Origin of the sequence: Lacimonas salitolerans (assembly GCF_042677865.1) — a bacterium.
In the GTDB taxonomy this organism is placed as follows: Bacteria; Pseudomonadota; Alphaproteobacteria; order Rhodobacterales; family Rhodobacteraceae; genus Lutimaribacter; species Lutimaribacter salitolerans.
Map to the genome: position 1 here is coordinate 108,825 of NZ_JBHUDD010000027.1, position 55,066 is coordinate 163,890.

59 protein-coding genes (2 of these 59 only partly in view) are annotated in these 55,066 nt (G+C 66.1%); 19 read left to right on the plus strand and 40 right to left on the minus strand.

Annotated elements, in window-relative coordinates; translation table 11 throughout:
- On the plus strand, positions 1–1,231 hold the 3' portion of the coding sequence (gene phaZ, locus ACFTOW_RS02940; RefSeq protein WP_379913254.1) for a polyhydroxyalkanoate depolymerase. It extends 62 nt beyond the left edge of the window; 1,231 of the gene's 1,293 nt are visible here — the last part of the coding sequence; its start codon lies beyond the left edge, outside the window; it ends in the stop codon at positions 1,229–1,231.
- Between the two features lie 94 nt (positions 1,232–1,325).
- Here the strand turns inward: phaZ and ACFTOW_RS02945 are convergent, their stop codons facing one another.
- The 6 genes from ACFTOW_RS02945 to ACFTOW_RS02970 form a co-directional block, all read right to left on the minus strand.
- Complete coding sequence (locus ACFTOW_RS02945; RefSeq protein ID WP_379912894.1) at positions 1,326–1,556, minus strand: hypothetical protein; 231 nt, start codon at positions 1,554–1,556, stop codon at positions 1,326–1,328.
- Positions 1,546–2,934 carry a citrate lyase subunit alpha gene (locus ACFTOW_RS02950; protein WP_379912896.1) on the minus strand — a complete coding sequence of 463 codons (1,389 nt, stop codon included), beginning with the start codon at positions 2,932–2,934 and terminating at the stop codon, positions 1,546–1,548. Before ACFTOW_RS02950 ends, ACFTOW_RS02945 begins: the two co-directional genes overlap by 11 nt.
- Positions 2,931–3,641 (minus strand): alpha/beta fold hydrolase, encoded by a 711-nt coding sequence (locus ACFTOW_RS02955; protein ID WP_379912898.1) that lies wholly within the window; start codon positions 3,639–3,641, stop codon positions 2,931–2,933. The genes ACFTOW_RS02950 and ACFTOW_RS02955 overlap by 4 nt, the downstream gene beginning before the upstream one ends.
- The gene (locus tag ACFTOW_RS02960) at positions 3,641–4,402 is read right to left on the minus strand and encodes an alpha/beta fold hydrolase (protein ID WP_379912900.1); all 762 of its coding nucleotides are present in this window, start codon (positions 4,400–4,402) and stop codon (positions 3,641–3,643) included. Before ACFTOW_RS02960 ends, ACFTOW_RS02955 begins: the two co-directional genes overlap by 1 nt.
- A gap of 3 nt (positions 4,403–4,405) precedes the next feature.
- The gene (locus tag ACFTOW_RS02965) at positions 4,406–5,221 is read right to left on the minus strand and encodes a creatininase family protein (RefSeq protein ID WP_379912902.1); all 816 of its coding nucleotides are present in this window, start codon (positions 5,219–5,221) and stop codon (positions 4,406–4,408) included.
- 78 nt (positions 5,222–5,299) lie between these two features.
- Entirely contained in the window at positions 5,300–6,553 is a 1,254-nt protein-coding gene (locus ACFTOW_RS02970) for an MFS transporter (protein ID WP_379912904.1), read from the minus strand.
- 129 nt (positions 6,554–6,682) lie between these two features.
- Here ACFTOW_RS02970 and thrS point away from each other — a divergent pair, with 129 nt between their 5' ends.
- The 5 genes from thrS (at position 6,683) to ACFTOW_RS02995 (ending at position 11,486) form a co-directional block, all read left to right on the plus strand.
- A complete protein-coding gene (gene thrS / locus ACFTOW_RS02975; RefSeq protein ID WP_379912906.1) occupies positions 6,683–8,629 on the plus strand; it encodes a threonine--tRNA ligase in 1,947 nt (648 codons plus the stop codon).
- 226 nt (positions 8,630–8,855) lie between these two features.
- Positions 8,856–9,146, plus strand: coding sequence for a BufA1 family periplasmic bufferin-type metallophore (locus ACFTOW_RS02980; RefSeq protein ID WP_379912908.1), 291 nt, complete (start codon positions 8,856–8,858; stop codon positions 9,144–9,146).
- A gap of 71 nt (positions 9,147–9,217) precedes the next feature.
- The gene (gene bufB, locus ACFTOW_RS02985; RefSeq protein WP_379912910.1) at positions 9,218–10,114 is read left to right on the plus strand and encodes an MNIO family bufferin maturase; all 897 of its coding nucleotides are present in this window, start codon (positions 9,218–9,220) and stop codon (positions 10,112–10,114) included.
- Entirely contained in the window at positions 10,111–10,866 is a 756-nt protein-coding gene (locus ACFTOW_RS02990) for an HvfC/BufC family peptide modification chaperone (protein WP_379912912.1), read from the plus strand. Before bufB ends, ACFTOW_RS02990 begins: the two co-directional genes overlap by 4 nt.
- Positions 10,863–11,486 (plus strand): DoxX family membrane protein, encoded by a 624-nt coding sequence (locus ACFTOW_RS02995; RefSeq protein ID WP_379912914.1) that lies wholly within the window; start codon positions 10,863–10,865, stop codon positions 11,484–11,486. Before ACFTOW_RS02990 ends, ACFTOW_RS02995 begins: the two co-directional genes overlap by 4 nt.
- Here ACFTOW_RS02995 and ACFTOW_RS03000 read toward each other — a convergent pair.
- Both ACFTOW_RS03000 and ACFTOW_RS03005 read right to left on the minus strand, forming a co-directional pair.
- Positions 11,398–11,766 carry a hypothetical protein gene (locus tag ACFTOW_RS03000; protein WP_379912916.1) on the minus strand — a complete coding sequence of 123 codons (369 nt, stop codon included), beginning with the start codon at positions 11,764–11,766 and terminating at the stop codon, positions 11,398–11,400. The genes ACFTOW_RS02995 and ACFTOW_RS03000 overlap by 89 nt on opposite strands.
- Positions 11,767–11,788: 22 nt before the next feature.
- Positions 11,789–12,103 (minus strand): arsenate reductase family protein, encoded by a 315-nt coding sequence (locus ACFTOW_RS03005; RefSeq protein ID WP_379912918.1) that lies wholly within the window; start codon positions 12,101–12,103, stop codon positions 11,789–11,791.
- 218 nt (positions 12,104–12,321) lie between these two features.
- On the opposite strand from ACFTOW_RS03005, the gene ACFTOW_RS03010 reads away from it, so the two are divergent.
- Positions 12,322–12,528 (plus strand): cold-shock protein, encoded by a 207-nt coding sequence (locus ACFTOW_RS03010; protein WP_379912920.1) that lies wholly within the window; start codon positions 12,322–12,324, stop codon positions 12,526–12,528.
- 43 nt (positions 12,529–12,571) lie between these two features.
- Here ACFTOW_RS03010 and ACFTOW_RS03015 read toward each other — a convergent pair whose 3' ends face one another.
- Together ACFTOW_RS03015 and ACFTOW_RS03020 are read right to left on the minus strand one after the other, a co-directional pair.
- Positions 12,572–12,862, minus strand: coding sequence for a hypothetical protein (locus ACFTOW_RS03015; RefSeq protein WP_379912922.1), 291 nt, complete (start codon positions 12,860–12,862; stop codon positions 12,572–12,574).
- A 103-nt stretch (positions 12,863–12,965) separates the two neighbouring features.
- A complete protein-coding gene (locus ACFTOW_RS03020) occupies positions 12,966–13,373 on the minus strand; it encodes a DUF2177 family protein (RefSeq protein ID WP_379912924.1) in 408 nt (135 codons plus the stop codon).
- A gap of 305 nt (positions 13,374–13,678) precedes the next feature.
- Between ACFTOW_RS03020 and ACFTOW_RS03025 the strand changes: the two genes are divergently transcribed.
- Entirely contained in the window at positions 13,679–14,299 is a 621-nt protein-coding gene (locus ACFTOW_RS03025; RefSeq protein ID WP_379912926.1) for a phage tail protein, read from the plus strand.
- A 44-nt stretch (positions 14,300–14,343) separates the two neighbouring features.
- On the opposite strand, the gene scpA is transcribed toward ACFTOW_RS03025, so the two are convergent.
- Both scpA and ACFTOW_RS03035 read right to left on the minus strand, forming a co-directional pair.
- Complete coding sequence (scpA, locus tag ACFTOW_RS03030) at positions 14,344–16,470, minus strand: methylmalonyl-CoA mutase (RefSeq protein ID WP_379912929.1); 2,127 nt, start codon at positions 16,468–16,470, stop codon at positions 14,344–14,346.
- A complete protein-coding gene (locus ACFTOW_RS03035; protein WP_379912931.1) occupies positions 16,436–17,380 on the minus strand; it encodes a hypothetical protein in 945 nt (314 codons plus the stop codon). The genes scpA and ACFTOW_RS03035 overlap by 35 nt, the downstream gene beginning before the upstream one ends.
- Positions 17,381–17,560: 180 nt before the next feature.
- Here ACFTOW_RS03035 and ACFTOW_RS03040 point away from each other — a divergent pair, with 180 nt between their 5' ends.
- Positions 17,561–18,013 (plus strand): DUF4174 domain-containing protein, encoded by a 453-nt coding sequence (locus tag ACFTOW_RS03040; protein WP_379912933.1) that lies wholly within the window; start codon positions 17,561–17,563, stop codon positions 18,011–18,013.
- Position 18,014: 1 nt separating this feature from the next.
- On the opposite strand, the gene ACFTOW_RS03045 is transcribed toward ACFTOW_RS03040, so the two are convergent.
- The 8 genes from ACFTOW_RS03045 to ACFTOW_RS03080 all read right to left on the minus strand — a co-directional run bounded on the left by ACFTOW_RS03045 (position 18,015) and on the right by ACFTOW_RS03080 (position 24,733).
- Positions 18,015–18,533 (minus strand): hypothetical protein, encoded by a 519-nt coding sequence (locus ACFTOW_RS03045; protein ID WP_379912935.1) that lies wholly within the window; start codon positions 18,531–18,533, stop codon positions 18,015–18,017.
- An 84-nt stretch (positions 18,534–18,617) separates the two neighbouring features.
- Positions 18,618–20,663 (minus strand): acetyl-CoA carboxylase biotin carboxylase subunit, encoded by a 2,046-nt coding sequence (locus ACFTOW_RS03050; RefSeq protein WP_379912937.1) that lies wholly within the window; start codon positions 20,661–20,663, stop codon positions 18,618–18,620.
- A gap of 351 nt (positions 20,664–21,014) precedes the next feature.
- A complete protein-coding gene (locus ACFTOW_RS03055) occupies positions 21,015–21,218 on the minus strand; it encodes a hypothetical protein (protein ID WP_379912939.1) in 204 nt (67 codons plus the stop codon).
- A gap of 352 nt (positions 21,219–21,570) precedes the next feature.
- Positions 21,571–21,918 (minus strand): hypothetical protein, encoded by a 348-nt coding sequence (locus ACFTOW_RS03060; RefSeq protein ID WP_379912941.1) that lies wholly within the window; start codon positions 21,916–21,918, stop codon positions 21,571–21,573.
- A 66-nt stretch (positions 21,919–21,984) separates the two neighbouring features.
- Entirely contained in the window at positions 21,985–22,128 is a 144-nt protein-coding gene (locus ACFTOW_RS03065; protein WP_379912943.1) for a hypothetical protein, read from the minus strand.
- A 214-nt stretch (positions 22,129–22,342) separates the two neighbouring features.
- Complete coding sequence (locus ACFTOW_RS03070) at positions 22,343–22,774, minus strand: DUF6497 family protein (RefSeq protein ID WP_379912945.1); 432 nt, start codon at positions 22,772–22,774, stop codon at positions 22,343–22,345.
- Entirely contained in the window at positions 22,749–23,111 is a 363-nt protein-coding gene (locus tag ACFTOW_RS03075; RefSeq protein WP_379912947.1) for a hypothetical protein, read from the minus strand. The genes ACFTOW_RS03070 and ACFTOW_RS03075 overlap by 26 nt, the downstream gene beginning before the upstream one ends.
- Before the next feature lie 89 nt (positions 23,112–23,200).
- On the minus strand, positions 23,201–24,733 hold the full coding sequence (locus tag ACFTOW_RS03080) for an acyl-CoA carboxylase subunit beta (RefSeq protein WP_379912949.1): 1,533 nt from the start codon (positions 24,731–24,733) through the stop codon (positions 23,201–23,203).
- Positions 24,734–24,902: 169 nt separating this feature from the next.
- Here ACFTOW_RS03080 and ACFTOW_RS03085 point away from each other — a divergent pair, with 169 nt between their 5' ends.
- Positions 24,903–26,117 carry a multidrug effflux MFS transporter gene (locus tag ACFTOW_RS03085; protein ID WP_379912951.1) on the plus strand — a complete coding sequence of 405 codons (1,215 nt, stop codon included), beginning with the start codon at positions 24,903–24,905 and terminating at the stop codon, positions 26,115–26,117.
- Here ACFTOW_RS03085 and ACFTOW_RS03090 read toward each other — a convergent pair.
- From ACFTOW_RS03090 to ACFTOW_RS03100, 3 genes are read right to left on the minus strand one after another with little or no spacing between them, the layout of a single operon-like run.
- Positions 26,114–27,109, minus strand: a complete 996-nt coding sequence (locus tag ACFTOW_RS03090; protein ID WP_379912953.1) for a YcjF family protein — start codon at positions 27,107–27,109, stop codon at positions 26,114–26,116. The two genes, ACFTOW_RS03085 and ACFTOW_RS03090, sit on opposite strands and share 4 nt — an antisense overlap.
- Positions 27,106–27,540, minus strand: a complete 435-nt coding sequence (locus ACFTOW_RS03095) for a GNAT family N-acetyltransferase (RefSeq protein WP_379912955.1) — start codon at positions 27,538–27,540, stop codon at positions 27,106–27,108. The genes ACFTOW_RS03090 and ACFTOW_RS03095 overlap by 4 nt, the downstream gene beginning before the upstream one ends.
- Positions 27,537–28,952 carry a YcjX family GTP-binding protein gene (locus ACFTOW_RS03100; protein ID WP_379912957.1) on the minus strand — a complete coding sequence of 472 codons (1,416 nt, stop codon included), beginning with the start codon at positions 28,950–28,952 and terminating at the stop codon, positions 27,537–27,539. The genes ACFTOW_RS03095 and ACFTOW_RS03100 overlap by 4 nt, the downstream gene beginning before the upstream one ends.
- Positions 28,953–29,105: 153 nt before the next feature.
- On the opposite strand from ACFTOW_RS03100, the gene ACFTOW_RS03105 reads away from it, so the two are divergent.
- The gene (locus ACFTOW_RS03105) at positions 29,106–30,137 is read left to right on the plus strand and encodes a hypothetical protein (protein ID WP_379912959.1); all 1,032 of its coding nucleotides are present in this window, start codon (positions 29,106–29,108) and stop codon (positions 30,135–30,137) included.
- Positions 30,138–30,249: 112 nt separating this feature from the next.
- On the opposite strand, the gene ACFTOW_RS03110 is transcribed toward ACFTOW_RS03105, so the two are convergent.
- Complete coding sequence (locus tag ACFTOW_RS03110) at positions 30,250–30,897, minus strand: SPOR domain-containing protein (protein ID WP_379912961.1); 648 nt, start codon at positions 30,895–30,897, stop codon at positions 30,250–30,252.
- Here ACFTOW_RS03110 and ACFTOW_RS03115 point away from each other — a divergent pair.
- Positions 30,884–31,552, plus strand: a complete 669-nt coding sequence (locus ACFTOW_RS03115) for a hypothetical protein (RefSeq protein ID WP_379912963.1) — start codon at positions 30,884–30,886, stop codon at positions 31,550–31,552. The two genes, ACFTOW_RS03110 and ACFTOW_RS03115, sit on opposite strands and share 14 nt — an antisense overlap.
- Before the next feature lie 205 nt (positions 31,553–31,757).
- On the opposite strand, the gene upp is transcribed toward ACFTOW_RS03115, so the two are convergent.
- Genes upp through ACFTOW_RS03140 form a run of 5 tightly spaced genes read right to left on the minus strand, consistent with a single transcriptional unit; the run spans position 31,758 to position 36,398 of the window.
- On the minus strand, positions 31,758–32,390 hold the full coding sequence (upp, locus tag ACFTOW_RS03120) for a uracil phosphoribosyltransferase (RefSeq protein WP_379912965.1): 633 nt from the start codon (positions 32,388–32,390) through the stop codon (positions 31,758–31,760).
- Between the two features lie 29 nt (positions 32,391–32,419).
- Positions 32,420–33,478 carry an adenosine deaminase gene (locus tag ACFTOW_RS03125; protein ID WP_379912967.1) on the minus strand — a complete coding sequence of 353 codons (1,059 nt, stop codon included), beginning with the start codon at positions 33,476–33,478 and terminating at the stop codon, positions 32,420–32,422.
- Positions 33,475–34,695: a phosphopentomutase gene (locus tag ACFTOW_RS03130; RefSeq protein ID WP_379912969.1), complete on the minus strand. Its 1,221-nt coding sequence runs from the start codon at positions 34,693–34,695 to the stop codon at positions 33,475–33,477. The genes ACFTOW_RS03125 and ACFTOW_RS03130 overlap by 4 nt, the downstream gene beginning before the upstream one ends.
- A complete protein-coding gene (locus ACFTOW_RS03135) occupies positions 34,692–35,999 on the minus strand; it encodes a thymidine phosphorylase (protein ID WP_379912971.1) in 1,308 nt (435 codons plus the stop codon). Before ACFTOW_RS03135 ends, ACFTOW_RS03130 begins: the two co-directional genes overlap by 4 nt.
- 6 nt (positions 36,000–36,005) lie before the next feature.
- Entirely contained in the window at positions 36,006–36,398 is a 393-nt protein-coding gene (locus ACFTOW_RS03140; RefSeq protein WP_379912973.1) for a cytidine deaminase, read from the minus strand.
- A 167-nt stretch (positions 36,399–36,565) separates the two neighbouring features.
- Here ACFTOW_RS03140 and ACFTOW_RS03145 point away from each other — a divergent pair, with 167 nt between their 5' ends.
- Positions 36,566–38,845: an NADP-dependent malic enzyme gene (locus ACFTOW_RS03145; protein ID WP_379912975.1), complete on the plus strand. Its 2,280-nt coding sequence runs from the start codon at positions 36,566–36,568 to the stop codon at positions 38,843–38,845.
- 504 nt (positions 38,846–39,349) lie between these two features.
- Positions 39,350–41,245 (plus strand): propionyl-CoA synthetase, encoded by a 1,896-nt coding sequence (locus ACFTOW_RS03150; RefSeq protein ID WP_379913256.1) that lies wholly within the window; start codon positions 39,350–39,352, stop codon positions 41,243–41,245.
- A 214-nt stretch (positions 41,246–41,459) separates the two neighbouring features.
- Here ACFTOW_RS03150 and ACFTOW_RS03155 read toward each other — a convergent pair whose 3' ends face one another.
- The 4 genes from ACFTOW_RS03155 to paaI are packed head-to-tail and all read right to left on the minus strand — an operon-like array spanning position 41,460 to position 44,966.
- Positions 41,460–42,032, minus strand: coding sequence for a TetR/AcrR family transcriptional regulator (locus ACFTOW_RS03155; protein ID WP_379912977.1), 573 nt, complete (start codon positions 42,030–42,032; stop codon positions 41,460–41,462).
- Positions 42,032–43,342: a phenylacetate--CoA ligase PaaK gene (gene paaK / locus ACFTOW_RS03160; RefSeq protein ID WP_379912979.1), complete on the minus strand. Its 1,311-nt coding sequence runs from the start codon at positions 43,340–43,342 to the stop codon at positions 42,032–42,034. The genes ACFTOW_RS03155 and paaK overlap by 1 nt, the downstream gene beginning before the upstream one ends.
- Complete coding sequence (gene pcaF, locus ACFTOW_RS03165; protein WP_379912981.1) at positions 43,342–44,535, minus strand: 3-oxoadipyl-CoA thiolase; 1,194 nt, start codon at positions 44,533–44,535, stop codon at positions 43,342–43,344. The genes paaK and pcaF overlap by 1 nt, the downstream gene beginning before the upstream one ends.
- Positions 44,532–44,966 carry a hydroxyphenylacetyl-CoA thioesterase PaaI gene (gene paaI, locus ACFTOW_RS03170; RefSeq protein ID WP_379912983.1) on the minus strand — a complete coding sequence of 145 codons (435 nt, stop codon included), beginning with the start codon at positions 44,964–44,966 and terminating at the stop codon, positions 44,532–44,534. Before paaI ends, pcaF begins: the two co-directional genes overlap by 4 nt.
- A gap of 118 nt (positions 44,967–45,084) precedes the next feature.
- Here paaI and paaZ point away from each other — a divergent pair, with 118 nt between their 5' ends.
- From paaZ to ACFTOW_RS03185, 3 genes are all read left to right on the plus strand, one after another.
- Complete coding sequence (paaZ, locus tag ACFTOW_RS03175; RefSeq protein ID WP_379912985.1) at positions 45,085–47,097, plus strand: phenylacetic acid degradation bifunctional protein PaaZ; 2,013 nt, start codon at positions 45,085–45,087, stop codon at positions 47,095–47,097.
- A 191-nt stretch (positions 47,098–47,288) separates the two neighbouring features.
- Positions 47,289–48,092, plus strand: coding sequence for a PaaX family transcriptional regulator C-terminal domain-containing protein (locus tag ACFTOW_RS03180; protein ID WP_379912987.1), 804 nt, complete (start codon positions 47,289–47,291; stop codon positions 48,090–48,092).
- 27 nt (positions 48,093–48,119) lie between these two features.
- Positions 48,120–48,464: a DUF2794 domain-containing protein gene (locus tag ACFTOW_RS03185; RefSeq protein WP_379912989.1), complete on the plus strand. Its 345-nt coding sequence runs from the start codon at positions 48,120–48,122 to the stop codon at positions 48,462–48,464.
- A gap of 18 nt (positions 48,465–48,482) precedes the next feature.
- Here ACFTOW_RS03185 and ACFTOW_RS03190 read toward each other — a convergent pair whose 3' ends face one another.
- From ACFTOW_RS03190 to ACFTOW_RS03220, 7 genes are all read right to left on the minus strand, one after another.
- Entirely contained in the window at positions 48,483–48,665 is a 183-nt protein-coding gene (locus ACFTOW_RS03190; RefSeq protein WP_379912991.1) for a DNA gyrase inhibitor YacG, read from the minus strand.
- Positions 48,662–49,684, minus strand: a complete 1,023-nt coding sequence (locus tag ACFTOW_RS03195; RefSeq protein WP_379912993.1) for a ribonuclease E/G — start codon at positions 49,682–49,684, stop codon at positions 48,662–48,664. The genes ACFTOW_RS03190 and ACFTOW_RS03195 overlap by 4 nt, the downstream gene beginning before the upstream one ends.
- Positions 49,681–50,256 (minus strand): Maf family protein, encoded by a 576-nt coding sequence (locus ACFTOW_RS03200; RefSeq protein WP_379912995.1) that lies wholly within the window; start codon positions 50,254–50,256, stop codon positions 49,681–49,683. The genes ACFTOW_RS03195 and ACFTOW_RS03200 overlap by 4 nt, the downstream gene beginning before the upstream one ends.
- Position 50,257: 1 nt before the next feature.
- Entirely contained in the window at positions 50,258–50,476 is a 219-nt protein-coding gene (gene infA, locus ACFTOW_RS03205; RefSeq protein ID WP_011455993.1) for a translation initiation factor IF-1, read from the minus strand.
- 87 nt (positions 50,477–50,563) lie between these two features.
- Positions 50,564–51,445 carry a carbon-nitrogen hydrolase family protein gene (locus ACFTOW_RS03210; RefSeq protein ID WP_379913258.1) on the minus strand — a complete coding sequence of 294 codons (882 nt, stop codon included), beginning with the start codon at positions 51,443–51,445 and terminating at the stop codon, positions 50,564–50,566.
- Positions 51,446–51,560: 115 nt separating this feature from the next.
- Positions 51,561–52,328, minus strand: a complete 768-nt coding sequence (locus ACFTOW_RS03215) for a LamB/YcsF family protein (RefSeq protein WP_379912998.1) — start codon at positions 52,326–52,328, stop codon at positions 51,561–51,563.
- Positions 52,325–53,239 carry a hypothetical protein gene (locus tag ACFTOW_RS03220; RefSeq protein ID WP_379913000.1) on the minus strand — a complete coding sequence of 305 codons (915 nt, stop codon included), beginning with the start codon at positions 53,237–53,239 and terminating at the stop codon, positions 52,325–52,327. Before ACFTOW_RS03220 ends, ACFTOW_RS03215 begins: the two co-directional genes overlap by 4 nt.
- Before the next feature lie 233 nt (positions 53,240–53,472).
- On the opposite strand from ACFTOW_RS03220, the gene ACFTOW_RS03225 reads away from it, so the two are divergent.
- Together ACFTOW_RS03225 and aroA are read left to right on the plus strand one after the other, a co-directional pair.
- Positions 53,473–54,162: a winged helix-turn-helix domain-containing protein gene (locus ACFTOW_RS03225; protein WP_379913002.1), complete on the plus strand. Its 690-nt coding sequence runs from the start codon at positions 53,473–53,475 to the stop codon at positions 54,160–54,162.
- A gap of 232 nt (positions 54,163–54,394) precedes the next feature.
- Positions 54,395–55,066, plus strand: partial view of a 3-phosphoshikimate 1-carboxyvinyltransferase gene (gene aroA, locus ACFTOW_RS03230; RefSeq protein WP_379913260.1) — the 5' portion only. The gene runs 669 nt beyond the window's last position; the window shows 672 of its 1,341 coding nt (coding positions 1–672); its start codon is at positions 54,395–54,397; its stop codon lies off the right edge, out of view.

Consider the following 55,066-nt stretch of genomic DNA (forward strand, 5'->3'; position numbering starts at 1 on the left):
TGCCTCCGCCCTGTCATTCGCATCCTACCCTATGTTCAGCATGGTGCCAAACCCCGCGCTGCAATGGATGGCCGCCTGGGGCGAAGTCACCGAACGCGCGTACAAGCGCATGGTGGTGAAACCCGACTGGGGCATCCGCACCTTCACCTGCGAGGATGGCAAGGATCATCTGGTCGATATCGAAACCGTGGTCGAAAAGCCCTTTGGCGACCTGCTGCACTTCAACATCGCAGGCCGCGCCGAACAGCCGCGCAAGATCCTTCTGGTGGCACCGATGTCGGGCCATTACGCCACGCTGTTGCGTGCAACGGTGAAATCCCTGATCGTCGACAACGAGGTGTATATCACCGACTGGCACAACGCCCGCGACATTCCGGTCAGCGCCGGAAAGTTCGATATCGAGGATTACACCCTCTATCTCGTCGATTTCATGAAGCATCTGGGCCCCGAGACCCATGTGGTCGCCGTGTGCCAGCCCGCGCCGCTGGCTTTGGCCGCCACCGCCTACCTGGCCGAGGAAGAGCCCGATGCCCAGCCCCGCACCCTGACCCTGATCGGCGGTCCGATCGACCCCGACGCCACCCCCACCGATGTCACCGATTTCGGCAACCGCGTCACCATGGGCCAGCTCGAGGAAACCATGATCCAGCGTGTCGGCTTTCGTCACAAGGGCGTCGGCCGCTCGGTCTATCCCGGCCTGCTGCAACTGACCTCGTTCATTTCCATGAACGCCGACCGCCACAGCCAGGCGTTCCAGGACCAGATCCACCGCGTCGCCCGGGGCGAGGCATCGGACAATGACGCGCACAACCGATTCTATGATGAATACCTTGCCGTGATGGACATGACGGCGGAATTCTACCTGACGACCGTGGACCGCATCTTCAAGAAGCGTGAAATCGCGCGCAACGTCTTTACCGTGGCGGGCAAGCAGGTCGATATCGGCAAGATCACCAAGGTGGCGGTGAAAACCGTGGAAGGGGCGAATGACGACATTTCCGCCCCCGGCCAATGCGTCGCCGCGCTGGACCTGTGCACCGGCCTGCCCGACAGCAAGAAGGCCAGCCACCTTGAACCCGGTGCCGGGCATTACGGCATATTCGCGGGCAAAAGCTGGCGCAACAACATCCGCCCGCTGGTGCTCGAGTTCATGAACGCCAACAGCGGCGCGCCAAAAGCGGACGCCAAACCCGCAAGCAAGCCCGCCAACAAGAACGCCGCCGCGAAGTAACCGCGGCGCGCCCGCCCCCTTCCTCTCTCTGAAAATATCCCGGGGGTGTGGGGGCTGGCCCCCACTCCTGCCCCTTCGGTGGGCAAACCCGCCGTTACTTTCTGCGCCCCCGCAGCCAGCGCCAGACCGGCACCACGTCCAGCGCGGCAACCGCCACGCCCAGCGGGAACATCCAGAATCCCAGCACCGGCAGAAACCCGAACACGCCGCCCAGCATCAGCAGCAGGCCCGCAACCAGCCTCAGCCCGGGCGGAATTTGGCGTCCTGCCCAAACCTGCGTGCGCCTCCGCATCCTGCGCAATCGCCCGCGCCAGTCATCCGCCATCCTGCGCCCTGACCTGATCGATCACCTGGCCATCGCGGTATTCGCAGACCGCCACCACCGGCCCGTCTTTGCGGCATCGGGGCGGCAGAGGCAGGCCCGCGCGCATCTCCTCCAGCGTGACCACCGGCAGGCCCGCCGCGCGGGCGCGGGCGGCCAGTTCGGGGCGCGCGGGGTTCACCGCCACGCCGGCTTCGGTCACCACCGCATCCACATCGCGGCCCGGCGTGGTCACGCAGGCCACGCGGTCGACGATCCGGCTGGCCCCGCGCGCCGCGCGGCGCGTGACGATCACGCACAGCCCCGCCCCCGCCGCGCAATCCGCATGTCCGCCCGATCCGCCCAAGATGCGCCCGTCGCTGCCCGTGGTCACGTTGACGTTGAACGCCAGATCGACCTCGGCCGCGCCCAGGATCACCGCATCCAGCGCGTTCACCACCGCATCCGCCCGGTCGGGATGGGCATAATCGCTGGCCGACATCGCCGTGTGGCCCGGATCGCGGCGCAGGCTCTCGACCGCCTCCAGATCGAAACACTGCACATCGCGCAGGCGCGCGAACAGCCTCGCCCGGTGCAGCGCCACCAGCGGCGCGGTGATCCCGCCGCTGGCAAAGCCGCCGGTGACGCCCGCCTGTGCCATCAGATCCCCCAACCGCGCCGCCACCGCCAGCGACACGCCCCCGGCTCCGGTCTGAAAGTTGAATCCGTCCCGCATCGCGCCCGAGCATGCCACCAGCTGCGCTGCCATGTCCGCGATGCGCATCCCGTCTGCATCTTCCGTGATGCGCGTGGTGCCGCTGGCAATGCCCGCCGCCGCGCCGATCCGGTCCAGCACGACCACCTGATCGACCTGAGCGCCGGGTATCGCGGGGGCCACCGGCAGCGTATCGACTAGACAATCGGTCACCGCGATCACATGGCGCGCATGGGCCGCGTCGGGCTGGGCATATCCCATCGGCCCAAAGGCCTGCGCGCCGCTCAACCCGGTCAGGTTGCCCGCCCGGTCTGCCATCGCCGCCGCGATCACCGCAATATCTGGCCGCGCGCGCCCGCTCTCGACGTCGCGCGCCCGCCCGCCGTGGGTTGTCAGCACCCCAGGCCGCGCCAACCCGCCCAGCGCGCCCGCCACCGGCCCCGCGATATAGGCCGTGCGCAGCCCCGCCACCACGCCGCGCGCAATCTGGCCTGCCAGCGGCGCATGAACCGGAAAGACCGAGCTTGGCATCACCTCCAGCGCGCCCACCCCCAGCGCCTCTGCCGCCGCCAAGGTGGCGTTCAGCACCCCGTCGCCATTGCGCAGATTATGGTGAAACGACAGCGCCTGCCCGTTGCACAGCCCCGCCGCCCGCAGGGCCCCGGCCAGATCGGGCGCAAGGATCACTGCAACACGAAGGGCTGGTTCAGCCAGCCGCGCAGCGCCTGCGTCACCGCCTCGGGCGCCTCGAGCGTGGGCAGATGACCCGCCTCTTCGATGATCTCGAGCCTGGCATAGGGGATCAGCTCGGCCATGAAACTGTGGCGCTTGGGCGGGGTCAGCCCGTCATGCGCGCCGCACAGCACCAGCACCGGCACCTTGCAGCGCCGCAGCGTGGGCTGCTGATCGCGGCGGCGTTGCAGCGCGCGCACCTGCCGGGCAAAGACATCCGGCCCCAGATCGGCGGCCATGGCCAGAAACGCGGTGGTCACCGCCAGCCGCCCCGGCCCGGGGGCCAGATACTCGGGGCGCATCATGTCGCGCAGCGCATCGTCCAGCCGACCGGCGCGGGCCTTGATCAGCAGCGGCTCGTAGGCGGCGGCGCTTTGCGGGGTCTCGGCCAGCGGGTTGGTGTCCATCAGCGCGATGCGCGTCACCCGGTCGGGCGCGCGGCGCAGGATCTCCATCGCGACGATGCCGCCCATGCTCAACCCCGCCAGCGCGAATTTCGCGGGCAGCGCATCTAGCAGGCTGCTGGCGATCTCCTCGACCCGCTCGCCTTGGGTGATCGGGGCCACGCTGACCACGCGCTCGCGCGACAGGTCGTTGATCTGCGCCGCGAACAGCCGCGCGTCACACATCATCCCGGGCAGCAGAACCAGCGGTTCGGGCATCAGCGCGCAGTCCCGGCGGCGATGACCTCGACCACCGAGCGCGTGATCAGGTCCAGACAGGCGGCATCGGAAAACCGGTGATCCGCGCCATCCACCAGCACCAGCCGCATGTCCGGCCCCTGCGCATGGTCCAGCAGGCGCAGCGCCACCGACATGTCCACATCGGCATCCGCCGTGCCTTGCAGGAATCGCACCGGAAACGGCAGCTCCAGCGGATCGCGCAACACCAGATGGTTGCGCCCGTCCTCGATCAGCCGCCGAGTAATCACATAGGGGCCATCGTCATACGCGCTGGGCAGTTCCACCCGGCCATCGCGTTCCAGGCTTTCCCGCTGCGCCGGATCGAACCCCGCCCACATGGAATCCTCGGTGAAATCCGGGGCCGCCGCGATGGTCACCAGCCCGGCCACCCGGTCGGGCATCGCCCGGCACACCAGCAGAGAGATCCACCCGCCCATGGATGACCCGACCAGAACCTGCGGCCCGTCGGTCAACGCGTTGACAACCGCGAGGGCATCAGCGGCCCAGTCGCCGATGCAGCCATCCTCGAACGCGCCGTCGCTGTCGCCGTGGCCGGAATAGTCGAACCGCAGAAACGCCCGGCCCTGCGCGCGCGCCCAGTCCTCAAGATGCACTGCCTTGGTGCCCTGCATGTCCGATTTGAACCCGCCCAGGAATACCACGCCGGGACCATCCCCGGCGGTCTGGTGACAGGCGATGCGCCGCCCCTGCGGCGTGGTCAGAAATGATGGCGCGCCCATGCCTTATCCTTTGCGAAAATCAACACCCTGCGTGCCGGCCCCGCGCAGGTCGCGCGGCGCGGCCCATGTCGCAGGGTCGGTGATCAGATCGGCCACCGCCCGCGCCCCTGCCTGCAACAGCCGCTCGCCCTTGTCCACACTGGACCGCGCGGGCGTGCCCGCCAACCCGTTGGCCGTCAAATGCGCGAAAGGCCGCCAGCGATAGCCGCTCTTGCCCGCTTTCAGAAACGCCGCCCCCTCGGCGGCCTGCGCGATCTGGCCCAGCTCGGACGTATCCACCAGATCGCCCTCGCAGGCCATCATCATGGATGTCTCGGCCTCGCCCGCGTGCATGACCCCGGCCTGATCCTCAAGGATGTCGGCATAGGCCCCGGCGGCCTCTTGCGGATAGGTCACGAAGACCAGCGTGGCCGGGCAGGTCGGGGCCAGTTCGTCGATGATCTGCTGGCAGGCGACGATGTTGCCGCCATGGCTGTTCGAGATCAGGATATCGCGAAACCCCGCCCGGGTGATCGCCGTGATCAGATCGGTCAGCAGCGCGCGAAAGGTGGCATGGCTGATGGTCAGCGTGCCGCCGAAGGGCATGTGATGCTCGCTCAGCCCCGACCAGACCACCGGGGCGACGACCACGGGCCGGGTGTCATAGGCCAGCCGCGCCGCACGATGTGCAATCTCGTGCCCCAGCCGCGTGTCGGTCATCGTCGGCAGATGCGGGCCGTGCTGCTCGATCGAGGCGACGGGCAGGATCACCACCGCATTCTGCTCGGCCAGCCTGCGCAGCTCATGCGCCTTCAGACGCGCCCAATCGGTTTCCGGCATGACCACCCCCTGTTGATTTGCGCCCATACTGCATGTGCGCGCGCGGGGTGCAATCCACCTATGAAGCCTGCGCTCGCGTCAGGGCTTTTCGACTTCGTGCAGGCCAAGCGCCCATAGCCCGCCCGCGACGGACAGTGCGGCAAATACCAGCAACACGACGGGTGCCCCGACAAAGGACAGCGCCCCGCCCAGCGCGCCGACCAGCAGCAACAGCACACCGATCACCGTGTTGGCCAGCGCGGCATAGGCGGCGCGCCCGTCCTCGGGGGCCATGTCGACCAGATAGGTGGATCGCCCCTGCCGCACCCCGTGATAGGCGATCATCTGCACGAACAGCACGCCCGGAATGGCCCAGCCCCCGGCCAGTCCGGCCCGGTCCAGCCCGACCGCGCCCAGCATGGCACCCGCCGCCACCAGCCCCGACAGGATCAGCACCAGCCGCGACGACCGGTCCGACAGCCGCCCCCAGACATAAGACGACAGGAACGCCGCCGCACTCGACGCCAGCACCAGCCCGCCCAACTGGTCCAAGCCTCCGGCCCCGGCCTGCCCCGCGATCACCACGAAATAGGGCGGGGCCAGTGCCGTCACCACAAGCAAGCCGCGCACCACGATGAAGCGGCGCAACTGCGCATCGCGGCGCAGGATCGACAGGTATTCGGGCCGCGCGCCGGGGGCCTGCACATCGCTGTCGGGTTCGGACAGGCGCGACAGCACCGCCGCCGCCGCCAGCCACAGCAGCCCTGCCAGCGCCACCGCCCAGATCACCGCGACCTGATCCTGCATCAGCCCCGACAGCAGCAGCAGCGCAAACACGAACACCCCCGCCGCCGACACCGACCCGGCAAAGCCCGTCACCGATCCGCGCCGGGTGTTGCCCACGGTCTTGCCCAGAATGTCCTTGTGGCTGACCGAACAGGCCGCCCGCGCCACCGCCAGCACCGCCAATGCGGCACACACCGCCAGCCCCGCCTGCCAGCCCTGCAGCATCGCCACCGCCAGCGCAATGACGATCGCCGCCAACCCCTGCACAGCCGAGCCTGCCACCCACATCCAGCGCCGTTGCGCCATCCGGCCCAGCACCGCCGCCAGCCCCAGTTGCGGCAGCAGCGCGCCCGCCTCGCGGATCGGCACCAGCGCACCGACAAAGACCGCAGGCGCGCCCAAGCCAGTCAGCAGCCAGCTCAACACCAGCTTGGGGTCGATCAGCCCGTCGCTCAGCTTGCTCAGGCTCAACGCCGCCATGTGGCGCAACCCGTTGCGCGCCTCTTGCGCATCCTCGGGCTCGCCCGCCAGCGCCTCGAAAGTCTTTTCGGTGCTATCTTCCGTCATGCGACCAATCTTAGCCCGCCGGACGCGGCTTGCCACGCTTGACTTTGCCGGCCCGCACGCGCACACACCGCGCGAACCAATACCCGCAACCGGGCGTTCCGTGGGCGCCAAACCGACGAGGAGGCCGATATGGCACAGATCACCCTCACCCTTCCCGATGGCAATGCGCGCAGCTATCCCGCCGGGATCACCCCCGCCGAGGTCGCCGCCGACATCTCGAAATCGCTGGGCAAGAAGGCGATCAGCGCCACGGTGGACAGCCGCCACTGGGATCTGCAATGGCCGATCGAGGCCGATGCACAGATCGCCATCCACACCATGCAGGACGCAGCACAGGCCAACGAGCTGATCCGTCACGATCTGGCCCATGTCATGGCCCGCGCGGTGCAGGAAATCTGGCCCGACGTACGCGTCACCATCGGCCCCGTCATCGACAACGGCTGGTACTACGATTTCGACCGGACCGAGCCCTTCACCCCCGAAGACCTGGGCGCCATCGAGAAAAAGATGCGCGAGATCATCGCCGCCCGCGACCCGGTGACCACCGAGGTGTGGGAGCGTGACCGCGCCATCGCGCATTACACCGCCAACAACGAACCCTACAAGGTCGAGCTGATCGAGGCCATTCCGGGCGACGAACCGCTGCGCATGTATTGGCACGGGCACTGGCAGGATCTGTGCCGCGGCCCGCATCTGCAACACACCGGGCAACTGCCCGCCGACGCGTTCAAGCTGATGTCGGTCGCCGGTGCCTACTGGCGCGGTGACAGCAGCCGCGCGATGCTGCAACGCATCTACGGTGTGGCGTTCCAGAACCGGGACGCGCTCAAGGCGCATCTGCACATGCTGGAAGAGGCGGCGAAACGCGACCACCGCAAGCTGGGCCGCGAAATGCACCTGTTCCACATGCAGGAGGAAGCCCCCGGTCAGATCTTCTGGCACCCCAACGGCTGGACCATCTACACCACGCTGCAGGATTACATGCGCCGCAAGCAGACCCGCGACGGCTATGTCGAGGTGAACACGCCCCAAGTGGTGAACCGCAAGCTGTGGGAGGAGTCGGGCCACTGGGAAAACTACCAGGAAAACATGTTCATCGTCGAGGTCGACGAGGATCACGCCCGCGAAAAGACCATCAACGCGCTGAAACCGATGAACTGCCCCTGCCATGTGCAGGTGTTCAACCATGGCCTGAAATCCTATCGTGACCTGCCGTTGCGCATGGCCGAATTCGGCTCTTGCAACCGATACGAGCCCTCGGGCGCGCTGCACGGGATCATGCGCGTGCGCGGCTTTACCCAGGATGACGCGCATATCTTCTGCACCGATGACCAGATCGAGGCCGAGACCAAGAAATTCATCGACTTTCTGGCCGGCATCTATGCCGATCTGGGCTTTCACAACTGGACCATCAAACTGTCCACGCGCCCCGAAAAGCGCGTCGGCAGCGACGAAAGCTGGGACCGGGTCGAGGCCGCGTTGGGCGATGCCTGCAAGGCCGCCGGATACGACTATGCGGTTCAGGAAGGCGAAGGCGCGTTCTATGGCCCCAAGCTGGAATTCGTGCTGACCGATGCCATCGGGCGCGACTGGCAATGCGGCACGCTGCAGGTCGATCCTAACCTGCCCGAGCGTCTGGATGCATCCTATATCGGGCAGGACGGTGCCAAGCACCGCCCCGTCATGCTGCACCGCGCGGTTCTGGGCAGTTTCGAGCGGTTCATCGGCATCCTGATCGAGGAACACGCAGGCAAGCTGCCGTTCTGGCTGGCCCCGCGTCAGGTGGTCGTCGCCTCGATCATATCGGATGCGGATGACTATTGCCGTCAGGTCGTGGACACCCTGCGAGCCGCAGGTATCCGGGCCGAGGCCGACCTGCGCAATGAAAAGATCAACTACAAGATCCGCGAGCATTCCGTGGGCAAGGTTCCGGTGATCCTGGCCTGCGGCATGAAGGAAATCGACGAAGGCACCGTATCCGTTCGCCGTCTGGGCGAGCAGAAGACGACTGTTACACCGTTGACGGATGTCGTGAACGCGCTGAAGGTCGAGGCTACCCCGCCCGATCTTCTGTAACAATCTGCGCCAATCTGTCGCGGCCCGCTGGTGATCCTCACGGCGGGCCGTAACATTTGGTGGCACAACCCCCTGATTTGCAAAGACTGCCGTGTCACGCCTGTTTCACGCCCTGGCACGCCCGCGTGATGCACGTCGCTGTGAATGGCTGGAATTCACCGTGCCTGTCAGCCTGCCGGTGTCACCAATCCGGTGGCCTCAGCTTACTCAGACACGGAGTTTACCAATGTCCAGACCCATCAAGACCGCCGCCCTGATCGGTGCCGTCGCCGCCGCACTGGCCGCGCAGGGCACCACCGCTCAGGCACAGGCCAAGGAAAAATGCTATGGCATCAGCCTGGCGGGCGAGAACGATTGCGCCGCCGGTCCCGGCACCACCTGCGCCGGCACCTCGACCGTGGATTATCAGGGCAACGCCTGGACGCTGGTCGATGCAGGCACCTGCACCGAAATCGACCTGCCCGGTGACCGCATGGGCAGCCTCGAAGAACTGGACCGCGACCTGCCGCAGGCTTGACCGTTCACCTGACGCCTCCGGGGATGGGCGGTGCGCCTGCCCATCCCTGACCCCACCGCAAGAGGTCTGCCATGTTCGACGCCCGCTTCAACGCCCTGCCCGACCGGCCCGGTGTCGGCTACAAGTCCCAGCATTTCAGTGCGATCATGGACGATCCCGGCGCGGTGGCATGGCTGGAAATCCACGCCGAGAATTACATGGGGGCGGGTGGCCGTCCGCTGGCACAACTGCGCGCCCTGTCCGACCGCTTTCCCATTTCCGTCCATGGCGTCGGCCTGTCAATCGGCGGCGAAGGCCCGCTTGACCCCGACCATCTGGCCCGGCTGCGCCACCTGTGCGAGTGGATATCTCCGGCCAGCTTTTCCGAGCATCTGGCATGGTCCACCCATGACAGCGCCTTTTTCAACGACCTGCTGCCGCTGCCCTATACCAATGCCACGCTGGCCCGGATCTGCGCTCATATCGAACAGGTGCAGGATGTGCTGGGCCGCCCGATGCTGCTGGAAAACCCGTCATCCTATCTGGCCTTCACCGCCAGCACCTGGGACGAGCCGGATTTCCTGCGCGAACTGGCCCGCCGCACCGGTTGTGGCCTGTTGCTGGATGTGAACAACGTGTTCGTGTCCGCCACCAACCTCGGATACGACCCGCGCGCCTATATCGACGCCTTTCCGCTGGATGCCGTGGCCGAGATTCACCTCGGCGGGCATGACCCCGACACCGACGATCACGGCGCACCCCTGCTGATCGACAGCCACGGCACCCCGGTGGCCGATCCGGTCTGGGCGCTGCTGTCGCATACGCTGGCCAGGTCCGGCCCGCGTCCGGTGCTGGTGGAATGGGACAATGACGTGCCCGACTGGCCCGTGCTGGAGGCCGAGGCCGCCCGCGCAGCGCAGGCGCTGGCCTCTGCATGCGCTGTGCATGATCCGTGCATGTCCCCTGCATCGCCGGAATCGGTGTCATGACCGGGCTGGTGGCCGACATCCTGCCCGCCTTGCGCAACCCGGCCTTGCCGGTGCCAAAGGGACTGACAGACGGCGCAGGCCACCCTGCAGGCCGACGGTTCAACGTCTATCGCAACAACATCACCATGTCGCTGATCGAGGCGCTGGCACAGGGATTCCCGGCCATCCACAGTCTGATCGGAGCGGATAATTTCCGAATGGTGGCAAGGGCTTATGTCGTAGACCATCCGCCCGAAACCCCGCTGATGATGCAGTACGGCGCGGGGGTCCCGGCGTTTCTGCAACGGTTGCCGGCGCTGTCGCACCTGCCCTATCTGCCCGATGTGGCCCGGCTGGAACTGGCCCTGCGCGTCAGCTATCACGCCGCGGATCACCAACCCTTCACCGCCGATGACCTCGCGCAGATTGAACCGGAAAACATTGAGAATACAATACTTTACCCCGCACCGTCCCTGCACCTTCTGCGCAGCAGATGGCCGATCATCCAGATCCACGCCTTTGCCCTGACGCCCGGCGCGCCAAAACCCACCGGGCTGGCACAGGATATCGCGGTTTTTCGCCCCGAGTACGACCCGGCACCCCAAGACCTGCCACCCGGCGGCCATACCTTCCTGGCCCGGTTGCAGGCACACCACCCCCTTGGCCCCGCGACCGAGGCCGCAACCGAAACAGCGCCGGAATTCGACCTTGGCGCAATGCTGGCGCTGCTGCTGTCACACAACGCGCTCGCCCAACCGGAGGTTCGAGAATGACAAGTATTCTGTCGATATATCATAATCTTACCACCCCGCTTTCCAAGCTGGACGCTCTGCTGCCACTGCTCGCGCGGTTCCTGTTCGCCGCGATCCTGCTGCCGTATTTCTGGACTTCGGGGCTGACCAAGCTGGGCGATGGTGCGCTGGGTTTCCTGCAGCCCTCCACCGGGGCCTATGCACAGATATTCCCCCGCGCGATGGAGGCGGTCACCTATGACATCAGCCAGTTGTCCATCCTGCATTATCTGGTCGTGGTGACAGGCACTTGGGCAGAATTCCTCCTACCCGCCCTGATCCTGCTGGGCCTGTTCACCCGCGCCGCAGCACTTGGCATGATCGGCTTTGTCGCGGTGCAAAGCCTGACCGATCTCTATGGCCACGGCGGGCTGGAACACGCCGCCACACTGGGCGCATGGTTCGACCGCCAGCCCGATGGCGTGATCCTGGATCAACGCGCGCTCTGGATGTTCCTGCTGCTGGTCCCCGTGATCAAGGGCGCGGGCATGGTATCACTGGACAAGCTGTTGTTCAGAAATGTGATTTCGGCTCGTCCGGCCGACCAGCCGCCAGCGCAAGCACACCGCCCAGCAGGCAAAACCCCAGCGGAAACATCGTGAACACGGTGAAGCCGAAAGCCGCATAGATGCCAGCCGAAGCCAGCAGCAACAGTGCCCCGCCCCACAGCGCCTGCACCTTGGCCATGGCCCCGCCCGCGATCGCCAGGATCGGCGCGGCAAAGCTGACCGCGCGGATCAGGTCGCGATTGGCAACGGGGCCAAAAATTTCTTCTACCTCGGCATGTCGCGCGGCCACCTCGGTGTATCCAAAGCTGAAGAACCCGACCAGCATGGCGAACAATCCACCGATGATGCCCAGAACAAGTGCCGCGTTGCGCATAAGACGCCCTTTCCGGCAGGGGTCACATCAGCGCCGCCTGCACCTCTTTGGTCCACCCCAGATAAAGCCTGCCATCTGCGGTTTCAACAAGCGGGCGTTTCATCACGCTGGGATGATCTGCCAACAGCTCTAGGTCGGGCCGGTCGCGCTGATCCTGCCCAAGATTTCGCCACGTGGTCGAGCGGCGATTCACAAGGTCGCATCCGAACCGTGCATGGGCCCGCGCCAGCAGATCAGACCCGATCGGCGTGTCGCGGATATCGACCAGAACTGCACCATCCAGTGATTTCAATGCCTTGCGACAGGTGTCGCAGTTTTTCAGCCCGTAGATTTTCATCTCTCATCCTCCTGTGTGGCTTTCAGCAGGTGCAGATCGGTCGCTGCACAGGCCCTATCTTTTGCTTGTATTTTACAAAACTGGTGCAATCCTGTTTTGTGCATTTCGGGTGTCAGGCCATGGCAATACGCTCAATTCCCGGCCTTGATAACCACCGGCATGCACCGCCGCCGATATTTCGGTGGCGGTAATGTGACGACAAAAGGAGACACGGAAAGATGCCCACCGGCACCGTGAAATGGTTCAATACCACCAAAGGCTATGGCTTTATCGCACCCGACGATGGCGGCAAGGATGTGTTCGTGCACATTTCTGCCGTGGAACGCTCGGGTCTGACCGGACTGGCCGACAACCAGAAGGTCGGGTTCGAGATGCGCGAAGGCCGCGATGGCCGTCAGATGGCCAGCGACCTGAAACTCATCTAGGCAGCCACTCGGGGGCGGATGATCCCGCCCCCCGCGCGGAAACCTACTGATAATAGCAGTTTTTCTCGCCGATCGGGCAGATCAGGCGGCCATGGCTGGCACGCTTGACCGTCCGGTGACGCGTCGTGACAGGGTGCTGCTTGGCCTGAAAATAGGTCATCTTCTGGTTCGGCTGACCGCACGAGATTTCGCCGCCGTAAACCACCGGCTGAAGCCCGCTGGGGCAGTAGTTTTCCTTGGAATGATAGGGAAACAGCTTTGCATCGCTGGCAGACGCAGGCATGGCTGCGGCCAGCGCAACGGCGGTGGCGGCAAGAAAGGTCTTGTAGGTCATCGCGGGAACCCCTGCACTTACGGTCGTGTGACCGGGTTAATGAATGTGATCAGGCTATTGCGCCTTTACGGTTTGGTCAATCCTTCGGGACAGGCGGTGCGGCTCAACCCGTCTGGGTCACTGCACGGGTGACCAGCACGCCGATATAGGCTGATCCCCCTGTCAGGAGCGTGCCCCATGTCGTGTCCAGCAGCACCATCTGCCAATGCCAGTTCTTCATCACCGCAAAGCTGGTGAATTCATAAGTACCATAGGCCACGGCCCCCAGGAGAGCGCCCATCAACAAGGCCTGCACCGGCGCATCCGCGCGCAACGCCGGCAGAGAGACAAATACCAGCAGCCCGACCACGTAGAACAGGTAGAACAGCGCCGCCGCCGCAAGGCGCGGGCTGTCGCGCAACTGATCGCCCAGATGGGTTTCAAAGACGGGGCGAATGACCTTGGTCAGCATCACCGCATCGACCACCAGAAAAACAACTGCGGTGACAACGTACAGGATCAAAATCTGCATTTCCGGCCTCTTTCCTTTTTGCGCACTCTATATGGAGATACGCGTGGAGACGACTGATAGATTTAAATGGCCTTGCCTGACATCAACGACGCCCTGCAAAGAAGGTGATCAACCATAGCTTGTTCTTGACTTACCTAAGGTAATCTTTCATCAATTTCAGAGGGTATGAAACATGGTAGCGAATGTCCGCGCGAAACCCATGCGCGTGGCCTGCTTGGTGGTTTCGGTGTTTTTTACCCGGTCTTGGTGCCGTTCTCGGGGTCCTTGGCACCGGGCGCGTCAATTTTCAGAAAAAGGACGATGACATGCGATTTTCTAAACCCGCCCGAACATTCATTGCCTGCAGCGTGCTGGGCCTTGGCGCGGCTTTGACCGTTCCGGATACGGCACGGGCACAAGATGCGATACTGGGACAGCTGACCGCCTTTGGTTTCAATTTCTGCCCAAGGGGATGGGCCCCGGCGAATGGTGCGCTGCTGCCCATTTCATCGAACACGGCGTTGTTTTCCTTGCTGGGAACCCAGTTTGGCGGCAATGGGACCACCACTTTTGCCCTGCCGGACCTGCGGGGGCGCAGCCCGATCAACCAAGGGACAGGACCTGGACTGACGAATTATCCGATGGGGGCGATAGGCGGATCGGAAACCGTGACCCTCACGGTAAACCAGATGCCCAGCCATTCGCATATCGTCAACGGGACAAATGAGGCGGCGGACAAACATGGGCCCGGCAACGATTTTCCCGCAGCCCCCTATTTGCCGGACGGGTCCGAGTTCAACATCTATCACGACGGCCCGCCCAATCGCACCATGGACCCCGGTGTGATCTCGCCCACCGGGGGCAGCCAGCCGCACGAGAACCGCATGCCCTTTGTTGCGGTGAACTGGTGCATTGCGACCCAAGGCATCTATCCCAGCCGAAGCTGATAGCCGCGACAGCCCGCCAGAGGGGCGGGCTGTCGCGACAAGTCTCAGGCCCGCGTGGCGCGGATCAAGCGCAGGATGTCCTGCGCGGCGGTCGGGATGTTGGTGCCGGGGCCAAAGATCGCCTTGACGCCCACCTTTTTCAGGAACTCGTAATCCTGCTGCGGGATCACCCCGCCACAGATCACCAGGATGTCGCCGGCTTCGCGCGCGCGCAGCGCCTCGATCAGTTGCGGGGCCAGTGTCTTGTGCCCTGCCGCCTGGCTTGAAATGCCCACCACATGCACATCGTTGTCGATCGCATCCTGCGCCGCCTCTTCGGGGGTCTGGAACAGCGGGCCCACATCGACGTCAAAACCGATGTCGGCAAAGGCCGTGGCGATCACCTTGGCGCCCCGGTCATGCCCGTCCTGCCCCATCTTGACCACCAGCATGCGCGGGCGGCGGCCTTCAGCCTCGGCGAATTCCTCGACCGATTTCTGGATCGCGGCAAAGCCCTCGTCGCCCTCATAGGCCGCGCCATAGACGCCGGCCAGCGTCTTGACCTCGGCGCGGTGGCGGCCGAATTCCTTTTCCATCGCCATGCTGATCTCTCCCACGGTTGCACGTGCGCGGGCTGCATCGACGGCAGCCTCTAGCAGGTTGCCGCCTTCGGTCGTGCGGCGGGTCAGTTCGTCCAGCGCAGCCTGACAGGCGGCCTCGTCGCGCGCGTCGCGGATGCGTTTCAGCGCGGCAACCTGCCCATCCAGCACCTTCTGATTGTCGATGTCGCGGATGTCGATCGGATCTTCGTTGTCCTTGCGATACTTGTTCACGCCCACGATCACTTCGGTCCCGCGGTCGATCATCGCCTGCCGTGTGGCGGCGGATTCCTCGATCCGCAGCTTGGGCATGCCGCTGGCGACGGCCTTGGTCATGCCGCCCATCTCCTCGACCTCCTGCATCAGCGCCCAGGCTTTTTCGATCAGGTCGTTGGTCAGGCTTTCGACATAGTAGGACCCGGCCAGCGGATCGACCACATTGGTCACGCCGGTTTCTTCCTGCAGGATCAACTGGGTGTTGCGCGCGATGCGAGAGCTGAAGTCGGTCGGCAGGGCAATCGCCTCGTCCAGCGCGTTGGTGTGCAGGCTTTGCGTGCCGCCCAGAACCGCCGACATCGCCTCGTAGGCGGTGCGCACCACGTTGTTGTAGGGGTCTTGTTCCTGCAAGCTGACGCCGCTGGTCTGACAATGGGTGCGCAGCATCTTCGAGCGGTCGTCCTGCGCGCCGAACTCGGTCATCACCCGGTGCCACAGCGTGCGCGCCGCGCGCAGCTTGGCGATCTCCATGAAGAAATTCATACCGATGGCAAAGAAGAACGACAGCCGCGGCGCAAAGGCATCCACATCCATCCCCGCCTGTATCGCCGCGCGCACATATTCGCGCCCGTCGGCCAGGGTATAGGCCAGCTCCTGCACCAGGTTCGCCCCGGCCTCCTGCATGTGATAGCCGGAAATCGAGATCGAATTGAACCGCGGCATCTCGTTGCTGGTGTATTCGATGATGTCCGAGATGATCCGCATCGACGGCTCGGGCGGGTAGATATAGGTGTTGCGGACCATGAATTCCTTCAGAATGTCGTTCTGAATGGTGCCCGACAGCTTTGCGCGGTCATGGCCCTGCTCCTCGCCGGTGACGATGAAACTGGCCAGGATCGGGATCACCGCGCCGTTCATCGTCATCGACACGCTGACCTGATCCAGCGGGATGCCGTCGAACAGGATCTTCATGTCCTCGACACTGTCGATGGCCACGCCGGCCTTGCCCACATCGCCCACCACGCGGGGGTGATCGCTGTCATAGCCGCGATGGGTGGCCAGATCGAAGGCCACGGAAACGCCTTGCTGCCCGGCGGCAAGCGCCTTGCGGTAGAACGCATTACTCTCTTCGGCGGTGGAGAACCCGGCATATTGCCGGATCGTCCAGGGGCGGCCCGCATACATCGTCGCCTTGACCCCGCGCGTGAAGGGGCCGAACCCCGGCATGCTGCCCATGTGGGGCAGGTCGGCGGTATCCTCGGCGGTATAGACCGGCTGCACCTCGATGCCTTCCAGCGTCTTCCATGTCAGGTCCTCCAGCGGGCGACCGCGAAGTTCCTTTTCAGCCAGCTTGCGCCACTCGTCCTTGTTGGCCATCGTCGTGTCCTCTTTCTGTTGGGTCAGGGGTGGGGGTTTTCCCCTCTGCCCCGGACGACTTTCCGGTGATCAATGTGGCCAGACCATCGGCCCCGGCATGCAGCCAGAACAGATCGTCGGCATAGCTTTCCTGCAACCTGGCGGTTTGGGCGCGCGTGAAGGGCATATAGGCCCCGTCGCCGGTCGGCAAATGGGTGGTGTCGCGCCCGGCCAGCGCCAGCGCCGCGCGCAATTGCGGCAGCTTGGGGGCCGCGTTCAGGCAGCGGCGCGCGTGCAGGCGGGGCGCGTCAACCGGCGTGGGCAGCATCGCGGCCAGCCGCCGCTCGGGCACTGCGCCAAACACCTCGTGCGGCATGACCAGCAGCGGCACATCGGGCAGCGCGCAGGCGATATCGGTGATCACGTCGCGCCACCGGCGCGGGCTGTGTGCCAGCCCCTGCAACCTGTGCGGCCCCGGCAAGGGCCGCCCGCGTGCCACTGTCATGGCAACCAGCGATGTCCAATAGGCATCGGGGCTGCGGATCGACAGCACCGCGCGGCATATCCGCCCTTCGAAAGCCGCTGCCAGGCGCGCGATCCGTTCGCCCGCCGCCGGATACAGCATGCAGGCGCGGATGCCGTCGCGCGGCGGGCCGATTACGTTTTCATCCGAGACGATCAGGCTGCGCCGCCCCTGTGCCACCTCGGCGTGCAGGGCCAGCGCGATCCGCCCGGCCGCCCGCGCGGGACCGTCGCGGCGCGGCAGCACCTCGGCCTCGGGCCAGATGCCGGCGAACAGGCCGCCGCGCGTGCGCCGCGGGCCCCAGGCTCCCACGCCCTGCCGGGTCAGGGCCGCGTCATTGTCGCGCAGATAGGCCTGAAACGAGGTCGAGGCCGTCCGATGCGCCCCGATATGCAAAATGACGTCCATGGCCCTGCGCACCTTGACAAAAACCGCCCCCAAAGAGGTGGGGCGTGATATGACACATGCCGTCATCATTGCCGCGCGACCGTGACCAAGGTCTTAAACTGGACATTTGCTGTGCATTTCACGAAAAACCTACTCGCATCCCCTGCCCGGGTGCCTATATCCTGCCTGACAGGAGAACCCATGAAACACGTCTTAGCCTTTGCAATCGCTTTGCTTTTCGCCATGCCTTCCATGGCGCAGGAAACCGATGATACGCCCCCGGAATTGCCTATCGTGGATGCCGAAGGGGTAGAGTTGAGCCAATTCCTATGGGTTTCGCGGCCCGTGATCGTCTTTGCCGACAGCCCGAACGACCCCCAGTTCGTCGAGCAGATGCGCCTGCTCGCGGATGATCCGGGCGCATTGCTGCGGCGCGATGTCGTGGTGCTGGTCGATACCAACCCGGCGGCACGGTCACCGCTGCGGCAAGAGTTGTTTCCGCGCGGGTTTTCTCTGGTGCTGATCAGCAAGGACGGCAGCGCACGCATTCGCAAGCCGCTGCCCTGGGACACCCGTGAAATCAGCCGCTGGATCGACAAGCTGCCGACGCGGCAGCAGGAAATTCGCCAGATGAACAGCGACGACCGGGGCTGATCTACACCTCGCCTCGCATCAGGACCGCGTGGCGCGTCGCGGCGTCCAGCAGGATCACGATGTTTTCGGCCGGGTCGTAGATGGTCATGACGCCGGGTGTCGCAAGCATGCGGCCAACGCCCTGCGCCACCTCGTCCGTCATGCAGGCGCGCGGCCCCGTCACGCTGGACAGCAGGCCCAGACCGACGGGCAGATCCGCCGACATGATCGCCCGCGACAGCCCGTCGGGCGTGCCGTTCGGATCGCCAAAGGCCACGGCCTGCCCCGTGCGCAATCGTCCTATGCCCTGCCGCAGAACGTAGACCCGCGTGCCCCCGGCCCGCACCGTGCCCGAGGACAGCCGGTAGACCGCCACCGTGCACCCGCGCTGCGAGGTGAAATAGGTCTGCACGTCCACATGCAGCCAGCGATCCGCAAATGCCCGCGCGCTGGCCGGCTCGTCCAGCGCACAGGCCGACAGACAGGCGGCAAGCCCGGCCACTGCCGCCCCCTGTATCAAGATGCGCACCAGATATGCCATGCGGCCTGCCCCCGGAGTTGATCCTTGGGGCAGCATGGGGCCAAAGCCCTTTCCGCTTGGTTACGGCGCGCGGGCACATGAAGGTTATTCGAACTCCATGATCACATCATCCACCGCCAGGCTGTCACCCGGCCCGGCGTTGATCTTGGCGACGATCCCCTTGCGCTCGGCGCGCAGGATGTTCTCCATCTTCATGGCCTCGACCGTGCACAGCGCCTGACCGTCCTGAACCTCCTGACCCTCCTCGACGTCGATCTTGACGATCAGACCCGGCATCGGGCACAGCAGCAGCTTTGATGTGTCGGGGGGCAGTTTCTCGGGCATCTTGCGCGCCAGTTCGGCCTGACGCGGCGTGCGCACATGCACCTTGATGTCCGCGCCCCGGCTGCGGATGCGGAACCCGCCCGAGATCTTGCCGACCTTCATCACCAGCGCCACATCGTCCACCTGCATATCGGCCAGTTGATCGCCCGGTGCCCAGGTGCCGGTGACGCGATGGGTGGTCCCGTCGTCGAACGTGATCGTGGCACCGTCACGATCGGCGGCAATGGTCAGGTCGTGCGACTGGTCCTGCAACGTCACGTTCCAGTCGCTGCCGACCTTGCGTTCATGGTTGTCCATCCGGCCCGACACGCGGGCGCGGCGTATTTCGGCCACGCGGTGCATCGCCGCGCAGCAGGCCGCGATCCTGCGCAACGCGTCGTCATCCAGCGCCACACCATCGAAACCGTCGGGGAACTCTTCGGCGATGAAGGCCGTGGTCATCTCGCCCGCCACGAACTTGGGGTGATCCATCACCGCCGACAGGAACGGCAAGTTGTGCCCGATGCCTTCAACCTCGAACCGGTCCAGCGCCACGCGCATCGCCTCGAGGGCGGTGGCGCGATCGGGGCCCCAGGTGCACAGCTTGGCGATCATCGGGTCGTAATACATGCTGATCTCGCCCCCCTCGAACACGCCGGTGTCATTGCGCACCGCCGTGTCGCCGGTGGGGGCATCGCCCTGCCACTTGCCCGCCACCTGCAATGGCCCCGCGGCCACCTCGATCGGAGGGCGATAGCGCGTCAGCCGCCCGATTGAAGGCAGAAAGTTGCGATAGGGGTCTTCGGCATACAGGCGGCTTTCCAGCGCCCAGCCGGTCAGTTTGACATCGTCCTGCGTGATCGACAGCGGCTCGCCTGCCGCCACGCGGATCATCTGCTCGACCAGATCGACGCCGGTGATCAACTCGGTAACCGGATGTTCGACCTGCAGACGCGTGTTCATCTCAAGGAAAAAGAAATCCTTGTTGCCATCGACGATGAACTCGACCGTGCCCGCGCTGGCATAGCCCACGGCCTTGGCCAGCGCCACGGCCTGCTCGCCCATCGCCCGGCGCGTCGCCTCGTCCAGAAAGGGGCTCGGCGCCTCTTCGATCACCTTCTGATTGCGGCGCTGGATACTGCATTCGCGCTCGCCCAGATAGATGCCGTTGCCATGGGTGTCGCACAGCACCTGAATCTCGATATGGCGCGGTTGTGTCACGAATTTCTCAATGAAGATGCGGTCATCGCCAAAGCTGCTGGCCGCCTCGTTCTTCGAGCTTTGAAAGCCCTCGCGCGCCTCGTCGTCATTCCAGGCGATGCGCATGCCCTTGCCGCCGCCACCGGCGCTGGCCTTGATCATCACCGGATAGCCGATTTCACCGCTTATCTTGACCGCCTCGTCGGCGTCGGCAATCAGCCCCATATACCCGGGCACCGTGCTGACCCCGGCCTCCTGGGCCAGCTTCTTGCTGGTGATCTTGTCGCCCATCGCCTCGATCGCGCCCTTGGGCGGGCCGACAAAGGCGACGCCTGCGGCCTCCAGCGCCTTGGCAAACTTGGGGTTTTCCGACAGGAAGCCATAGCCGGGATGCACCGCCTGCGCGCCGCTGGACTTGATCGCCGCCATGATCTTGTCGATCACGATATAGGACTGGTTGGCCTGCGGCGGGCCGATGTGCACCGCTTCGTCGGCCATCCGCACATGCAGCGCATGCTTGTCGGCATCCGAATAGACCGCAACCGTGGTCAGCCCCATCTTTTTGGCCGTCTTGATCACGCGGCAGGCGATCTCGCCCCGGTTGGCAATCAGGATCTTGTTGAACATGCGCTGTCCCTTTTTCATGGCTGGTCAGAATGCAAGACAGCGCCGACCACCCAAGGGTGTCCGGCGCTGCGATGCGTGTGTTTCGATGTGGTGATGCCCCCCCGGCAAGGAGTGGCAGGCGTCAGCCGAAGCCCGGCAAGGGCTCGTATGCCGGACTGAAATAGAAGCGGCTGGACGTCTCCGGAACGGATGCACAGCCTGCCAATGCCGCGATGAAACCCATCACGGCCAGTATTCTTGCGGTTCTCATGCTCGATGCCTCGATTTTTTTCTTCAGGCTTTGAGTATATGGATACCGCAAGACATTGTTTCAGACCAGCGTCTGGATTGTTTCCACTGGCCAGTGTTGCGTCAACAACGCGATGGGTATTGCTGGCAGTACGCCACATTGCCCACCGCGCCGACCAATGCCCCGCCGGCCACGTTGGTGTTGAGGACCGCCGCCCCGGCCGCACCCGCGCCCGCCCCCAGCAGGGACTGTTCGACCGCCGTGTCGCCGCAGGCGGCCAATGCACCGACCGCAAGGAATGTGAAAAGAACTGGTTTGATTTGCATGTTGTGTCCTGTCGTGTTGTTGCGATTGCGCATGACAGGGAATGTGGCACCCGAGGCCACAAAGAAAAGTCGCGGATGTCCCGCCCTGCCTTTCCGGCAAAGGTTCGCTGATAACCGCAACTATCTGACCTGAAAAGGAAAAAAATGGGCGACCGGCCTTGGGGGTGACCGGGCCGCCCATCAGGGGAAGGGTAACGGTATAGACGTTTCGTCCCGGCCCATTTTTGTCGGGCCGCCACTACGCGCTCAATCTGCACCTCTCCATCAAGGCTCGCAATGCCTGCAGTCAAGGGCATCCTGTTTTCGGCCATTTCCCGCCAAAGTTGCAGACCGTTGCGCAGAAAGATGCCGATCATGCCTCGAAAACCTCGGGAAAGGCCGCGCGGGCCGCGGCCTCGTCAACGACCAGCAGCGCCTCGTAGCTTTCCGGATCGAACGGATCTTGCGCAGGCAGCACCTCGCGCCCGAACAGCCAGGACAACCGCCCGGCATCCAGATTGCCGCGCTCGAACGGTTGATCGCCAAAATGATCCCACAATGCGCCCAGAAAGGCCGCATCCGCGCGCAGGTCACCTGGCCTGCGGTCGCGATACCGCTCGCGCCGGATCAGAGGGGTGGCCCCCTTGTCGTTGGCGCGACGGATGACGAATTGATGATCTGTGCCCGGCAATCGGCCCGGGAAGCCGCGATGCTTCAGCATGGCCCGCCCTCCGCATCCTGCAAGGCGGGGGTGGGAACGGGCCCAGGGGCCCGCCCCGATACCGGATTACTTGTACTTGCCGGTGTAGGTCGGCTCCATCGAGATGGGCGCGGGCTCGACCACGACGTATTCTTCCTGCGGCGGCTGTGCGCAGGCTGCCACGGTGACAACCAGGCCCAGGGCCAACATGCTCTTGATGCTCTTCGACATCTGTTTCTCCTGTATCTTGTTACAGACAAACCGGCGCATTTGCGCGCCACCTGCCCCTCAAACGAAGTAACGGTCACTTGGGTGCAACCGTTGGGCAGAATACTGCAATCAAGCCCGGATTGATATCCGCCGCGCCACGCAAACCCAGCCTGTGACGGGAAAGCTGCAGTTACACCCATGCCTGAACTTTGCCGCGCAAGATATTGTGGCATGGTCAGAATCCCTCCCAGATGCAGGTGCCATCCTCGACCCGAAACGCCTCGAAGAACTGCACGATATCGGGGTCATAAGCCCCGAACTCGACCGGCGCGGACGCATAGGAAATCACGATCCGTTCGGGGGAAACCGCCGCGTCACGCAGGGCGGGCACCGCGTAGTCCCGGCACAGGATCGGAAAGTCGCTCTCGACCTGACCAAAGCCCGCGCCTTGCGCGATCCCCGGCACGACGAAGCGAAACCGCGCAAACACGCCCAGACTGCCCAGATCATCCAGCAGATGATCCTGCAAGGTCACGTCCAGCCCCGAAGGAACAGAGGGCACGGGCCGGGCCTCCTCCTGCCCGGCAACCGTGGTCGCGCACGCGAACGCCCCTCCAAGCGCGACAAATCCGCCCACCCACCTAAACATGCGCCCGAACCTTTGCATAGCCCTGCCAGCGTGCCCGGTTGGCCGGGTTGTCCAGCACGGCCCGGATCGCCGCCTCGGCCTGCGCACGCGGCACCGGCCCCGCCACCGCGCCGCCGGCTGTCACGTGCAGCACATCACCCGACCGGGCCACCCGCACCGCCGGCGCAAAGCCGCGTAGATCGCGCAGCGCACGCCACATGTCCTGACGGATCTGGTGCGCCAGACGCAAAGGCTCCATCACCGGCAGAACGGCCTCGACAGCCAAGTCGAACCGCGCAGGGCGACAGCGCGACAGGGTCAGCACATCCTGCCCCCGCTCCACATGCCAGCGATGATGTCGCGCGCGTCCTGCCACAGCCCTTGTCTTCCTCTCTCTGAAAATATCCCGGGGGGAGTCGCGCATCGCGCGACGGGGGGCAGCGCCCCCCTGCCCCTCACCGCCCCTTACAGCGGGATGTTGTCGTGCTTCTTCCAGGGCATGTCCTGCTTTTTGTTGCGCAGCATGGCAAAGGCCCGCGCCACCCGCTTGCGGGTGCTGCGCGGCTGGATCACCTCGTCGATGAAACCGCGCTCGGCCGCCACGAAGGGGTTGGCAAAGGCATCCTCGTACTCCTTGGTGCGCTGCGCGATCTTGTCGGTATCACCCAATTCGCTGCGATACAGGATCTCGGTCGCGCCCTTGGCGCCCATCACCGCAATCTCCGAGGTCGGCCAGGCATAGTTCACATCGGCGCGCAGATGCTTGGACGCCATCACCACATAGGCCCCGCCATAGGCCTTGCGCGTGATCACCGTCACCTTGGGCACCGTCGCCTCGCCATAGGCGAACAGCAGCTTGGCCCCATGCTTGATCACGCCATCGTATTCCTGCTTGGTCCCGGGCAGGAACCCCGGCACATCCACCAGCGTCAGGATCGGAATCTCGAACGCGTCGCAGAACCGCACGAACCGGGCCGCCTTGCGCGCGCTGTCGATGTCCAGCACCCCGGCCAGCACCATCGGCTGGTTGGCCACGACGCCTACGGTCTGCCCCTCCATCCGGATGAAGCCGGTGATGATGTTCTTGGCGAACTCTTCCTGGATCTCGTAGAAATCGCCCTCGTCACCGATCTTCAGGATCAGCTCCTTCATGTCATAAGGCGAGTTGGGGTTTTCCGGCACCAGCGTATCAAGGCTTGTCTCGACCCGGTCGACATCGTCGAAGAACGGACGCACGGGCGGTTTTTCGCGGTTGTTGGCGGGCAGGAAATCGATCAGGCGGCGGACCTCGGCCAGGGCCTCGACATCGTTCTCGAACGCGCCGTCGGCCACGCTGCTTTTCCTGGTGTGGGTGCTGGCCCCGCCCAGCTCCTCGGCGGTTACGTGCTCGTTGGTCACGGTCTTGACCACGTCAGGCCCGGTCACGAACATATAGCTGCTGTCCTTGACCATGAAGATGAAGTCGGTCATCGCCGGAGAGTAGACCGCGCCACCCGCACAGGGCCCCATGATCAGGCTGATCTGCGGGACCACGCCGCTGGCCATGATGTTGCGCTGGAACACGTCGCCATAGCCTGCAAGGCTGTCCACGCCTTCCTGGATACGCGCGCCGCCGCTGTCATTGATCCCGATCACCGGCGCGCCGTTCTGCATCGCCATGTCCATGATCTTGCAGATCTTCTTGGCATGGGTGGCCGACACCGAGCCGCCCAGAACGGTAAAGTCCTGGCTGAACACATAGACCAGCCGCCCGTTGATCGTGCCCCAGCCGGTCACCACCCCGTCGCCATAGGGCCGGTTTTCCTCCATCCCGAAATCGATGCAGCGATGCGCGACAAACATGTCGTATTCTTCAAAGCTGCCCTCATCGACCAGCAGATCGATCCGTTCGCGCGCGGTCAGCTTGCCCTTGTCGTGCTGCGAGGCGATGCGGCTCTCGCCGCCCCCCAGACGCGCGGCATTGCGACGGTTTTCCAGTTCCAGCAGGATGTCTTTCATGGCGGTCCCCTTCCGTTTGAGCGGGTTATAATGTTGCGCGGGCATGGCGCAAAGGAAAATCGGGCAAATTTGCAAACCGTGTGAAACAAATTCATCGCAAAGTGCAAACCTGCAAATAACCCAGCGGCAAATATGGACACCCCGACGCCCCGGGCATACCCATACCTGCATGAGTGACGTTCAACCGGTGCGCTATCTCGACCGCAGCACGCCCCCGCATATCTCGACCCTGATCCTGCTGGCCGGTATTTCCGCGCTCAGCATGAACATATTCCTGCCCTCTCTACCCGGAATGACGGCCTATTTCGACACCGAATACCGGCTGATGCAGTTGTCGGTGGCGATTTACCTGGCGATGAACGCGCTGCTGCAGGTGGTGGTCGGCCCGATTTCCGACCGATTTGGCCGTCGCCCGATCATTCTGTGGGGCCTTGGCCTGTATCTGGTGGCGACGCTGGGCTGCATCCTTGCCCCCAATGTCACGGTTTTCCTGATATTCCGGATGGTGCAGGCGGTCGTGGCCGTGGCGATGGTGCTGTCGCGCGCCGTGGTGCGCGACATGTTCACCCAGGATCGCGCGGCCTCGATGATCGGCTACGTCACGATGGGCATGGCCGTGGTGCCGATGATCGGCCCAGCTCTCGGTGGCGTTCTGGAAGAGCTGTTCGACTGGCATGCGAATTTCTGGATGCTGTTCTTTGCCGGGCTTTTGGTGTTCTGGATCACCTGGCGCGATCTGGGCGAGACGGCAATCCCCTCGGGCAACACGCTGGGCCAGCAGTTCCGCGAATACCCCGAGTTGCTGACCAGCCCGCGCTTCTGGGGCTACTGCCTTGCGGCAGCCTTTGGATCGGGGGCGTTCTTTGCCTATCTGGGCGGCGCGCCTTTCGTGGCCTCGAACGTGTTCAACCTTGGGCCCGCGCAGATGGGCCTCTACTTCGCGGCCCCGTCCATCGGGTATTTCCTGGGCAACTGGTTCACCGGGGCCTATGCGGCGCGTGTTGGCGTCAACAACATGGTGCTCTGGGGCACGCTGATCGCGTCGGCGGGCATGGCGCTGTCGCTGGTGTCGTCCTATTCCGGGTTCTCCAGCCCGCTCAGCTTTTTCGGGTTCATGTCGGTGGTGGGCGTGGGCAATGGCATGGTGATTTCCAACGCCACCGCGGGCATGCTGTCGGTGCGCCCGCATCTGGCGGGCACGGCATCCGGCCTTGGTGGCGCGATCATGATCGGCGGTGGCGCGGGCCTGTCGGCCCTTGCCGGGGCGCTGCTCGTGCCCGGCGCCGGAGAGTTTCCGCTGATCTGGATCATGTTCATCACATCCGTTCTGGCCGTGGCCTCGATCATCGCGGTGATCCGGCGCGAGCGTCGGCTGGGCCTTTAGGACGTTCCGAACAGCCCCGTCAGCGCACGCTTGACCGTGCCCGAGACCGAGGGCCGCGATCCGCGTGAGAACGGCAGCGGGCGGCAGACCTCCATCGCGGCGATGCCCACCCGCGCGGTCAGCGCGCCGTTCACGATCCCCTCGCCGAACCGGCGCGACAGCTTGGCCAGCACGTTGCCCCCCGCGATCGAGCCGATCATGTCATCGCCCACCGCAACGGCCCCCGTGGCCACCAGATGCGTCATCACCGCCCGCGTCAGCCGCCAACTGCCCAGCACACCCGACCGACCACCATATATTTCGGCAATCCGACGGATCATCCGCAAATTCGATGTCAGCGCCGCCACCACATCCGCCAGCGCCAGCGGCACCAGCGCCGTGACCATCGCCACCTGCCGGGCTGCGGCCTCGACCTCGGCGCGCGCCAGCGCGTCCAGCGGGGCCAGCATCTCGGACTCGGTCAGAGAAAACAGCGCCACGACATCAAACTGCTCGTCCCGCCGGCCGGAAAACCGCGTGCGGTTCCAATCCAGTTCCGACCTGTTGGCATAGAGGGTTTCCAGCTCGGCCACCACAGCACGCGCCTTGGGCAGCGCCTCTTCGGCCAATGCCGCCTCGGCCCGGCCCTGCAGCTTGTCCATCCGCGACAGGCGCGAAAACGCCGCCAGTTCGCGCACAATCGCCACCAGCGAGACCAGCACCAGCGCGCCGATCAAGGCCGTCACCGCATACCCCAGAACAGGAATACGCGCGATCAGCCCGGTGGCGAAATCCCACGCCGCGACGGATACGACCGCCCCCAGCACCGCCAGCGCCAGCCCCCAGAACCAGCGCGCCAGCCGCGAGGGACGGCGCGCGCCAAGGGTCGCCACGGTCTGCATCGCGCGGCCCTGCGGCGCGGGCATGCCCGGATCGGGCACCGGGGGGGCGGCATCGGGGCCGGGGGCGGTATCGTCGCCGTCCAGATCGATCAGAACAGGACCGTTGGTCATGCAACCTCCTCTTTTTGCCAGGCCAGATGGATGTCGGGCAGACCCTTGTCATTGCCCAGCCCCGCTCCGCGCGCCACCTCGACGAAGCCATGGGTGGCATAGAACCGCCGCGCGGCAGTGTTGTCCTGAAGCGTCCACAGTTCAAGCTGTGGCTGATGAGCCTTGGCATCGGTCAGCAACGCGCTGCCATTCCCCTGCCCTTGCACACGCGGATGCACATAAAGCGCCAGCACCACAGACCCCTGCCGCGCCATGAAACCGACCGGGCCGCGCGCGTCCGCAATCACCCGCACGGCCCCCTGACGGATCAGCCGCACCATCAGCGCGGCATCGCTGTGGCGGGGGCGGTCGGTGCTGCCCTCATGCGCCCAAAGGATGCGCAACAGCCATGGCACATGCCACAGCCGGGCGGGGCGCGCGCCTCTGGTCACAGACGATCCCCGAACAGGAACTGCGCCGCCCGGTCCAGCCGGATATGCGGCGGCCCCTCGCCCGGCTTCAGGGTCAGCCGCGCAGGCGCAAAGCGCATGATCTGGTAATCCGCCTCAAGCCACCTGTCAGCCCCGTCGCGAGCGGGTGACAACAGGCGGTTGGGGTCTTCGGGCAGCGCACCGGGATAGAACGCCGCGCGCTTGCCTGTGTCCAGCAGCGTGCCGCGCACGCAATCCAGGTCGCGCCCCTCGTGGGTAATGGTATCCTCGGTCGTGGCGCGCAGGGCGGCGATGGACATGGCCTGCGTCTTGGCCCCGGCAAAGTCCGCACGCGATCGGGCGTCGCGGGTCAGCGCCTCCATGATCGCGGTCAGGCGGGCGTGCTGGGTGTGATGCAGATGGTCCGCCTTGGTCGCGGCAAACAGGATCTTTTCCACCCGCTTGCCCAGCAAGAGCTGGCTGAGGAACGCGTTTCGGCCGGGGCGGAACGCAGACAGGATGTCAGCCATGGCAAGGCGCATGTCCTCGACCGCCCTGGGGCCGGCGTTGATCGCCCCCAGCGCATCCACCAGCACCACCTGCCGGTCGATCTTGGCGAAATGCTCGCGGAAGAAGGGTTTGACCACCTGTGCCTTGTATGCCTCGAACCGACGCGCCATCTCGCGCGTCAGCGACTTGCGCGGGGCGTCGCCGGCCTGCGGCAGCGGCGCAAATGTGATCGCCGGGCTGCCCGCCAGATCGCCGGGCAGCAGGAACCGCCCCGGCGTGCAGTCATAGAACCCCGCCGCGCGCGCTGCATGCAGGTAGGCGGTGAAACTGTCGGCCAGGCCGCGCGCGGTGGGTTCGTCATGCGCCGCCGTGCCATCGGTGGCCTGCGCGCGCGCCATGAACTCGGCGGCCTGCGGGCGCGATGCGATGCGGGTCAGAACCTCGTCCGACCACTGGGCATAGGTCTTGTCCAGCAGCGCCAGATCCAGCAGCCATTCGCCGGGGTAATCCACGATATCCAGATGCACGGTGCGCGGCCCCTGCAAGCCGCCCAGCAGCCCGGTGGGACGCACCCGCAGCGACAGGCGCAGTTCGGACACCGCGCGCGTGCTGTCAGGCCAGCGGGGGGCGTCGGCGGTCAGCGCGGCGTAATGCGTCTCGTAATCGAACCTTGGCACGGTATCATCGGGCTGCGGTTGCAGGAACGCCGCAGCGATCCGCCCATCGGCGGCGGCCACCAGTTGCGGCATGCGCCCGCGGTCCAGCATATTGGCCACCAGCGAAGTGATGAACACCGTCTTGCCCGACCGCGCCAGCCCGGTCACACCCAGCCGGATCACCGGTTCAAAAAACGCGCCCGACACGCTGTCGCCGATGCCTTCGACCGTGCGCGCAATGCCGTCGGCTATGCTGGAAATCACCAAACCCTGCCCCTTTGCCCTTTGTCGCCAAGATAGTCGCCAAAGCACGGCATTGCCAGTGGGGGCAAACCTGCCATACGCCCCATCGCCACGGGCGTTGCCCCTGCTTTGCCGCACGTGCTATCGTGTATCCAGAGGCAGAGCAGGCCCGCGCACATGACAGCACTGAAGCAATACCAGCGGATCGAGGCGACCGGGCTGTGGCGCGCCACCGCCCAGGCCCAGCGGCGTGAGGTCGTGGTATCCATCGGCGATGCCACGCTGGTGATTTCCGACATGCAGGACAGGCCACTGGCGCACTGGTCGCTGGCGGCGGTCGAACGTGCCAACCCCGGCGAGCTGCCGGCGCTGTTCAACCCCGACGGCGATCCGGACGAGACGCTTGAACTGGGCGCGGACGCTCCCGAGATGATCGCGGCCATAGAAAAGCTGCGCGACGCGATCGAGCGCGGCCGCCCGCATCCCGGCCGCCTGCGGCTGGTGATGCTGGCCCTGTCGGCGGCAGCGGTGGCGGCTGTTGCGGTCTTCTGGCTGCCCGAGGCGCTGCGCGAACACGCCGTCAAGGTCGTGCCCGACAGCAAGCGCGCCGATATCGGTGCCGCGCTGGCCGGTCAGATGCAGCGCGTCACCGGCCCGGTCTGCGCCGATCCGCAGGGCATGGCGGCGCTGCGGCGGCTGGCCGCGCGGCTGCCCGGGCCGGATGGCAGGGTGCCCGACCTTCAGGTCGTGCGCGACGGGGTGCGCGATGCGTTGGCCCTGCCCGGCGGGCGCATCCTGCTGCGCGCCCGCCTGATCGAGGATCACGACAGCGCCGATGTGCTGGCGGGCCATATCATCGCCGCACAAGAGCGCGCGGCGCTGTCCGATCCGCTGGACCGCCTGTTGCGCGCGGGGGGAACGCGCACCTCGTTCCGCCTGCTGACGACGGGCATGGTGTCCGACGACAGCCTGCAACACCATGCCGAGACCCTGCCCGCATCGCCGCCCGTGGTGGTGCCCGATGACCAGTTGCTGGCGGCGTTCGAGCGGGCGGGCGTGCGTGCCAGCCCCTATGCCTATGCCGTGGATGCAACCGGCGAAACCACCCTGCCGTTGATCGAGGCGGACCCCTTTGCCATGGCCCCCGACACGCGCGTGCTGCTGGATGACAACGACTGGCTGCGCCTGCAATCGATCTGCGGGAGCTGACGACGGGTGCCAGTTGGCAGGCCTGTCGGGCCGTTTGCCGCAAATCACGCACGCGCAACGAAAAAGACCCGCACATCTCTGCGCGGGTCCGATCATGCGGTTGTCTTTGAACCTATCGCCGGGTGAACGCGCTTCCAAAGCCGGCGCGCCGCGCCGCGTGCAGCGCATTGCCCAGATCCTGCGGCGTGCTGTAGGGGCCGGCCAGCAGAACCCGCGCCGTGCCGCCGTTGCTGTGCAGCGTGCCCATGCGCACCACCAGCCCGGCACGGCCTAGCCGGGCGGCGTCGCGACGCGCCTCGGCATCCGACCCGTAGCGGCCGACCTGAACATACCGATGGCTGACCGCCACGCGCACGGCCTCGCTGGTGGCAGACTGAGCTGCACGCGGGGCCGAGCGAGTTGAGACAGTGGGCTGTGGCGCGACTGCGCGGCCTTGGGTCGACAGGTACCCGCGCGGCTGAACCGCCGATGCCTGCTGCTGCTGTTCCATTGACGTGTAGGGATAGACCAGGTCGGGGTTGAATGCGGTCACATCCAGGCCCGTCGAAATATCGATCAGGCGACGCGGAGACTCGCGGGTCCAGCGCAGGTCCATCTGGCGCTTGCCCGCCAGTGTCTGGTGCGCGCGATAGGGGTTCAGGCGGTCATCCTCCCACACAAGGCGATAGCCGGGGGGAACACGCCCCACATCGGCGGCCTGCGCCTGCATCTTGGCCACATGCAAGGGCGCGACGCGGGTGGTGGACGTGATCCGCACCATTTGCGGGGCCCTGCGGGTATCGCTGCTGGCACGATCCGCTGCTGGCACGCCGGCCATCAAGCGGGCGGTGCCCGGCACGGGGCTGGCCGACTGCGGGCCGCAGCGCACGCCTTCGCCCCGCATGTACTGCGCGCTGACGGACGAGGCCCAGCGGCAACCGCCCGATCCGGCCGCGACGCGGTTCACGGCAGGGGCGCGGGTTTGGGCGGATTTCCGTGCGGGCACGGCAATCTGCCGGGCTTGTGGTGCCGCGGGGCGCATCACGCGCGGAGCCGGGGCGCTGGCCACCGCCACGCGACGGGGCTGCGGGGTGGCGGATTGCACCGGTTGCGCCGCAGGGGCCGCGACACGCCGCGGGGTTGGGGCCGGGGACGGAGCGGGGGCCGCCTCGCGCGGCGCTGCCGGGCGGCTTGTGCTGGGTTCCGGTGTCGGGGCGGGGTCAGAGGCCGCACTGCGCGGCATGTCAGACGGTGGTGGCAGCACCACCGGGTCCGGGGACGACGCGGCCTGCCTGCTCTGGTCGGGCGCGCTGGCCACGTTGGTCGGCTGCGCGTTGCAGATATGCTCCCGACCGCTGTTCATGCGCGGCACCCAGGACACCGCACCGTCGATCCCGGCCCGGATGTATACGCAGCCCCGGCTGTCGACATATTGACTGCCGGTATAGGACGACGGCGGAAACTCGGCCGGGGTCGCAGTCCTGATCGACTGCGCATGCGCGGCGCCCAGCCCGATGTGACCCATTAGAATGGCAGCAGAAAGAACCCTTAACCTGATCATATGCGCCCCCACGCGGTTGTTAGGCATCAGATTGCATGGTTTGCGCCTCTGAGTAAAGACCGGCGACGATGCAACCCCCTTTATTTCGTGCCGAACATGCGGTCACCCGCATCCCCTAGTCCCGGCACGATATATCCCTTGTCGTTCAGCCGCTCATCCAGCGCCGCGGTGATGATGCGCACATCCGGGTGCGCGGACTTCATCCGCGCCACGCCTTCGGGGGCGGCCAGCAGGCACATGAAGCGGATGTCGGTGCAGCCCGCCTGCTTGACCAGATCGACCGCTGCCGCCGAGGAGTTGCCAGTGGCCAGCATCGGATCGACCACCAGAGCCACGCGGTCGTTCATCCCCTCGGGCAGCTTGCTGTAATACTGCACGGGTTGCAGCGTCGCCTCGTCCCGATAAAGGCCGACGAAGCCCACCCGCGCCAGCGGGATGCAATCCAGCACCCCGTCCAGCATGCCGTTGCCCGCCCGCAGAATACTGATCAGCGCCAGCTTCTTGCCCTTGAGCGTCGGGGCTTCCATCTCGGTCATCGGGGTTTCGATGGTCTTGGTGGTCAGCGGCAAATCGGCGGTGATCTCATAGGCCAGAAACTGACTGATCTCGCGCAGAAGCTGGCGAAACACCGCTGTCGGCGTGGTCTTGTCGCGCATCAGGGTCAGCTTGTGCTGCACCAGAGGGTGAGTGACGACGGTCAGGTGATCTGTCATGGCCGGGCTCCTGTGGGGTCTGGCGGGGTTTAGCGCAGCAGGTCGGGGTTGAAAACGTCGGTTTTCATGCGATCCGGCGAAAATCGCGCTGCAAGCGCCGGATGCCCAGCCGCCAGGCGCTCTTTCAGCGTGTCTCTGGTCACGTCATCGCAAAACGCAGCACGCAGCGCAGTGGATGTGATATCTGCAAAATCCTCCTCGCCCCAACCAAACGCAAGCTCAAGCGCAGCAAACTCGTCCGTCATGGTGGTGTGAAAGAACGGCGGATCGTCAGTGTTCACCGTCACCCTGACGCCCGCCCGCCGCAGCCGGTCGATCGGATGGGCGCGCATGTCGGGGTAAAGCCCGAGCGCAAGGTTGGAGCCCGGACACAGTTCCAGCACCACACCGCTGGCGGCCAGACGATCCATCAGCGCGGGGTCCTCAACGACGCGCACACCGTGCCCGATGCGGTCCACCCGCAGATCGTCGAGCGCCTGCCGCACCGAGTCCGCCCCGCAGAACTCGCCCGCATGGGTGGTCAGGCCCAGCCCCGCCTCGCGTGCGCAGTCGAAGGCCCAGGCGAAATCGCCCTGACGGCCCATCGTCTCGTTCCCGCCCATGCCGAAACCGACGATCCCCTGCCCGGCTGTTTCCGCGGCACACCGCGCCGCCGCGCGCGACCTGTAGGGACCGAAATGCCGCACGCAGGTAACGACGCCGCGCCAGACGATGCCATGCGCGGCCTCGGCCTGTGCTGCCGCCTCGGTCATCGCGTGCAGGTATTCACGCCAGGCCGACACATCGCCGCCACCGCAGAAATCGGGGCTGACAAAGGTCTCGGCATAGATCACGCCGTGACCGGCCAGCCGCGCCAGTATCTCGGCGGTCAGGCGCGCGTAATCATCGGGGCTGCCCAGCACGCTGGCCGCGGCCTCGTACACCCGCAGGAAGTCGGGGAAATCGTCAAAGGCATAGCTGCCGCTGTCATCGAAAATGCCCGACAGGTTCACCGATTTCTCCTGCGCCAGACGGCGGATGAACTCCGGCGGGGCCGCGCCTTCGTGGTGCAGGTGCAGCTCGATCTTTGGGAAATCCTGCCATGTCATAGGAAACTCTTCCCCGGTCCTTGCGCGGGCACGCCCAGATGCGCGGCGACACTGGCGGCCACATCGGCAAACCCCACCTGCCCCACCGCCCGCGCGCCCAGACCTGCGCCCAGACCTGCGCCCAGAACCGGGACACGCTCGCGCGTGTGATCGGTGCCGGGCCAAGTGGGGTCGTTGCCATGATCGGCGGTGATCAGCAGCAGATCGCCGGGCCGCAGCCGGGCGATCAGCGCGCCCAGTCGCGCATCCGCCCACTCCAGATGCCGGGCATAGCCCGACACGTCGCGGCGGTGGCCATAAAGGCTGTCGAATTCGACCAGATTGGCAAAGGTCAGGCTGCCGTCCCCGGCGCGCTCCACCAGCGCGTCCAGATGATCCATCAGGGCCGCATCGCTGCCCTTGACCACATCCGATATGCCGAGCATCGAGAATATGTCACCGATCTTGCCCACCGCATGGACCGCGCGCCCGGCGTCCTGCACCCAGTCGCACAGGGTGGGCGCAGGCGGCGGGGCCGCGAAATCGCGACGGTTGGCAGTGCGCATGAACGCCCCCGGCTCGCCCACGAAAGGGCGGGCAATCACCCGGCCCACGCCCATGTCGTGCAGCATGGGCGCCACGTCGGCACACAGGCGCAGAAGCCGGTCCAGACCGAACGCCGCCTCGTGCGCGGCGATCTGGAAAACGCTGTCGGCAGAGGTATAGCAGATCGGCCAGCCGGTGCGCAGATGCGCAGGCCCCAGACGGGTCACGATCTCGGTCCCGCTGGCGTGGCAATCGCCAAGGATGCCCCCGGTGCCGGCCGCGCGCGCCACCGCCGCCGACAGATCGGCGGGAAAGGCAGGTTGCGTGTCGGGGAAATAATGCCATGCGCGCGACAACGGCACACCCGCCAGTTCCCAATGGCCGGTAGGGGTGTCCTTGCCCGGGCTGGCCTCGGTCGCGGCCCCCCACAGGCCCTGTGGCATGGCACCCAACCCCGGCGCATCTGCCCCGCTGGCCAGCCGGATCGCCGCGCCAAGGCCCAGTGCGTCCAGCACCGGCAGGCGCAACGGCCCGCTGCGCCCGTCCTCGGCCCGGCCTGCCGCACAGGCCTGCGCGATGTGCAGCAGCGTGTTGGCCCCGGTATCGGGCAGGCTGCCGTTGAAGAAGTCGGCAGCATCCGGTGCGCCGCCGATGCCCACAGAGTCGAGTACGACCAGAAAAGCCCGGGTCATATGCCCACCCGTTCGATCACCAAAGGCGGCAGCGCGGGCGTGTCATCGCCCAGCGTGATGGCCGCCTGCACCGCGCGCAACGCGGCGTCGGCGGCATCCTCGCGGGCGGCATGGATGCGGACCAGCGGCTGGCCCTTGTCCACCCGGTCCCCAAGCGACACGACATCCGACAGGCCGACTGCCGGGTCCACCGTGTCCGTCTCGACCTGCCGCCCGCCGCCAAGTCCCACAACCGCCAGACCCAGCGCCTGACCATCCATCGCGGTGACGTATCCGGCGCGGGGGGCGGGCACCTCGCGGATCACCGGCGCCTCGGGCAGGAACCGCGCCCAGTTGTCGACAAAGGCCAGCGGCCCGCCCTGCGCGGCCACCATGCGGGCGAACACCTCGGCCGCGCGGCCCGTGTCGATGGCGCGGGCCACCTGCGCCGCACCTGCACCGGCATCCTGCGCCAGCCCGCCCTGCACCAGCGCCGCGCCGCCAAGGGCCACGCTCAGATCATGCAGCCGACCGCGCGCCGCGCCGGTCAGCACGCGCATGGCCGACGCCACCTCCAGCGCGTTGCCCAGATCGGGGGCCAGCGGCTGCGACATATCGGTGATCAGCGCGGCGGTAGGGCAGCCCGCATCAACCGCCGTGTCCACCAGTGCGCGCGCCAGGGATCGCGCCTCCTTGGCTGTTTTCATGAACGCGCCCGAGCCGGTCTTTACGTCCAGCACCAGCCCACCCAGACCCGCCGCCAGTTTCTTCGACAGGATCGAGGCGGTGATCAGGTCCAGGCTTTCGACCGTCGCCGTCACGTCGCGCACCGCATAAAGCCGCTTGTCGGCAGGCGCGATCCGTGCACTGGCCGCCACGATGGCGCAGCCCGCCTGATCCACGACCGAGCGCAAGCGCGCCTCGTCCAGCGTGGTCGTGAAACCCGGTATCGCCTCAAGCTTGTCGAGCGTGCCGCCGGTGTGGCCCAAGCCGCGCCCCGAGATCATCGGCACCGCAGCACCGCAGGCGGCCAGCGCAGGGGCCAGCACCAGAGACACGCAATCGCCCACGCCGCCGGTGGAATGCTTGTCGATCACCGGGCGATCCAGATCCCAACGCAGCACATCGCCCGAATCCCGCATCGCCAGTGTCAGCGCCACCCGCCCCTGCTGATCCAGCCCGGTCAGCAGCACCGCCATGGCAAAGGCCCCGGCCTGCGCATCGCTGATGCCGCCGTCTGCCAGTCCTTGCGTGAACCAGCGCAGGGCGTCCGCCCCGACCGGCTGGCCGTCGCGTATGCGGGCGATGATGGCGCGGGCATCCATCGGCGCTCAGGCGCGGTCCATGTGATCGCGCGCAAAGGCCCCGGGCAGCAGTTCGGCCACGGTCACCGTCACCTCCGGCCCGTCCACCGTGGCCATGCGCACGGTCACGTCGCCGCGCGCAAACTCGGCCAGTTTCTGTCGGCACCCGCCGCAGGGGGTGACCGGCGTGGGGCTGTCGGCGATCACGCAGACCTCGATGATCTCGGTCTCGCCGGCCGCGACCATGGCGGCAATCGCGCCGGCCTCGGCGCAGGTGCCTTCGGGATAGGCCACGTTCTCGACGTTGCAGCCGACATGGACCATGCCCGAGGGCGTGCGCAGCGCGGCACCCACCTTGAAGCGCGAATAGGGCACATAGGCGTTTTCACGTACCGCGCGGGCGGCATCCAGCAAGCTCATGTCGTGTCCTCCGATCAGGGGCATGCGCGGCGGGTTTTTCCACGGCGACCACGCAATCCTGTCGCAGCGCCGTGGCACATGCAATATACCATCACAGGGGCCGACCCCGCAATTTCCCTTGCGTCAGGGGATAGTTGAACACTAAACCATCTCTTAAGGAGGCCCCCATGTCAGATACGCCCAAAGACCTGCTGCGCGAGGCGGCGCTGTTCTATCACGAACACCCCAAGCCCGGAAAACTGGAAATCCGCGCGACCAAGCCGATGGCCAATGGCCGCGATCTGGCCCGCGCCTATTCCCCCGGCGTGGCCGAGGCCTGCACCGAAATCGTGGCCGATCCGACGAACGCCGCCCGCTATACCGCGCGCGGCAATCTGGTGGCGGTGGTGACCAACGGCACCGCCGTTCTGGGGCTGGGCAACATCGGCGCGCTGGCCTCCAAGCCGGTGATGGAGGGCAAGGCCGTCCTGTTCAAGAAATTCGCCGGGATCGACTGTTTCGACATCGAACTGAACGAACCCGACCCGGTAAAGCTGGCCGAGATCGTCTGCGCGCTGGAGCCCACGTTCGGTGCGATCAATCTTGAGGACATCAAGGCCCCCGACTGCTTCATCGTCGAAAAGATCTGCCGCGAGCGGATGAACATCCCGGTGTTCCATGACGACCAGCACGGCACCGCCATCGTGGTGGGGGCGGCGGCGCGCAACGCGCTGCTGGTGGCCGACAAGAAGACCGAGGACATCAAGGTCGTGTCGACCGGCGGCGGCGCGGCCGGCATCGCCTGCCTGAACATGCTGCTGAAACTTGGGCTGCGGCGCGAGAACGTCTGGCTGTGCGACATTCACGGGCTGGTCTACAAGGGCCGCGATGTGGACATGACCCAGCAAAAGGCCGAATTCGCGCAGGAGACCGACCTGCGCACCCTAGAGGAGGTGATCGACGGGGCCGACCTGTTCCTGGGCCTGTCCGGCCCGCGCGTCCTGAGCCGCGAGATGGTGGCGAAAATGGCCAGCCGCCCGATCATCTTCGCGCTGGCCAACCCGACGCCCGAGATCCTGCCCGACGAGGTGCGCGAGGTCGCCCCCGACGCCATCATCGCCACGGGACGCAGCGATTTTCCCAATCAGGTCAACAATGTGCTGTGCTTTCCGTTCATCTTTCGCGGGGCGCTGGACGTGGGCGCGACCGAGATCAACGACGCCATGCAGATCGCCTGCATCGACGGGATCGCGGAACTTGCCCGCGCCACCACCAGCGCCGAGGCCGCCGCCGCCTATCGTGGCGAGCAGCTGACCTTCGGGGCCGATTACCTGATCCCCAAGCCGTTCGACCCGCGCCTGTCGGGCATCGTCTCCACCGCCGTGGCCCGCGCCGCGATGGACACCGGCGTGGCCACCCGGCCGATCACCGATTTCGCCGCCTACAGACAGCGCCTGAATGCCAGCGTCTTCAAATCCGCGCTGCTCATGCGCCCGGTGTTCGAGGCCGCCGCCACCGCCGCGCGCCGCATCGTCTTTGCCGAGGGTGAAGACGAACGCGTGTTGCGCGCAGCGCAGGCGATACTCGAAGAAACCACCGAGCAGCCCATACTGATCGGTCGTCCCGACGTCATCGCGCGCCGCTGCGAACGCTATGGGCTGACCATCCGGCCCGGGCGCGACGTGCAGATCGTGAACCCCCAGAACGACCCGCGCTACCGCGACTACTGGGGCACCTATCACGAGCTGATGGCCCGGCGCGGCGTCACCCCCGATCTGGCCCGCGCGATCATGCGCACGAATACAACCGCCATCGGTGCCATCATGGTGCAGCGGGGCGAGGCCGACAGCCTGTTGTGTGGCACCTTCGGGGAATACCGCTGGCACCTGAACTATGTCACCCAGGTGCTGGGCCATGGCCAGATGCGCCCGCATGGCGCGCTGTCGATGATGATCCTCGAAGACGGGCCGCTGTTCATCGGCGACACCCATGTCTATTCGCGCCCGACGCCCGAGAACCTGGCCGAGATCGCCATCGGGGCCGCCCGGCATGTGCGCCGCTTTGGCCTGTCGCCCAATGTCGCGCTGTGTTCGCAAAGCCAATTCGGCAATCAGGCCGAAGGGTCCGGACAGCGCCTGCGCGACGCCATCGCCATCCTGGACTCTGCCCCGCGCGATTTCGCCTACGAGGGCGAGATGAACGTCGATGCGGCACTCGACCCGGACCTGCGCGAGCGTCTTTTGCCCGGAAACCGCATGCAGGGTGCCGCCAATGTGCTGATTTTCGGCCACGCCGATGCCGCATCGGGCGTGCGCAACATCCTCAAGATGAAGGCAGGCGGGCTTGAGGTCGGGCCGATCCTGATGGGCATGGGCAACCGCGCCCATGTCGTCACCCCAGGCATCACCGCACGCGGATTGCTGAACATGGCCGCCATCGCCGGAACGCCTGTGGCGCATTACGGTTGAGGATGTGGCGTCGCCGGACGGGACAATCCCGGCGACGCCCGACGTGACGAACGGGATTACTTCTTGGTGGGTTTGGCGCCGGGTTTGCTCGGCTTTTTCTTGGTGTCGCCCATGGCAACGGCCCTTCCTGAGGCAAGGGGTGCCACACCGCGCGGCACCCTGTGGATGAAGTTACCATCTGCCGCGCGCCTGCTCTGATGCGATTTCGACATGGGCCATGTCGAAAACGGACGCAGGTGCGACTCTGCCAATCCCGTCCAAGACGGATTTGCAGAGATCCGGTTTGCGACTTTGCTGATCGTGCGAAACTTCGCAGCCAGCCGTTGCGATTGATACGATTTGCAAAAATTTGCAGGGCTCCGACCACCATATCTGCAAATTTTCTGCAACCAACTGGCCGATCGTGCGGGATCGGGCTTGCCCTTACGGCACCCTGTAACCTATCCCGAATGCCAGACCGCGCAGGCACAAAACCGCCGCGCCGAGGGACGGAGGACCATGACGATGACCACCTACAACGACGTTTACAAAAGCTGGCAGAACGACCCCGAAGCCTTCTGGATGGAGCAGGCCCGGAACATCGACTGGGACCAGATGCCCTCGAAGGCGCTGTTCGACCTCGGGAACGATCTGTACGAATGGTACAGCGACGGCAAGGTCAACACCTGCTGGAACGCGGTGGACCGCCATGTCGAGCAGGGCCGCGGCAGCCAGGTCGCAATTATCCATGACAGCCCGATCACCGGCACCGTGCGCAAGATCACCTATGCAGAACTGCGCAACCGCGTGGCGACCCTGGCCGGTGCCCTGCGCGCCAAGGGCATCGAAAAGGGCGACCGCGTCATCATCTACATGCCCATGGTCCCAGAGGCGATCGAGGCGATGCTGGCCTGCGGGCGCATCGGTGCCGTCCATTCGGTCGTGTTCGGCGGGTTTGCCGCGCATGAACTGGCCGTGCGGATCGACGACGCCAAACCCAAGGCAATGATCGCCGCCTCCTGCGGGCTGGAGCCGGGGCGCGTGGTGCATTACAAACCATTGCTGGACGGCGCGATCGAGCAGGCCAGCCACATGCCCGAATTCTGCGTGATCTTCCAGCGCGAACAGGAGGTGGCCAAGCTGATCCCGGGCCGCGATGTCGACTGGCACGCCTTTCAATACGGCGTCGAACCGGCCGAATGCCTGCCGGTCGAGGGCAACCACCCCGCCTATGTGCTTTATACCAGCGGCACCACCGGCGCGCCCAAGGGCGTGGTGCGGCACACTGGCGGGCATCTGGTGGCGCTGAACTGGAGCATGAAGCACATCTACAACGTCGACCCGGGCGAGGTGTTCTGGGCTGCCTCGGATGTCGGCTGGGTCGTTGGGCACAGCTATATCTGCTACGCGCCGCTGATCCACGGCAACACCACCGTCGTGTTCGAGGGCAAGCCGGTCGGCACCCCCGATGCGGGCACCTTCTGGCGGGTGATCGCGGATCACGATGTCAAATCCTTCTTCACCGCCCCCACCGCCTTTCGCGCGGTGAAACGCGAGGACCCGCAAGGCGATTTCATCCGCAAATACGACCTGTCTGGCCTGCGCGCGGTCTATCTGGCGGGCGAACGCGCCGACCCCGACACGATCAACTGGGCGTCCCGGATGCTGGACAAGCCGATCTATGATCACTGGTGGCAGACCGAAACCGGCTGGACCATCGCGGGCATGCCCGCCGGGATCGAGGCCCTGCCGGTCAAGGTCGGCAGCCCCACCGTGCCGATGCCGGGCTATGACGTGCAGATACTGGACGAGGCGGGACACCCGGTGCCGCCGAACACGCTGGGCGCCATCGCCATCAAGCTGCCCCTGCCCCCCGGCACCCTGCCGACTCTGTGGAACGCCGAAGACCGGTTTCGCAAATCCTACCTGGCGCATTTCCCCGGCTATTACGAGACGGGCGATGCCGGCATGGTGGATGAAGATGGCTATCTGTACATCATGGCGCGCACCGATGACGTGATCAACGTGGCCGGGCACCGCCTGTCCACGGGTGCCATGGAAGAGGTGCTGGCCAACCACCCCGACGTGGCCGAATGCGCCGTTGTCGGCGTGGCGGACGAGCTCAAGGGCCAAAGCCCGGTGGGCTTCGTCTGCCTGACCTCGGGCGTGAACCGCCCGCATGAGGAGATCGCCCGCGAATGCGTCGCCATGATCCGCGACCAGATCGGCCCGGTCGCCGCCTTCAAGCAGGCCGTGGTGGTCGACCGCCTGCCCAAGACCCGCTCGGGCAAGATCCTGCGTGCAACCATGGTCAAGATCGCCGATGGCGAAGAGTTCAAGATGCCCGCCACAATAGACGATCCGGCAATACTGGATGAAATCGCCGAGGCGCTGAAAACGCTGGGCTATCCCAGGGGCTGACCGGCGCGCAGTTGCCATCGGCAGGACCGGGGGGCCAGCCCCCCGGACCCCCCGGGATATTTGAAGAGAGAGGAACGGAAAGAGTTTCCCGGTTTCCTCTCTCCGAAAACATCCCGGGGGAGGCACGCCGCCGGCGCGACGGGGGCAGCGCCCCCGACACCCGAGGCCCGGAACGGGCAGAGATGCAACGCGTCGCGCAAGCGACACCGCAGGATCATGTCAGGTTTCGCAACCCGCCCCGCACGAAATCCCCCGCAAGCCGGGCGTATTCGGCCCGGCTCAGCCCCTTGCCGGAGCGGTGCCACATGTAGAACCAGTTCAGGATGCCGAAAACCGTCATGGTTGCCGCGCGCAGCCGGTTGGGCGTCAGGCCCGGTGCCTCGGCGGCGACGGCATCTGACATCATCGCGACCAGCCGCCTTTGATGTGCGATCAGCGGCGCCTGCTTGTCCACAGGCAGCACGGTCAGCGCGTCCAGCTGCAACTTGTGTTCGGCGTCCGCATCTTCATACGCCCCGAGAATGGCCGCGATCAGCCCGGTGATCCCGTCGCCGCGCGCAGCCTCGACCACCGCGACCAGCGCGCCCAGATGGTCGTCCAGGATGTCGAACAGAAGTTCCTCTTTAGATGGATAGTAGTGATAGATCAGGGCCTTGGACACACCACAGGATTTCGCGGCCCCGGTCATGCTGGCGCGGTCGAACCCGTGGCGCGCGAAATAGCGCGCCGCCCCATGGCGCAGGGCGGCGCGTTTCTCGTCATGGTCGCGGGCCAGCCCCCGGGCCATTACGCCTCCTTGGGCCGGGTGTCGATCAGGCGCACCGCCTTGCCCTCGGACCGCGCCACCTGCCCGCGCGCGGCCACGTTCACCCGCGCGCTGATGCCGACGTTCGACTTGATCCTGCCCGCCAGGTCGCGCGCCGCCGCCTCGCGCGCGTCCTCGGGTGTGCCCTCGGCCAGTTCCACATGCACGGTCATCACATCCATCCGCTCGGGTCGGGACAGTTCGATCTGGAAATGCGGGGCCAGCGTGGTCACGGTCATCAATTGCTCCTCGATCTGCGTCGGGAAGACGTTGACGCCGCGCAGGATGATCATGTCGTCGCTGCGCCCGGTGATCTTTTCCATTCGCCGCATGCTGCGTGCCGTGCCGGGCAGCAGCCGGGTCAGGTCGCGGGTGCGATAGCGGATGATCGGAAAGCCCTCCTTGGTCAGCGAGGTGAATACCAGCTCGCCCAGTTCGCCATCGGGCAGCACCGCGCCGGTGGTCGGGTCGATCACCTCGGGGTAGAAGTGATCCTCCCAAACATGCAGCCCGTCCTTGGTTTCCACGCATTCGTTGGCCACGCCCGGGCCGATTACCTCGGACAGGCCATAGATATCGACGGCATGCATATCAAAAGCAGCCTCGATCTCTTGCCGCATGGCGTTGGTCCAGGGCTCGGCCCCGAAAATGCCCACCTTCAGCGGACTTTCCCGCGGATCGCGCCCCTGGGCCGCGTATTCGTCAAGAATCGACAGCGCATAGGATGGCGTCACCGTGATGCCATCCGCGCCGAAATCCTCGATCAGGCGCACCTGTCTCTGGGTCATCCCGCCCGAGACCGGCACGCAGGTCACGCCCAGCCGCTCGGCCCCGCCATGGATGCCCAGACCCCCGGTGAACAGCCCGTAGCCATAGGCGTTGTGCAGCACGTCGCCGCGCCGCAGCCCCGAGGCCCGCAGGCAGCGCGCCACCACATCGGCCCACATCGACAGATCGTTGGCTGTATAGCCCACCACCGTCGGCTGACCCGTGGTGCCCGACGAGGCATGCAGCCGCGCAATCTGGTCGCGCGGGACGGCGAACATGCCGAACGGGTAATTGTCGCGCAGGTCCTGCTTTACCGTGAAGGGAAACTTCGCCAGATCGGAAAGACTGCGCAGGTCGTCGGGATGCACCCCCGCCGCATCAAACTGCGCGCGGTAGAACGGCACGTTGTCATAGGCATGGCGCAGCGACCATTTCATCCGAGACAGTTGCAGGGCGGCAATCTCGTCCCGGCTGGCGGTCTCGATCGGCTCCAGATCGCCGGGACGGGGCGACAGGTCTTTCATCACACCGCCTCCATCAGCAGGGCGATGCCCTGCCCCACACCGATGCACATGGTGCAGATCGCGCGTTTGGCGCCGTGATCCGACAGGCTGATCGAATTGGTGATCGCCAGCCGTGCGCCCGACATGCCCAGCGGATGCCCCAGCGCGATCGCGCCGCCATGCGGGTTCACGTGGTCGGCGTCATCGGGCAGGCCAAGCTGGCGCATCGTGGCCAACCCTTGTGCGGCAAACGCCTCGTTCAGCTCGACAAAGTCGATGTCGGTGATTTTTAGGTCATGCCGGTCCAGCAGGGCCTGCGTGGCCGGGGCCGGGCCGATGCCCATGATGCGTGGCGGCACGCCAACAGTGGCCATCGAGGTGATGCGCGCGCGCGGGGTCAGGCCGAATTTCTCGACCGCTTCGCGGGAGGCGATGATCACCGCCGCCGCGCCATCGTTGACCCCGCTGGCATTGCCTGCCGTCACGCTGCCGCCCTCGCGGAAGGGGGCGGGCAGTTTGCCCAGCTTTTCCAGCGTCGTGGCGCGCGGGTGTTCATCGGTATCCACCACCAGCGGATCGCCCTTGCGTTGCGGGATCGTCACCGGCTTGATCTCGCGCGCCAGCCGCCCGTTGTCGATGGCTGCGGCCGCGCGGTCCTGACTGCGCAGGGCGAACTTGTCCTGATCCTCGCGGCTGATGTTGAAATCCTCGGCCACGTTTTCAGCCGTTTCGGGCATGGAGTCGGTTCCGAACTGCTTGTGCATGGCGCGGTTGACAAAGCGCCAGCCAATCGTCGTGTCATAGATCTCGGCCTGGCGAGAGAACGCGGCATCGGCCTTGGGCATCACCAGTGGCGCGCGCGACATCGATTCCACGCCGCCTGCAATGATCACCTCGGCCTCGCCGGTCTTGACCGCGCGCGCCGCCTGCCCCACGGCATCCAGCCCCGAACCGCACAGCCGGTTGATCGTGGCGCCCGGCACACCCTCGCCCAAGCCCGCCAGCAGCACGGCCATGCGCGCGACGTTGCGGTTGTCCTCGCCCGCCTGGTTGGCGCAGCCGATCAGGCATTCGTCGATGTGCAGCCCCTCGAACGGGGCCACAAGATCGCGGATCACCCCGGCCAGCAGATCATCGGGCCGCACGGTTGCCAATGCCCCGCCGTATCGCCCGATGGGCGTGCGCCAGCCGTCGCAGATGAATGCCTCTCTCATGTCTCGTCCTCCTGAAAATGTTGTCCTGACACCTGCCGTGACAGGCCGCGAAACAGCGCCACCTTGCGCCCGTCCTCGCCGGTCACCACCACGTCGTAGACACCCGTGCGCCCGGTCAGGCTGACCTCGGTCGCGGTTGCGGTCAGACGCTCGCCACCTTGGCCGGGGGCCAGAAAGGTGATGGTGTTTTCCTGCGCCACCACCAGATTGTTGTGGCTGTTGCAGGCAAAGGCAAAGGCGCTGTCGGCAAGCGTGAAGATATAGCCGCCGTGACAGATGCCGTGGCCGTTCAGGTGATGATCCTGAATCTGCATAGACATCACCGCGCGGCCCGGTCCGATCTGGTCGATCCGCGCGCCCAGCCATTTGCTGGCCCGGTCATCGGCCCACATCGCCTGCGCCGACCGCTCGGCGCGTTCCTCTGGGGTCATGTCCGCCCCTCCTCCCTGATCCTTGGCGGGAGCCTGCACAAAACCGACCGCACGGTCAAGAGTATTGCGATTGCCCGTCTTTTCCGGCATCGTGGCGCAAAACCGGGAGGGACAAAAGATGCTGAAACCCGAAAGCTATGCCTGCGGGCAATGGATCGCGCCGGGCGCGGATGCACAGACCATCATCGGCCCCGTCAGCGCGCAGCCGATTGCGCAGGCAGGCGGCGCGGCGCTGGATTTCGGTGCGATGCTGGACTGGGCCAGGGCGCACGGCGGCCCGGCCCTGCGCGCCATGACGTTTCACCAGCGGGCCAAGATGCTCAAGGCGCTGGCAGGCTACCTGGATGCGCGCAAGGAAGAGCTGTATGCCATCAACCCCCTGACCGGCGCGACCCGCCGCGACGGCTGGGTCGATATCGACGGCGGCATCGGCACGATGTTCCTGTTCGCAGCCAAGGGCCGGCGCGAAATGCCCGACGGGCATGTCTATATCGACGGCGAGGTCGAACAGCTTGGCCGCAAGGGCGGCTTTCTGGGGCAACATATCGCAGTGCCGCTGCAAGGCGCGGCGGTGCATATCAACGCCTTCAACTTTCCGGTCTGGGGGATGCTGGAGAAACTGGCCCCGGCGCTGCTGGCCGGTGTGCCCTGCATCGTCAAACCGGCGACGCAGACCTGCTACCTGACCGAGGCGTGTTTCCGCATGATCATCGAGTCGGGGCTGCTGCCGGACGGCGCGGTGCAACTGGTGATCGGGCGTACCGGGGATTTGCTGGACCGGCTGGGCGCGCAGGACGCGGTCGCCTTTACCGGATCGGCGGATACCGCGCTGCTGCTGCGAGGCAACCAGAACCTGCTGCGCCATTCGGTGCGGTTCACCAGCGAGCAGGACAGCCTGAATGCCGCGATCCTTGGCCCGGATGCCGACGCGGGAGGCCCCGAGTTCGACCTGTTTGTGACCGAGGCGGTGACCGAGATCACCACCAAGGCGGGCCAGAAATGCACCGCCATGCGCCGCCTGATCGTGCCGCAGGCGCGGCTGGACGATGTGGCCCAGGCGCTGTCGGCCAGGCTGGCCGAGGTGACCGTGGGCGACCCTGCCGACGCCGCGATGCGCATGGGCGCGCTGGCCAGTCACGCCGCGCGCGACGATGTGCTGGACCGGCTGGCGCGGTTGAAGGCCGAGGCGCGCGTGCTCTGCGGCGACACCGCCCCCGATCTGCCGGGGGCCTTCCTGAACCCGACGCTGCTGACCTGCGACGATCCCGACGCCGCAAGCGCGGTGCACGAGATCGAGGCGTTCGGCCCGGTCGCCACCCTGCTGCCCTGTCGCGACACCGCCCATGCTGCGCAGTTGGCCAATGCGAGCGGCGGGTCGCTGGTGGCATCGCTGTTCACCAAAGATGCAGGCGTGGCGCGCGACGTGACGCTGGCCAGTGCCGCGCATCACGGGCGGCTGTACATCATGAACCGCACCGCCGCCCCCGAGGCCACGGGCCACGGCAGCCCCCTGCCCCACATGATCCACGGCGGCCCGGGCCGCGCGGGCGGCGGCGAGGAACTGGGCGGCATCCGGGGCGTGCTGCATTACATGCAGCGCACGGCCATTCAGGGCAGCCCCGACATGCTGAGCGCCATTACCGAAACGTGGATCAAGGGCAGCGCCGAGGTGACGGGCCCCGACCATCCGTTCCAGCGCACCTTCCGCGAGATTGCGATCGGCGAGACGATCCACACGCCCGCACGCACCGTCACTCTGGAGGATATCGAACATTTCGCCCGGTTCACCGGCGACACCTTCTATGCCCATATGGATGACGAGGCCGCGCGCGCCAATCCGTTCTTTCCCGGGCGCGTGGCGCATGGCTATCTGCTGCTGAGTTTTGCCGCAGGCCTGTTCGTGCAGCCCGATCCGGGGCCGGTTCTGGCCAATACCGGGCTGAACGCGCTGAGTTTTCAGAAACCCGTGTCGCCCGGCGACAGCATCGCGGTGCGCCTGACCTGCAAACGCAAGACCGCCCGCACCGACAGCTATGGCGAGGTGGCCTGGAACGCGACCCTGACCAATCAGGAGGGCGCGCAGGTGGCGGAATACGAGTTGCTGACCATGGTGGCCTATGACCGGGCCTGAGTGACCCGAATGTGTCGCTTGCGCGACGCTTGGTATCTCGGCCCCGATGGGGCCTCGGGGATGGGGGCGCTGCCCCCGTCCGCGCAGGCGCGGACTCCCCCGGAGTTTACCGGGCAAGATGAAGCAGGGGACGCGACAGGGCAGCCAACGCGGCGGCTTTTCTATGGGTCTGCAAGGGGGTAACAAGGGTCATGGACCCGCTTGCCCCCCTGATCGATACCCTGCATGCCGATGGCCGGTTGCGCGTCTGGTCGCTGGTGATCACCGTTTTCGGTGACAGCGTGCAATTGCGCGGCGGGCGCGTGACCTCGGCCCGGCTGGGTCGTTTGCTGGGCCGGATCGGCGTGGAGCCGGGGGCTCTGCGGACTGCCCTGTCGCGGCTGGCCCGCGATGGCTGGGTCGACAGCACGCGCGAAGGGCGATTGAGCCACTACCGGCTGACCGCCGGTGGCAAGGCGCGGTTCACCGATGCCACCAGCCGGATCTATGCCGTGCCGCGCGGGCCGGTGGCGGAGTGGGCGCTGAGCCTCGATGACGGTGCCGACGATACGGCGTTGCATCTGGGCGGGCTGGCCCTGCGCCCCGCGGATGCACCGGCACCGCGCGCACGGTTCCGCATGACCGGTCGTATCGCGGCGCTGGCCCCCGATCTGGTTGTCGCGGATGTGCTGACGGCTGATCACGCGTCGGCGCTGGACACCTTGCGGGTTGATTTGGCGGCACTGACGGCGGTGCATGACCCGCTGGATGCCGCCGCCGCGCGCACCCTGCTGATCCATCGCTGGCGGCGGATCGTGCTGCGCCATCCCGAGCTATGCGCGCCCCTGCTGCCCTCCGGCTGGCCGGACGCCCCACGTGCCGCCGTGGCCCGCGCCTGGCATGCCCTGACGCCGCAGGCCGAAAGCTGGTGGGACAGGGTCGGGCCCGATCTGCCGCCGATGCCACCCGCCGATCCGGCGCTGTGGGGCCGCTTTGGCGGCAGGGGGCTTGATTAATCGCGGGCTTGGCGCAACTGTGGAGACATGACAGTTCAGACCCCCCCGCCCATTCCCTATCGGCCCACGCCAGAACATGTGGCCTTTGACAGGCGCGAACTGGGGGTGATACTGGGCCTGTACGGGCGCATGGTGGCAGCAGGCGAGTGGCGCGATTACGGCATTTCGCACCTGCGCGAGGTGGCGGTGTTTTCCGTTTTCCGCCGCACCGCGGAGCATCCGGTCTATCGCATCGAAAAGCGCCCCAGGCTGCGTCAGCGGCAGGGGCAATACGCCGTGGTCGGCATGGACGGTCAGATACTCAAGCGCGGGCATGAACTGCCCACGGTTCTGCGTGTGCTGGAGCGCAAGCTGATCCGCGTGGTTGACTGATCCTGCGGCAAGCCGCGCTCAGTGCGGCTTGTCCTCGTCCCGCATGATATCGTCCAGGGCCTGTTCGATGTCGTCGGGATCGTCGGACGGGATGGCGTAGGACCCGGTCAGCCATTTGGCCAGATCGATATCGGCGCAGCGTCCTGAACAGAACGGGCGATATTTCGGCTCGGCCGGTCGGGCGCAGATCGGGCAACTCATGTCAAAAGCTCGGCCAGCGGGCGGCGCTCGCGTTTGCGCTGCAGTTCAAAATGTCCCAGCGGGGTCCAGCCGGCCAGCACGGTTTCGATCGCATCGGCGCGAAAGGCCGCGCGGAGGGCGTTTTCGAACGCGGTGCGGTCCTTTTTCGTCATCGGGGCCAGGTCCAGCGTGATCTGCCCGCCGAGGCCGCGCACCCGCAACTGCCGGGGCAGATCGCGCGCCGCGGCGATATTGGCCTTGAGGGCGGCGGCAGGCGTCGTGTCGGTGCCGGTGTTGACATCGACCGCCACCAGAGCGCGTGTCGGCTCGATATAGACCGAGCCACCGCCGGGCAGCGCCACCTTCGGGCGGCGCGCAGCCTCGATCAGGTCCAGCACGCCATGGGTCTCAAAACCGCCCGGCTCGGTCACCACCTGTGCCGGATCGGTCCAGTCGCGCCAGGCCAGTGCGTGGGGGCCATCGCCCTCGGTCAGTTGTTCGGGGCCGCCTGCCTGATCGGCCATGACAGCGCGGGCCAGATCAGCCATCTCGGCGATGTCGGCGGCAATCTCATCCGCGTCCGCGCCCTCGCAAGACGAGCGCATGATCAGCCCCGTGGCCGGGTCGTCGATGACCGCGTGCGCGATGGCCAGCAGGTGATCGCGCAGATCCTCATCGCGGATCTTGCGGCTGATGTTCAGACCGGGCGCGTCGGGGGTGATGATGGCGTAGCGGCTTTTGAACAGGATCTTCTGCGTCACCGGCATGGCCTTGCCCGGCTCGGCATGGCCCGTGACCTGCACCAGCAGGCTTTGCCCCGGGGCCACGCCACGCACCTGACGCAGAAACGCCTGGCCATCGGGGGTCGAGACGAACAGCCCACCCTGCCCCTTCATCGGGCGATCGGCCACCGCGCGATAGATCGCACCGACGCGCGGGGTATCGGCATCGATCAGCAGATCCTCAAGCCGGCCATCGACCAATAGGGCCGCGGCCTCGCGCCCGTTCAGGTGATCGAGGATGATCTGCCGACCCTTCATGCGCGCCCCCAGAGCGGATAGCCCGCTGCCTGCAGCAGCCCCGCGGTTTCCGCCAGTGGCAGGCCCACGACGCCGGTAAAGCTGCCGTTGATCCACGGGATCAGTGCACCTGCTGGCCCCTGAATGCCATAGCCGCCCGCCTTGCCCTGCCAGTCGCCGGTTGCAAGGTAGCCGCGCAGCTCGACCTCGGACAGGCGTTTCATCTGAACCGTTGTGACCACGTCACGCTCCCATATCTTGTCGCCCAGCCGCAGCGCCACCGCCGTGATCACCCGGTGCCGCCGCCCCGACAGCGCACGCAGGAACGCCTCGGCCTCGGCCACGTCGGCGGGTTTGCCCAGAATGCGCCGCCCCATCGCCACGGTGGTATCGGCGCACAGCACCAGATCATCCGGTGCGGCCTGCACGGCGGCGGCCTTGTCCCGCGCCATGCGCGCACAATAAGGGCGCGGCAGTTCGGCTTTCATCGGTGTCTCGTCGATATCGGGCGGGCGGACATCGTCCGCCACAACGCCGATCTGCGCCAGCAACTCCTTGCGGCGCGGGCTGCCTGACCCGAGGATCAGGCGCACGTTACTTGAATCGATAGTTGATCCGACCCTTGGTCAGATCATAGGGCGTCATTTCCACCTGAACCTTGTCACCGGCCAGAACACGGATGCGGTTCTTTCGCATCTTTCCTGCCGTATGCGCGATGATTTCATGGCCATTTTCCAGCTCGACCCTGAATGTCGCGTTCGGCAGGAGTTCCTTTACGACACCGGGAAATTCGAGCATTTCTTCCTTGGCCATGGTCTCTCCTTCATTGCGCGACCCGCCTCATGGACGGGACAAGCGCGTAAATGAGCGCATTCGTGGTTTTTTTCAAGGGCAAAACGCCTAAGGCAGGGCGATGGTCTCGATATGCGGCAGGCGCGCGGCCTGCTCGGTCCAGTGGGCCATGTTCAGCACGTGACCATCTGCGCGCACATGGGCGATGGCAGCGCGGTCGATCGTGGCATAGGTCCAGCCGGGCTGATCCATCGCACCCTCGGCCAGCACGCCGGTCGGGGGAAATCCGGCATCGGGCGGGCCGAAGATGCCGCCCATACCGGTGTTCTCCTCAACCGCGTAGATGCGCGGCTGATCGCCCACCAGCGAGGCCATGACCGTCACGCATTGACACTCCAGCGCGCGGGCCATCGCCCCGATGCGCACTCGCCAGTAGCCTTCCAAAGCCTCGGTGCAACTGGGCACCAGCAGAATGTCGGCCCCCGCCTCGGCCAGCGTACGCGCCAGCAGCGGGAATTCGCAGTCATAGCAGATCAGGATGGCGATTCGCCCCAGTGCGGTGTCGAACACCCGCAGCGGCCCGCCGCCGACAACACCCCAGTCATCGCGCTCGAAGCGCGTCATGATCTGCTTGTCCTGATGACCCACCGCCCCCGATGGCGCGAACAGATGCGCGCGGTTCACGACGCGCCCCTCCGCCTCGACCGGGGCCGATCCGCCAAGGATATGCACGCCGAACTCGGCCGCCAGCCCGGCATGCAGCGCGTTCATCTCGCCCACCCGCTCCGACACCGCCCGGATCGAGCCGCGCACGTCGCCTGCGACGTTGTCCCCACCCAGCGAGGCGAGTTCCATCGCGCCATACTCGGGAAACACCAGCAGATCGGCCCCCGCGCCTGCCGCCTCGGCCACCCAGGCGCGCTGCTTGGCCTCGAACGCGGCCCAGTCCTTGAACCAGTCCAGCGGATAGGCGGCGGTGGCGATCTTCACATCCTGTTTCATCTGCATGCCGGGCCCTGTTCTTCCTCTCTCTTCAAATATCCTGGGGGGTCTGGGGGGCAACGCCCCCCAGCCGGTCGGACAGGCACCGCCTGTCCGAAATCCCTCATCCCACGGCGAACCGCTCCACCACAACCCCCGCTCCCTCCAACCCGGACCGCACCGCGCGGGCGATCTGCACCGCCTCGGCCGTGTCGCCATGCAGGCAGATCGTGTCGATCCGCGCCGGGATGCGCGCGCCGCTGGCCGCGATGATCGCGCCTTCCTGCACCATCTCAACCACCCGCGCGGCGGCCTGTGCCGGATCATGGATCACGGCACCGGGCTGGCGACGGTCCACCAGCGTGGCATCGTCGTTGTAGGAGCGGTCGGCAAAGATCTCGCCGACCCAGCGGCACCCCAACGCCTCGGCGGCGCGTTGCTGCGCGGTGGCGGCAATCACCATGATGGTCAGATCCGGCACCACCGACAGCGCCGCCTGATAGCACGCTTTCGCCAATGCCTCATCCTCGGCGCACATGTTGGCCAGCGCGCCGTGCAGCTTCAGGTGCCGCACCGTCGCCCCGACCGGGGCCGCCATGCCAAGCGCCGCGCCCAGTTGATAGCGCACGTCGTTGGCCAGCGTGGCCTGCGGCACCTGCATCCTGTGGCGACCAAACCCGGCCAGATCGCGAAAGCCCGGATGCGCGCCGATGCCCACGCCGTTGCTGTGCGCGAGTGTGATCGTGGCGGCCATGACATCCGGGTCGCCCGCGTGAAAGCCGCAGGCGATGTTGGCGGATGTCACCACCTCCAGCAGCGCGGCATCATCACCAAGCCGCCAAGCGCCAAAGCTTTCGCCCATGTCGGCATTCAGGTCCACGCTCAGGGTCATGTCGGTGCTCCTTTCCGCCCGTAGAAACGGGCCAGCAGGATGGGTGTCAGATACATGGGCAGTTGATAACAGCCCAGCAGGATCAGCAAGGGGTCGGTGACGGATGCGGGCAATGCCATGAGGAAAAGCGCGGCATTGCGGTTGCCCGCCACGATGGCCGGCCCCACGGGCTCGGGCAGGCTGAAGGCGCGAAACAGCGCGAAACCGGCCATCTGCAAGCCGAAGTTCACCGCCATCACGCCCGCGATCAGCCACAGCACCGGCCCCGGATCGGTGCGCAGCGCAGGCCCCAGCGCCGACATCAGCCCAACGACAATGACCGCCAGCGCCACGGCATTCAGCCCATCCAGCGTGCGCAGATCGGGGGCGCGCCACAGCCATTCACGGGTGACGAAACCGGCTGCGGCGGCGGCAAAGATCACCACCAGCAACCGTGCGCTGGCCCCCAGCGCCTGCGCGCCCGCGCCCACCTCGGGGCCCAGCCACAGGATCGGCAGCACCGTCAGTGGCAGCAGCGCCGTGCCCAGAATCAGCAGGCGCAGCGCCGGGGCCGGATCGCGGCCCAGCATGATGACGAAATTCACCGACCCGGTGACCGACGGGGCGGCCAGCATCAGCAGTGCCGCCAGCGCATAGGGATGATCCTGCCACCCCAGCGCCACCAACCCGGCCAACGCCACCAGCGGCAGGGCAAGCTGCAAAAGCAGCACCAGTCCAAGGGTCTGGCGCGCCTCGGCCAGCCGCCCCAGAGCGGCGCGCGGCCCGATACGCAGGGCGGTCAGGAACAGCAGCAGCGCCACCAGATGCGGCAACCAGGGGCGCAGCGCGGCCGCCAGCCCCGGCAGGCCCAGCCCCGCTGCCAGCCCCAGGATCAGCGCCCAGCGGCCATGCCGCGCGATCAGATGCAGCACAGAGATCACCCGCAGTGCCCTAACGCGCTGTCGTGGCGGCCCAATCCGGCCCGCTGCCACAAAAAGTTCACCGGCTTGCGCATCGACTCGTTCCCCCGTCGCAGGCCAACCTCGGACCTTGGCGCGCGATTGCCAAGCCCTGTTACAATCGCGTGTGATCGTTCGTGCGGCGTTGGCAGGGCCTGCCTGCGGTCTTATGGTCAGGCACGGAAACGGCGGCAAGGGACGGGGCGATGGCAGCGATGAAAGCACTGGGACAGCCGAGCAAGCTGGTGGTCTGGGGCGGGATCTTCGTGCTGGTGGCGCTGGTGATCGCGGGGGTGGTGATGTTTCTCAGCCTGCCCGACGCCAACACCTTCAACGACCGGGTGGCGCGGATATTCGAAGACAACGACGCGCTGGTGAACCCCAACGAAATCAATCTTCTGATGGTCCTGGGCCAGTCGGGCACGACCTTTGCCGAGGTGCTGGCGTCCTACCGGCTGATCATCTTCGTGCTGATGGTGCTGGCGTTCTGCCTGTTGCTGTCTTCGGTCTATTTCCTGTACACCAATGCGGTGCTGAACCAGCACCTGCTGGAAATCGAGCGCACCGGGCTGCATATAACCTCGCTGGTGCTGAACCGCGAGCAGAAGCTGGTGGCGATCAACAACATGGAATTCGGCCTGACCGACAACGCGCTGGAAACCCTGTCGGTGCTGTGCGAGGCGCGGCTGGATGACGAGATCATCAGCGGCGCGGATCTCGAGGCCGCGATCTCGGGCCGGTCACCGCTGGATTGCGAAGAGGCGTCGGGCGCGACGCGGATCAAACGCCTTCGCGATCATCTGGGCAACCAGCTGCTGAGCCAGCTTCTGATCCGGCACGTGGCGCGCGAGGGGTATCTGCTGACCATCAGCCCCGATGTGATCCGGCTGAAGTGATGTGATCAGGCGGAGCGCGGCACAGCCGCGCGCAGGATATCTCGCCTGCAGCCTTCGGCCTTCGGCTCGGGCCGCGTGTGGCGGCTGATGCGACTGTCTGCGAAGTGTCGCGCGTGCCGAGCCTGCGGGAGCCTCCGGCGGGAGTTTATCGGGCAAGATGAAGATGTGGGCGATGGACCTTGGGTTGAGGGCGCGCTAGAGCATCGGGACGACGCGAAAGATGAGGTATGCGATGTCTTCCCATGGTCCGGCCTGCCCGATGACGGCCCACAGATCCGACGGTTTGCGTGGGGTCGCGGATGTGCCCGGCGACAAGTCGATCAGCCACCGCGCACTGATCCTGGGCGCGCTGTCGGTGGGCGAAACCGTGGTCACAGGGCTGCTGGAGGGGCAGGACGTGCTGGACACCGCCACCGCCATGCGGGCCTTTGGCGCTGACGTGACACGCGGTGAAGATGGTGTGTGGCGGGTGCATGGCGTGGGCGTGGGCGGGTTTGCAGAGCCCGGTGGCGTGATCGATTGCGGCAATTCCGGCACCGGCGTGCGGCTGATCATGGGGGCAATGGCGACCTGTCCGATCGTGGCCACATTCACCGGCGATGCCAGCCTGAACAAGCGGCCGATGGCGCGGGTGACTGATCCGCTGGCGCTGTTCGGCGCGCGGGCGGTGGGGCGCAGCGGTGGGCGGCTGCCGATGACCATCGTTGGCGCAGTGGAGCCTGTGCCGGTGCGCTACGAGGTGCCCGTGCCTTCGGCGCAGGTGAAATCGGCGGTGCTGCTGGCCGGGCTGAATGCACCGGGCGAGACCGTGGTGATCGAGCACGAGGCAACCCGCGACCACACCGAGCGGATGCTGGCGGGGTTCGGCGCGCGGATCGTGACAGAAGAGACGCCCGAGGGCCGG

Bases quoted from the DNA above. Each gene is read 5' to 3' on its own strand.
- ACFTOW_RS02945 (WP_379912894.1), bottom strand. From the start codon at position 1,556: ATGGCGGATGACTGGCGCGGGCGATTGCGCAGGATGCGGAGGCGCACG.
- ACFTOW_RS03105 (WP_379912959.1), top strand. From the start codon at position 29,106: ATGACAGCACTGAAGCAATACCAGCGGATCGAGGCGACCGGGCTGTGG.
- ACFTOW_RS03215 (WP_379912998.1), bottom strand. From the start codon at position 52,328: ATGACCCTGAGCGTGGACCTGAATGCCGACATGGGCGAAAGCTTTGGC.
- ACFTOW_RS03035 (WP_379912931.1), bottom strand. From the start codon at position 17,380: ATGGACGTCATTTTGCATATCGGGGCGCATCGGACGGCCTCGACCTCG.
- ACFTOW_RS03000 (WP_379912916.1), bottom strand. From the start codon at position 11,766: ATGCGCAACGCGGCACTTGTTCTGGGCATCATCGGTGGATTGTTCGCC.
- bufB (WP_379912910.1), top strand. From the start codon at position 9,218: ATGTTCGACGCCCGCTTCAACGCCCTGCCCGACCGGCCCGGTGTCGGC.
- ACFTOW_RS03065 (WP_379912943.1), bottom strand. From the start codon at position 22,128: ATGTCGAAGAGCATCAAGAGCATGTTGGCCCTGGGCCTGGTTGTCACC.
- ACFTOW_RS02965 (WP_379912902.1), bottom strand. From the start codon at position 5,221: ATGCCGGAAACCGATTGGGCGCGTCTGAAGGCGCATGAGCTGCGCAGG.
- ACFTOW_RS03195 (WP_379912993.1), bottom strand. From the start codon at position 49,684: ATGAAGGGTCGGCAGATCATCCTCGATCACCTGAACGGGCGCGAGGCC.
- ACFTOW_RS03015 (WP_379912922.1), bottom strand. From the start codon at position 12,862: ATGACCTACAAGACCTTTCTTGCCGCCACCGCCGTTGCGCTGGCCGCA.
- ACFTOW_RS03145 (WP_379912975.1), top strand. From the start codon at position 36,566: ATGTCAGATACGCCCAAAGACCTGCTGCGCGAGGCGGCGCTGTTCTAT.
- ACFTOW_RS03110 (WP_379912961.1), bottom strand. From the start codon at position 30,897: ATGGTGCGGATCACGTCCACCACCCGCGTCGCGCCCTTGCATGTGGCC.
- ACFTOW_RS03020 (WP_379912924.1), bottom strand. From the start codon at position 13,373: ATGCAGATTTTGATCCTGTACGTTGTCACCGCAGTTGTTTTTCTGGTG.
- pcaF (WP_379912981.1), bottom strand. From the start codon at position 44,535: ATGAGAGAGGCATTCATCTGCGACGGCTGGCGCACGCCCATCGGGCGA.
- ACFTOW_RS03180 (WP_379912987.1), top strand. From the start codon at position 47,289: ATGGACCCGCTTGCCCCCCTGATCGATACCCTGCATGCCGATGGCCGG.
- ACFTOW_RS03055 (WP_379912939.1), bottom strand. From the start codon at position 21,218: ATGCAAATCAAACCAGTTCTTTTCACATTCCTTGCGGTCGGTGCATTG.
- ACFTOW_RS03060 (WP_379912941.1), bottom strand. From the start codon at position 21,918: ATGCTGAAGCATCGCGGCTTCCCGGGCCGATTGCCGGGCACAGATCAT.
- ACFTOW_RS03225 (WP_379913002.1), top strand. From the start codon at position 53,473: ATGGCAGCGATGAAAGCACTGGGACAGCCGAGCAAGCTGGTGGTCTGG.
- ACFTOW_RS03005 (WP_379912918.1), bottom strand. From the start codon at position 12,103: ATGAAAATCTACGGGCTGAAAAACTGCGACACCTGTCGCAAGGCATTG.
- ACFTOW_RS03135 (WP_379912971.1), bottom strand. From the start codon at position 35,999: ATGGATGCCCGCGCCATCATCGCCCGCATACGCGACGGCCAGCCGGTC.
- ACFTOW_RS03185 (WP_379912989.1), top strand. From the start codon at position 48,120: ATGACAGTTCAGACCCCCCCGCCCATTCCCTATCGGCCCACGCCAGAA.
- ACFTOW_RS03155 (WP_379912977.1), bottom strand. From the start codon at position 42,032: ATGGCCCGGGGGCTGGCCCGCGACCATGACGAGAAACGCGCCGCCCTG.
- ACFTOW_RS03190 (WP_379912991.1), bottom strand. From the start codon at position 48,665: ATGAGTTGCCCGATCTGCGCCCGACCGGCCGAGCCGAAATATCGCCCG.
- ACFTOW_RS02995 (WP_379912914.1), top strand. From the start codon at position 10,863: ATGACAAGTATTCTGTCGATATATCATAATCTTACCACCCCGCTTTCC.
- ACFTOW_RS02990 (WP_379912912.1), top strand. From the start codon at position 10,111: ATGACCGGGCTGGTGGCCGACATCCTGCCCGCCTTGCGCAACCCGGCC.
- ACFTOW_RS03040 (WP_379912933.1), top strand. From the start codon at position 17,561: ATGAAACACGTCTTAGCCTTTGCAATCGCTTTGCTTTTCGCCATGCCT.
- ACFTOW_RS02960 (WP_379912900.1), bottom strand. From the start codon at position 4,402: ATGGGCGCGCCATCATTTCTGACCACGCCGCAGGGGCGGCGCATCGCC.
- ACFTOW_RS03125 (WP_379912967.1), bottom strand. From the start codon at position 33,478: ATGACATGGCAGGATTTCCCAAAGATCGAGCTGCACCTGCACCACGAA.
- ACFTOW_RS03045 (WP_379912935.1), bottom strand. From the start codon at position 18,533: ATGGCATATCTGGTGCGCATCTTGATACAGGGGGCGGCAGTGGCCGGG.
- ACFTOW_RS03050 (WP_379912937.1), bottom strand. From the start codon at position 20,663: ATGTTCAACAAGATCCTGATTGCCAACCGGGGCGAGATCGCCTGCCGC.
- paaI (WP_379912983.1), bottom strand. From the start codon at position 44,966: ATGACCCCAGAGGAACGCGCCGAGCGGTCGGCGCAGGCGATGTGGGCC.
- infA (WP_011455993.1), bottom strand. From the start codon at position 50,476: ATGGCCAAGGAAGAAATGCTCGAATTTCCCGGTGTCGTAAAGGAACTC.
- ACFTOW_RS03090 (WP_379912953.1), bottom strand. From the start codon at position 27,109: ATGACCAACGGTCCTGTTCTGATCGATCTGGACGGCGACGATACCGCC.
- ACFTOW_RS03140 (WP_379912973.1), bottom strand. From the start codon at position 36,398: ATGAGCTTGCTGGATGCCGCCCGCGCGGTACGTGAAAACGCCTATGTG.
- ACFTOW_RS02955 (WP_379912898.1), bottom strand. From the start codon at position 3,641: ATGCCCGAACCGCTGGTTCTGCTGCCCGGGATGATGTGTGACGCGCGG.
- scpA (WP_379912929.1), bottom strand. From the start codon at position 16,470: ATGGCCAACAAGGACGAGTGGCGCAAGCTGGCTGAAAAGGAACTTCGC.
- ACFTOW_RS03150 (WP_379913256.1), top strand. From the start codon at position 39,350: ATGACCACCTACAACGACGTTTACAAAAGCTGGCAGAACGACCCCGAA.
- ACFTOW_RS03010 (WP_379912920.1), top strand. From the start codon at position 12,322: ATGCCCACCGGCACCGTGAAATGGTTCAATACCACCAAAGGCTATGGC.
- ACFTOW_RS03130 (WP_379912969.1), bottom strand. From the start codon at position 34,695: ATGACCCGGGCTTTTCTGGTCGTACTCGACTCTGTGGGCATCGGCGGC.
- thrS (WP_379912906.1), top strand. From the start codon at position 6,683: ATGGCACAGATCACCCTCACCCTTCCCGATGGCAATGCGCGCAGCTAT.
- paaK (WP_379912979.1), bottom strand. From the start codon at position 43,342: ATGAAAGACCTGTCGCCCCGTCCCGGCGATCTGGAGCCGATCGAGACC.
- ACFTOW_RS03025 (WP_379912926.1), top strand. From the start codon at position 13,679: ATGCGATTTTCTAAACCCGCCCGAACATTCATTGCCTGCAGCGTGCTG.
- ACFTOW_RS03070 (WP_379912945.1), bottom strand. From the start codon at position 22,774: ATGCAAAGGTTCGGGCGCATGTTTAGGTGGGTGGGCGGATTTGTCGCG.
- upp (WP_379912965.1), bottom strand. From the start codon at position 32,390: ATGACAGATCACCTGACCGTCGTCACTCACCCTCTGGTGCAGCACAAG.
- paaZ (WP_379912985.1), top strand. From the start codon at position 45,085: ATGCTGAAACCCGAAAGCTATGCCTGCGGGCAATGGATCGCGCCGGGC.
- ACFTOW_RS03080 (WP_379912949.1), bottom strand. From the start codon at position 24,733: ATGAAAGACATCCTGCTGGAACTGGAAAACCGTCGCAATGCCGCGCGT.
- ACFTOW_RS02980 (WP_379912908.1), top strand. From the start codon at position 8,856: ATGTCCAGACCCATCAAGACCGCCGCCCTGATCGGTGCCGTCGCCGCC.
- ACFTOW_RS03085 (WP_379912951.1), top strand. From the start codon at position 24,903: ATGAGTGACGTTCAACCGGTGCGCTATCTCGACCGCAGCACGCCCCCG.
- ACFTOW_RS02970 (WP_379912904.1), bottom strand. From the start codon at position 6,553: ATGACGGAAGATAGCACCGAAAAGACTTTCGAGGCGCTGGCGGGCGAG.